We start from the raw sequence: 41,048 nt of genomic DNA, 5'->3' as shown, positions 1-41,048 counted from the left end.
CAGGGGGCTTTGAGAAGGGAACCACGCGCTTCCTCGCGCGCTCTGCTCCCGAAACGAAGGGATATCCATGAAAGCCAGCACCATCATCGGCGGCCTGATCGGCAGCGCGATCGACAAGCGCAACGGGGACGACAGCAGCATCGACGGTGCGCTGATCGGCGCCGGCATCGTCACGGCCGCACGGGTGATCGTGCCGGTCGCGGTGACTTTCGCGGTCGGCTGGTTCGTCCTGCGCGGCCTCGGCAAGCTGAGCGATTCAGTGCTTGGCCGGGATCAGCCGGAAAACTGATAGGCCGCAAGACGGGTTGACGGGGGGCGCACGCCCACGCCACTAGCGCGCATGGTTGCCCCCGAGTCCGATCCGCATGGTTTCAAGCGCCGTGGCGTCTTGTTCGTCCTTTCCTCGCCGTCCGGCGCAGGCAAATCGACGATCGCGCGCAAGCTGCGCGAGGACCAGCCCGATCTGGTCGTGTCGGTATCCTACACCACTCGCCCGATCCGGCCGGGCGAAGTGGACGGGGTCGATTATCATTTCGTCGATCTCGAAACCTTCCGTGCGATGGTGGCAAACCACGAGTTCCTGGAATGGGCGCATGTCTTCGGGCACCGCTACGGCACGCCCAAGGCGCAGGTGTGGAACGTGCTCGAGCAGGGCCGCGACATCCTGTTCGACATCGACTGGCAGGGCGCGCAGCAGCTGCACCAACTCGCCGGCGGAGACATCGTCCGCGTCTTCATCCTGCCGCCCTCGATGGCCGAGCTGCGCACCCGGCTCGAACGCCGCGCGACCGACACGCCCGAAGTGATCGACGCCCGCATGGACCGCGCGGCGAACGAGGTCAGCCACTGGGACGGCTATGATTATGTGCTCGTCAACGACGACGTCGATCATTGCTTCGAATGCGTGACCACGATCCTCGCGGCGGAGCGGCTCAAGCGCTCGCGCCAGACCGGCATCATCGGCTTCATCCGCAAGCTGATCCGGACGTCGCCGACGGGGGAGTGAGAGCGAAACGGACTATTTTTCGCCGTAGTCCTTCTCATACATCTTTTTTTCGATGAACCGGCGTAGCGTTGCGAAGACATCGGCGGTGCGGATCGTATTCTCCCTAGTGATCTCTGCTGTACCGCACGCAAGTTGAAGCACGAAATGATCGTTGGTCGCGGGCATGGCCATCTCCCAAATGCCCTGCACCGATTCCAGCGCCTCGCCTTCCTTCGTACTGAGATAGGTCCGCTTCTTGGTCCGTACGCCTGCACAATCGACTTCATAGGAGCTGACCGCATAGAAGGGAGCTCCCGCAGCAACACCCGCGGTATAGGCTGCCACCTGCGCCATAGTGCCCGTCCGTCGTATCGTCGGGCGGTCGATGAAAAGGATGGATGCATTATCCTTTCCCGGCCTCATGTCGATGAACACCAGTTCGTGCAGACCGGATGGCCCGGGTGCCGACCGGGGTGGCGCGGCGGAGGTAATCGTTTGCCCTGACGCACATTGTTGGAAAAAGTCGCCCATCTTCTCATGGGCATCCTTTAGATCTATCGGGCCGCCCCATCGATATAGGCCGCCAGTCTCGAGCCAGGCATCCATCGTGCCGGTCTTTAGCAGACGCATCTGCGTTTCTTCATCGATCTCACGGGCGATGTGGACTTCAGCACCATTGATCTCGGCCGCGCCGATACCCCTCTTCATCAAGGCCACTTGCCCGTCTAATTCGAAGTAAGCGCTGGTAAGCCGGCGCAAATCCCTTGGCATGTCACGCGGATTGTCGACGCCGACATCCATGATTACGCGCGCTCGCGAACAGCCGAAGCCTACCGTGACTTTCCGGTCGTACCTGATCTGCGATAGGACCAGCACGGGCGCCATATTCACGAGCTGGATTTCAGCCTGGGTGGGGAGCTTGCCATTGTTAACAAAGCCAAGCTGCTCCGCGACGTCAGGAGCGAGCCACAGGATGGAATCCGGCTCTGTCATCGCCGCGAGAGTGAAGGCTTTGGCATCGACACCCATCTCCGTGAGATAAGCGACGATCAGGCCGGATACCGCCTGAGTTTCGCTCGTCGCTGCCTTCTTCCGGTCGCCGGAGAATTGATGGATGCCGAGCTTGCCGCTGCCCTTGTTGAGGAAGCGGCTTTCCCCACCAGCATATGAATAGGCACAGGCGCTCGCACACATCGAATGCGCCTCCTCTCCCGAATCGACTGCAGCCCCGACATCGGTGTTGAAATGCAGCTCACGAATGGCGCTGCCGAGCTCCATTCCTTCCACAACCGAGCCACCCGACGAATCGAAATAGACCCGGGCCTGGGTGATCCTCTTTGCGGTGACGAAGTCGCGGAAGCGCTTGGTCGTGCCAGGCGTGATCTTACCGGCTGCGTAGATGGTCTGGTCACCGCCATCTAGCAGAGCCTGCAACTCGCGATCGGTCGCGCTTTCCGCCACTGTGAAGGCCATGGGCGTTTCCGGTGTCGTCTGGGCTAGCGCTGCGTCGACGATAGCGATCAGACCAAGCGCGAGAGTGAGGCTCAGCGCGCGTAACATCGTCGTTCTCGGCAAGCGCTCCCCCTAACCGTCGCGCATGCTCTCACCGTGGCAATCGGGACTGCGCTACCTTGCGGAAGGTACTGGGCTTTTCCTAACTTTGTCCACGCTTCGGCGAGCGAGGCGACGTGTAAAGTCGGTCAAAGAAGATTTAGAAACCGCACCCCAGCATTGAAATCGCGCCGCCGCGATTCGAGCGCGCCGAGCGAGAGTTCGTCCCGGCCCCATTGCTCGGCCTGCCAGTCCTCGTCGAGTTCGACTGCGCGCCACACTTCTTCCGGTGTCGCCGCACCCTCGTCCAGCGCGAGCGCGGCGACCAGCGAGCCGCCTATGGTGACGATCGGGGAGAGGCCGGCAAGCTGCCAGGCATCGCGCGCCGCCACCGCTTCGGCCAGCCGCGCGATCGTGGCGGGGGGCTGGGGCCGATGCATCACGCCGGCCGCGATCTCGAAATGCACGTCGTAGCGCGTGCGTGCCCAGTCGAGCAGCGGATCCCACAAGGCCGCCTGGCGCGCGACCAGATCGTCCGGGCTTTCGGCGCGGTAGCAGAGCAGGTCGCTCTCGCCGAACGCGGCGAGCGCGGCGGCGAAGGCGGCCGGGTCGATCCGCTCGGTCGCGGCATTGGCCAGGCCGGTCAGCGGCATCGCGCGCGGATCGATCTCGGCGCCTTCACCGACGGCGCGCCATTCGTCGGCGACGGCTTCGGCCAGGGCGGCGTTGGGCAGGATCAGCGGCTGCTTGCCGGGTGTGCGCACTGGCTTGCCGTCAAGCCGGATGCCGCGATCGGGATCGACCGACACCTCTTTCCAGAAACGCTTCACGACTCGGGGGGTGTCCGCCAGCGCCGGGCGAGCGCGCGCGGCACGGTGGCGATCATCGCCAGCGCGGAGAGCACGATCGCGACGCCGAGGATCTTGGGCCCGATCGTCTGGGCGCGGCCGATCAGCACGACCCCGAAGATCGCGCCCGCCGATCCGGCGATCCGCGTCAGCGTCAGGGCCAGCCAGCGATTGCGGGCGGTGGTATCGGGCTCGGTCATACCGTCTCCATATGCGCGGGCAGGCTCGCCACGGTCTCGGCCACCGCATGGGCGCCGGCCGCGTGCAGTTCCTCGGGCGGGTGATAGCCCCAGGCGACACCCAGTGCGCGCGTGCCCGCGGCGCGGCCCATCATCATGTCATAGCTGGTGTCGCCGATCATCACCGTGGTCTCGGGCGAGGCGCCCGCCTCGGCCATCGCCAGCTCGATCATCGAGGGGTGCGGCTTGGAGGGGTGGCGATCGGCGGTCTGGAGGGTGACGAAGCGATCGGCGATGCCGTGATGCGCGAGGATGCGGGCGAGGCCGCGATCGGACTTGCCGGTCGCCACGCCGAACAGCCAGCCGGCCTTTGCCAGATCGTCGAGCGCGGCGATCATGCCGTCGAACAGCGGCTCCTCCTCCATCGCGCCCGAGGCGCGCAGGCGGAAGAAGGAGGATTTATACTCCTCTGCCAGCGTGCGGTGGCGGGCATCGTCGAGTTCCGGGCTGAGCGCCGCGATCGCCTCGACCACACTGAGGCCGATGATCCGGCGGATCGCGCTGCGCTCCGGCGCAACCAGGCCGCCGAGCTGGAACGCCTCCTCCATCGACTGGCAGATATTGGCCTGGCTATCGACGAGCGTGCCGTCGCAATCGAACAGGGCAAGGCGATTGGTCATGACGTCCTCGGATCGGCGGCGGCGTTGGCGGTGCGGATGGCCGTGTTCGGGTGCATGCCGTGGCCGTAGCGCGATGCGCGAGGGAATCAATCGCGCGGATGGCCGGGCCATCCGCCCGGTGCCGCCGGGCGCATCAAACCAGTGAAAGCAATCCCGTCTTCAGGTCATACATCGCGCCGACGATCTTGAGCCCGCCCGCCCGTTCGCGACGGGCGATCAAACGACTGCGTTTGCGAATGAGATCGACCGTCGCCCGGACGTGATTGCGGGCGACCAGATCGACGAATTCGGGATTCCGGGATGTCCGATCGCCCGTATATTTGGTTTTCGCGATCGTGTTGCGAAACCGCGCCAGCAGCAGCGTCAGGCTGCCAAGTGCGGTGCCATCGATCGCACCCGAGATCGCACCGCAGCCGGTATGGCCCATTACCATGATGACCTTCGCGCCCATGGCTTCGGTCGTATATTCCATCGACCCGACAATATCGTCGTTAAGGGCATTGCCGGCGACGCGGGCATTGAATGCGTCCCCAATGCCGAGATCGCACAGCACTTCGACCGGTGCGCGGGAATCGATGCAGGTCAGAAAGGTGGCAGCCGGATATTGCCTTTCGGCGTTGTTCCGCTGCTCCGTCAGCCAGTCGCGTCTGCGCATCCTTCCGAGGACGAACCGCTGATTCCCTTCCATGATTTCGTCGACGATCTGGCTCGGCGAGAGAGCGTCCCGCCGTTCCCTGCCCCAATTCTGGGCATGTGCTTCGGTGGGGATGCCGATTGCGGCCAGCCCCGCGCCCACGGCCCCGATGGCAAGGATCGACCTGCGGCCGATGTCGCACCCGTCGTCACAGTCATGCATGGTCGAACCCCTTGCGATCGATACGCAGATTGAACGCGATGCGGAAATACCACCCCGGCTGGCCTAGCATGGTGCAGTCCAAGGGATGAAGATCAAGTGAAACCGATCCGGGACTAACGGCCGTGCGTCCAGCACGAGCATCTCGTCGAAACCGAGCTGCTTCAGGCTCTCGGCGAAGTGCTGCGGCAGTTCGGCCTGGATGTCGATCCCGACCGCGTCGTGCCCGGATCAGAGCTTCGATCCGCCCAGCTTCCAGGTCATCTGCAGATAATAGCTGCGCCCGACCCCGTCGAACCACGACACGTCGTAATAGGGGTAGGACGAATAGGTCGGGTCCTTGATCGGGTTCTGGTCGAACAGGTTGTTGACCGTGCCCGAGACACGCAAGTGATCGGTCAGGTCGTACTGCGCCGACAGATTGAACAGATAGCTCGGCTTGATATAGGCGTCCTCGTCGTAATTGGGCAGCTTGCCGAGCCGCTGCCCCGTCACCGTCGCGGTGAACGCGTCGTGCTTCCAGCTGATGCTCGCCGTGCCCTTGTCGCGCGGGATGTCATAGCCGCTGTCGAAGTCGAGCTTGCTGATGATCGGATCGCCCGGATACTGCTTGACCGTGTGGTTGAACACATAGGTATAGCCCACCGATACGGAGACCGTGCCCCAGGCATCCTGCCGCAACGGCACGCGCAGATGCGCCGCGATGTCGATGCCGTCAGTCGTTTCCTCGGCAATATTGATCGGGTTGATCAGGATGCTTCGGATTTCCCCGTCGAGCGCGCCGCCAACATAGCGTTGCACCCGCGACAGTGCATCGACGCAAGTCGGCGAGCTCGGATCAAGTTTTGTGGTGGGATCCGCCTGGGTGGCCCGGCAATCGTCCTCAGTGCGCAGCACGGTGTCGATGTTCATGTCGAGCACCTGATTCTTCATCTTCACGCGGAAATAATCCGCCGAGATGTCGAAACCGCGCAAGGGCTGGAACACGGCGCCGGCATTGATCGAGGTCGAGGTTTCGGGCTGGAGCTGGCGATTGCCCCGCTTGTTGACGATAAAGCTGGCGTCGCTGTAGCTGCAGTCGCCGATGGTTTCGTCCGGCTCCCGATCACGGCAGAGAAAATAGTCGGCACCGCCCGAATGGACGTTCCCCGGCCCGCGGAAGACGTAATGAAGGTCGGGCGCGCGGAAGCCGGTGCCATAGGCGCCGCGCAGCAACAGGCTCTTGATCGGGCGGAACTCCGCGCCGAGATTATAGGTGAACTTGCCGATGCTGCTGCCGCCGAAGCCGTAATGGTCGTAACGTGCGGCGCCGCTCAGTTCGAGGATCGACAGGACCGGTACGCGCAACTCGCTGCCAATACCCCAATGCCGGCGCGTGCCGCGGCCGTTGGAATCGATCAGGCCGACATAATATTGGCTGAGCGCGCGCGGATCGGTGTTGAGGTTATAGCCCTGGTTGCCGACCTCCGCGACGGCGGCGACGCCGACCGGACCGCCCGGCAGGCGGAACAGCTCGGTTGTGTTGATCGTCGCCGAGACATTGTTGGTCCAGGACTTGGGCCGGTAGATCGAGTCCGCCGTGATCGACCGATATTCCGCCGGCGTCAGCGGCGTGTACAGTCGCGTCGGATTGGCATCGAACCGCGCATAGACGCCGTCCGGGTCAGTGCCCATTTGCGGCCCGAGGAAGAACGCGTTGGCCTTGTCGATCAACACCTGCGGGAAGGCGATGGTCGAGCGGTATTCGGCGTGGTTGAGGGAGACTTCATACCCCCATTTGTCATCCGCGCCGAACTTGCCCCGGATGCCCGGCGTGATGCTGAAGGTGGTCGATTTGTTGCGCGTCGTGCCCGCATCCAGCCCGCCCATTTCTTCCGGCGTGAACTGGCGATACCAATTGTCGAGCTGCGCCCCGGCATAGGTCTGGTCCGGCGCGACATAGAGCGGGTTGTAAAAGGTGCCCTCTTCATTGCCGTCGGGCGCCACGTAGAACCAGTCGAGCACGTCGCGAAACAGCGTCAGCTTCGAATAGCTTGCCTGGGCGTCGAGGAACAGTTCCGCATGGTCGCCGAGATTATATCCCATCGATGCATAGCCCGTGACCGATTTCCGGTCGGAGATCATCGTTCCGTAAGCGACGGATTCGTTGCTGCCGCAAAAGCGGCCCGGGACATATTCGCCGGTGTCCAGATCATAGCCATAATCCGGGCGGCTCGCATAATAAGTAGTGCCGCCGTTGAGGTGGGCGAGCGAGGCGCAGGTCGCCGCACCGGGATCGAGATAGTCGCTATCTTCATCGGTGCGCAGGAAGGTGCGCCGCGCCAGCGGGGCTTCCGTCGTGGGATTGTCCGCGGTCGAATCCTGCAGCTTGCGCTGATATTGCCAGAGCGGACGCTGGATCGCCCCTTCGATGCCGACCACGCCGTGGAAATTGCCCGTGTCCCATCCGGTCGTGCCGGTGAGCCGGAAGGACGATCCGCCGCCATGCTCGGTCGCGCCATAGCGGAAATCGAACCGCGTGCCGTCCGGCTTCGATTTAAGCTGGAAATTGACCACGCCGGAGATCGCGTCCGACCCGTAGATCGCCGAGGCGCTGCCGCTCAGCACCTCGACCCGCTCGATCAGGCCGACCGGAAGGTTGGAGATGTCGGTGAAGTTGCTGTTGCCGCCAAAGGGCAGGGGGAAGTCGGCGATGCGGCGGCCATTGACCAGCACGAGCGTGTGATTCGGGCCAAGCCCGCGCAGGTCGACCTGCTGCGCGCCGGGGGTGAAGTCGGCACCGGCAAAGCTTTGCTGGCTTTGCGTCTCGCCGCCATTCTGGGTGATCGCGCGCAGCACGTCGGGCACGCTCTGATAGCCGTTGCGCAGGATTTCGTCGGAGGTGATCGTGGTCACTGGCGCCGGCCCTTCGCGCTGGATGCGCGGGATGCGCGAACCGAGCACGATGATGTCGCCCTGCGGAGTCGCCTCGTCCTGGGCCTGGGTCTGCGGATCCACGCTCTGCGCCTGTGCCGCACTCGCCAGCGCGCCGAAGCTGCTGCCCGCAAGCGCGAGCGCGATGATTCCGGTAGTCCGCATCGATTTCCCCCTTGCGATTACCCCGCGACACATTGACACTGCACAACGACAAAATGGAATATGAAAAATACGAATAGTCAGGGACATCAGCACGTTTTGTTCGGTGCGTGTCATGCTTGCGTCAGGGGGGAAGTCATGCAGGCTCTACGTTGGTTGATCGTCGCATTGTTGCTCGGGCTGGGCGGGCCACCGGCCTGGGCAGGTACGCCCACGGGCTACACCTATTACAGCATCGGCGACGTGGCGGCGAAGACGCCGGGCCGGACCGCGACCGGCCTGATGCTGATGGGCGGGGGCGACTGGCCCTATGACGCGTGGCGCTGGTTCCTGGCTAAAGCGGGCAACGGCCATATCGTGGTGCTGCGCGCGTCGGGTGGCGCGAACGCGGGCGAGGAAATCTACAAGGAAATCGGGGGCGCGGCGTCGGTCGAAACATTGGTGTTCGACGACCGCAAGGCATCGAGCGATCCGAAGGTGCTGGCGATCCTGGCGCATGCCGACGGCATCTTCCTCGCCGGTGGCGACCAGGCCAATTACGTCCGCTACTGGAAGGACAGCCCGGTCGCGACAGCGCTCGACGCGCATGTGGCGAAGGGGCGCCCGATCGGCGGCACCAGCGCCGGTCTCGCGATCCTCGGAGGGGCAGCTTATGGCGCGATGGACGGCGGCAGCGTCGACTCGATCACCGCGCTCGGCGATCCGATGGGACCGGCAGTGACGATGGTCCATGGCTTCCTCCATATGCCGTACCTCGCGCATGTCGTGACCGACACGCATTTCACGGCGCGCGATCGGCTGGGCCGGCTTATCGCCTTTGTGGCGCAGACGCGCGCGAGCCGCGATGCAAAGGCGGTCGGGATCGGGGTCGATGAGAAGACAGCGCTCTGCGTCGATGCCGATGGCACCGCGAAGCTCTACACCCGCAATGATGGGCATGCCTGGCTGGTCGAACCGCAAGGCGCGCCTGGTGCAACGACCGGCAAACCGCTCGATTGGGCAGCGGTGAAGATCACCGGGATCGGCACTGACGGCGCGCTCGACCTCAGGACGCTCACGGTGACGAGGCCGGCCTTCGCTGGCACCGCGAGCGTCAAGGCCGGGCGGCTCACCGGCGCGCCCTTTCCGCCGAATGCCGCCTGGACGCTCGCCATCCATGGCGGCGCCGGGGTGGTTTCGCGCGGCGATCTCACGCCCGAGCAGGACAGGGCCTACCGCGCAGGGCTTGCCGAAGCGCTGGTCGCGGGATCGGCGATACTGCGCCAGGGAGGGTCCAGCACTGACGCGGTCGAGGCGACGCTGCGGGTGCTGGAGGACAATCCGCTGTTCAATGCCGGTCGCGGCGCTGTGTTCGATGCCGAGGGCAAGAACCAGCTCGACGCCGCGATCATGGATGGCGCGACGCTCAAGGCTGGCGCCGTCGCCGGCGTCAGCGCGACGAAGAACCCGGTCACGCTTGCCCGCGCGGTGATGGAGCGCTCACGTCATGTGCTGCTCACCGGCCCGGGCGCTGACCAGTTCGCGCGCGAGCAGGGCGTGGAGCAGGTCGATCCGAGCTGGTTCCGCACCGAGAAGCGCTGGCAGGAATATCTCGCCTGGAAGCGCGACGAGCATGCCGCGCTCGATACGACACACCGTTTCGGCACCGTCGGCGCGGTCGCGCTCGACATGCGCGGACATGTCGCGGCGGCGACCTCGACCGGCGGGCTGACCGGCAAGCGCTGGGGGCGGATCGGCGATTCCCCGATCATCGGCGCGGGCACCTATGCCTCGGACCATGACTGCGCCGTGTCGGCGACCGGCACCGGCGAATATTTCATCCGCGAAAGCGCTGCGCGCCAGATCTGCGACCGCATCGCCTGGAAAGGGCAGGGGGTGAAGGACGCGGCGGACGACACGATGGAGGCGATCGGCGATATCGGCGGCGATGGCGGGCTCATCGCGATCGATGGCGCGGGACACGCGGCCTTCTCCATGAACACGCAAGGCATGTATCGCGGCCTCGTAACCAGCACCTTGCCAGCCCGCACTGCCATCTATGCCGGCGAGCCGCTTCCGTGAACGACCGTTCGGGGCCGGACAGCATCGATCTCCAGCTTCTGGCGCTGCTCCGCGATGATTCGCGCCGGGCGGTATCCGATCTCGCGACAGCGCTGGGGGTGTCGCGCGGCAGCATCTACGCCGCGATCGAACGGCTCGAGCGTGCCGGGACCATCGCCGGCTACACCGTGCGGCTCGGCGCCGATTACGATCTGCGCATGATCCGCGCGCATGTGATGATCAAGGTCTTCCCCAAGGTCACCCACCAGACCCAGGAGGAACTCGCCGCGATGCCCGAGGTGACCAGCCTGTTCGCGATCAGCGGCCAGCATGATTTCATCGCGATCGTCGAGGCGCCGCACGTCAACCGGCTCAACGACCTGATCGATGCGATCGGCATGCTGGAAGGGGTCGAGAAGACGACCTCCTCGATCATCCTCGCGACCAAATTGCAGCGCTGAACCCGCCCGTATCAACGTTGTACGGAATCTTGTAAAATGCTCGGTGCTGACACGGAATTTGGATAAAAGTGTTTTAAAAACAAACATTTAGGCATGAGTGGAAAATGTCAGCAACCCGCATGACATTTTCAGCAAACCGGCTTGATTCAACCGCGCCCGCACACCCGCCATACCATCACCATGTCGACGGCATCTCGCCCAACGTCACGCGCTCCCGCGGCTCCGTCGCTCGCCGCGGCGGGCCTTGCGCACCGTCTTGGCGTGCTGCTTGGCCTGTTGCTTCTTCACGGCCTTGCTCGGCGGGGGCGGGGTATCGAGCGGCATGTTGTTGCCGAGCATCTCGTCGAAACCGAGCTGCTTCAGGCTTTCGGCGAAATGCAGCGGCAGTTCGGCCTGGATGTCGATCTTGCCGCCATCGGGATGGTCGACCGCGATGCGGCGCGAATGGAGGTGCATCTTGCGGCTGATCCCGCCGGTCAGGAACGCCGCTTGCCCGCCATATTTGCCGTCGCCGACGATCGGGTGGCCGATCGCCGCCATGTGCACGCGCAGCTGATGCGTGCGGCCGGTATGCGGGATCAGCTCGACCCAGGCAGTGGTGTTGCCGGCGCTTTCGATCACACGGTAACGGGTGCGGGCGAGCGCGCCTTCCTTCTCGTCGACATGCATCTTCTCGCCGCCGCTGCCGGGCTGCTTGGCGATCGGCAGGTCGATCGTGCCGTCCTCGATCGAGGGCACGCCGACGATCAGCGCCCAATAGGTCTTCTTGGCGCTGCGCGAGGAGAACGCCTTGGCAAAGAACGCGGCCGCGCGCGTCGTGCGGGCGAGCAGCAGCGCGCCGGACGTGTCCTTGTCGAGCCGGTGGACCAGCTTCGGCCGGCTCTCGCCTTCGAACTGCAGGCCGTCGAGCAGGCCGTCGACATGTTCGTGCGTCTTGGTGCCGCCCTGAGTCGCGAGACCGGGCGGCTTGTTGATGACGATCGCCTGCTTGTCGCGGTGGATGACGAGATCCCGGATGAAGTCGGTCTGCTCCTCGCTCAGCGGCGGGCGCTCGCGCTTCTGCGGCGTGTCGGCATGGACCGGCTCGGCCGGCGGCACGCGGATCGACTGGCCGGCGACAATGCGGTCGCCCGGCGTCGCGCGCGCGCCGTCGACGCGCAGCTGGCCGGTGCGCGCCCATTTGGCGACGGTGGTGAAGCTGGTGTCGGGCAGATGCCGCTTGAACCAGCGATCGAGCCGGATGCCGTCGTCATCGGCACCGACGTTGAACTGGCGGACGTTCGACTCGTCCCTGGTGTTGGAATTGTCGCTCATGCCGCAACCCGTACCAGTGAGAGGCCCGCGAACAGGGCGACGATCGAGCCGACGACCGAAAGGAGGACGTAGAAAAGCGCGATGCCGAGATCGCCGCGCTGGATCATGGTCACGACGTCCAGTGAGAAGGCCGAGAAAGTGGTGTAGCCACCGAGCACGCCGACGCCGAGCAGCAGGCGCCAATTCTCGCCCGGAACGGCGATACGCGCGAGGGTGCCCACCAGCAGGCCCATCGCAAACCCGCCGATCAGGTTCACCGCGAGCGTGCCATAGGGAAAGCCGGGGCCGAACGCGGCAAGCGTGGTCCGGCCGGTCAGATGCCGCGCGCCGGCGCCCACGGCGCCGCCGAGCATGACGAGAAAAAGTTGGAACATGCCGCCCCGTTAGCGCGGATTGGAGGAAATGAGAACCTTGGGGGTTTTCGGGTGCGAAAAACCGGCAGGGCTGACCGTTTGGGGCACGCCGCGAAAGGGGAAATGCAATGAGCGTAGCCCGGTATAGAGTTCATCCGTCCGTCGGCGGAGACATATGGTGACGCGCTTTCATCGCCCTTGCGTTGGTGCGTCGGGCTCGCCATTGTCATGCCATGCTCAATATTTTCTCGATCCTCGTCGGTCTGCTGGTGCTCGTGCTCACGCTGATCGGTTTCATTCCGCTCCTTGGCTGGCTCAACTGGCTGACGATTCCGCTGGGGATCGTCGGTCTCGCGCTCGGGGCGCTTTCATCGAGCAATGCCGGGCGCAACCTCAATCTCGTCCTGATCATCGTCTGCGCGCTGCGCCTGTTCCTGGGTGGCGGCATCATCTGATCGCAGCATCGCGCACGGCAAAGGGCCCGGCGAGCGATCGCCGGGCCCTTTCCGTTTCGCGTTCCGCCTGTTTAGCGAGAACGCCCGCTCAAGCCGGATTGAGGCGATGAGTCAGCGTGATCTCAGCCTTGAGAACCTTGGAAACCGGGCAGTTCGCCTTGGCATCGGCAGCGATCGCGGCAAATTGCTCGGCATCGATGCCGTCGATGGTCGCGGTCAGATCCAGGTCGGAGCGGGTGATGGTGAAGCCGCTATCGTCCTTGTCGAGCGTGATCTTGGCGCTCGTCTCGAGCGTACCGCCGGAAAAGCCGGCGCGGGCGAGGGCGAAGCTGAGTGCCATGGTGAAGCAGCTGGCATGGGCGGCGCCGATCAGCTCTTCCGGGTTGGTGCCCGGGCCTTCCTCGAACCGGCTGGCAAAGCCGTACGGCGTGTCGGCGAGCGCGCCCGATTGAGTCGAGACATGGCCTACGCCGTCCTTGCCGAAGCCCTGATACCGGGCCGATCCGCTGCGAGTCGTCATTTCTGGTCTCCTGCGATGGGGTGGCCCGAATACACGAAGGGCGCGACTTGCGCCGCGCCCTTCGCATTTATTCCGGTGAAACGTCGCTTAGCGGCAGCGGCGCTTGTTGTTGCTGTTGCTGCGATCGATCTCGCGGCCGGCCAGGCCACCCAGGATCGCGCCGCCCAGGGTGCCGACGCTGCGGTCCCCGCTGGTATCGATCGTCCGGCCGACCAGGGCACCGCCCACGGCGCCGACGAGCAGACCGGTCGTGCCGTCAGACTTGCGGCAATAGGTGCGGCCGTCCCGGCCACGCCACTGCTTGTACTTGTAGTTCTTGCGGGCCTCGGCGCTGCTGACCGGAACGGCCATGGTCGCGGGGATCACGAGCGAAGCGGCGACAGCCGCCATAATCATCTTGCGCATTTTCAAACTCCCTTTGCCTTGAATCAATATCGGGGGCGTAACGCTCGCTGTTCTAACGAAGTTGCATGAACGTGAAACAACGTGCCGTTCATCATTGGCGGCAGGCCCGATTGCAGCCCGATGGGGTGCCGAATCTTCTCCACGATATCCACGTTATCCACAGCCAGCAGCGGCTATTTCGCGCTTTGCACGACTCGGATTCAGTGACAGCATCCATCTTGTAAGAGGGTGATGCGGAAGCGAGAAATCGCAGAAACACCAGTCACTTATGCCAATATCGTGGAAAGGTGCCGCAAGGAAACCGTCCAGGATGCTGGCGGAATATCGGACCGCGCAAGGAAGCCCGCCGCCGCGCAAGCGATGGCCTGGTGGATCGGCAAGGGAAGGTGTTCCAGGCGTCTTTCCCCGTCCCCGCGATACGGAAAGACGTTGGCCGTGAAGGCTGGATGCGCGCCGCCCGGCAACGGGTGGAAGGCTGGTCCGGTGGTAGGGGCCAAGGCGCGGCAATCGGGTTTCGGCCCGATCGTCGAGCTGGCCGCCGGAGGTCGCGGCGTTGAGGCCCGCAAGGGTATCGCGCCCGGCCCCGGTGACCGAATGCGAAGCCTGATGCCGCTCGCGGCGCGGGTGGAGCATGCCGCCGAAACCAGAAGGCGCGGGCGCTTCCCCGGAAGCGCCAAGCGGATCGAAGTCCGGCGACAGGGGGTCGGCAGCAATGCCGGCCCCCATTTTGCGTTTGGGCGCTTTCGAGGCTGCGGCGCAGGCCGACGTTCCAACCTGCCAAGTCTATTGCGCGAGCATTTCCTTCGCGCGCGTGCAATCCCGCTCCATCTGGGCGCTGAGCGCTTCGAGCGTGTCGAATTTGGCCTCCGGCCGAATGAAGTCGACCAGCGATACCTCGATCATCTGATTGTACAGATCACCGGAGAAATCGAAGAAGAACGGCTCGAGCAGCTCCTTGGGCGGATCGAAGCTGGGTCGAACGCCGAGATTGGCCGCGCCGTCCAGCATCCGCCCGTCGGGAAGCCGGCCGCGCACCGCATAGATGCCGTACGCCGGGCGCAGATAATTCCCCATATCGATATTGGCGGTCGGATAGCCGATCACGCGACCGCGCTTGTCGCCGTGCTGGACCACGCCCTCGATCGCGAAGGGGCGGCTGAGCAGCCGTGCCGCGCCGCGCGGATCGCCGGCGACGAGCAGGTCGCGAATCCGGCTCGACGAGACTTCCTCGCCATCGAGCTCGACCGGCGCGATGGTATCGACCGAAAAGCCGTTCTTGAGGCCGAGATCGGCGAGCACATCGACATTGCCGCCGCGCGCCTTGCCGAAGGTGAAATCCTCGCCGGTCACCACGCCGCCGGCGCCGATCTTGTCGAGCAGGCGATCGGCGACGAACTCCATCGCGGTCAGCCCGGCAAGTGCTGCGTCGAAGTGGAACACGATCATCGCATCGGCGCCGGCCGCGGCGAACAGTCGTTCGCGCTGGTCGAGCGTGGTCAGGCGAAAGGCGGGCGTGTCGGGCTTGAAGTGACGGACGGGATGCGGATCGAAAGTGGCGACCAGCGCCGGACGACCTTCAGCGCGCGCGCGCTCGACCGCCCGGCCGACCACCGCCTGATGCCCCCTGTGGAACCCATCGAAATTCCCGAGCGCGACGATTCCGCCCCGAAGTTCGGGAGGTACCATCGAGCCGCCGTCAAGCCGCTCCATGGATTGCGCATAGGGGGGGAGGACGAGCAACGCAATTCCTCCCCGGCTGCGCGGGAAAGGAATTACTGCGACGCTATTCCAGCCCTCAACACCCTGAGCACATTGCCGCCCATCACCTTGGCGATGTCCGCATCCGAGAAGCCGCGATCGATCAGCGCCTGGGTGACGGCCACGACCTGGCTTGCGTCGAAGCCGGTGACGACCGCGCCGTCGAAATCGGAGCCGAGCCCGACATGGTCGATCCCGGCGACGTCGCGGACATGCGCGATGGCGGCCGCGACCGCTTCGGGCCGGGTCGAGCAGATCGCGGCGTCCCAATAGCCGATGCCGATCACCCCGCCGGTGCGGGCGATGCCGCGAATCTCGTCGTCGGTCAGGTTGCGGTTGACCCGGCAGGTCGCCTGTACGCCGGTGTGGCTGGCGACGATCGGGCGCCGGGCCATCGCGATCACCTGCGCGGTGGTCGCATGGCTCGAATGCGCGACGTCGACGATCATGCCGAGCCGCTCCATCCGCCGCACGACCTGCACGCCGAGCGGAGTCAGCCCACCCTTGGCGACGCCGTGCATCGATCCGGCCACGTCATTGTCGAAGAAATGGGCGAGCCCGGCCATGCGGAAGCCGGCGGCGTGGAGCCTATCGAGATTGGCCAGCTTGCCCTCCAGATCCTGCAGCCCCTCGATCGAAAGCATGCCGCCGACGACCTTGCTGCCGGCCGTGCGCTCGGCCAGCAGGCGATCCAGATCGGCGGGGCTGTGGATCACCCGGAACTGGCCGTTCGAGGCAGCGGCATAGCGATCCAGCTTGGCCGCATGCCACAGGGAACGCTGGAGCAACGAGCCCCAGGTGCGCGGTGGCTGGAGGTCGGCAATGACGAGCGAGGTGACATTATCGGTGTCGGCGGTGTTGGCGTCGTAATTCTGCCCCTTGGGCGTCTTGGTGACCGAGGCGAATATCTGCAGCGCATAATTGCCTGCGATCAGCCGCGGCAGATCGATCTGGCCGCGATCCACTGGGGTCAGCAGGCTGCGTTTCCACAACAGAGTGTCGCCATGCATATCGGCGATCTGCAGTTGCGCGTGGAGCGCCCGAGCGCGGGACGTGATCTTGAGCGTGACCGGCTCGACCTTGTTCAGCGAGCGCTCGATCATGGCCGGGGCGAGGATGAAGAAGGCAATCGCGGCGAGAAGAATCAGGGCGAGCGCGCCCGGCAGCCATTTACGCATCAGGATCCTCACCGCCGAACCAGTCGCAGCGCCATTGCCGCCCTGTTCGATCGAGGCCGTTATGCGGGACAGGGAACCCCGGAACAAGGCCGGGCGACGGTCAGCCGCGCGCGAGCGTCACGAAGCTGTAGGCGGGGCGCTCGCCCTCTGCAGGATGCTCCTCACGCGCCACTTCGCGCCACTCCGCGAACGGGGGCACGACCACGTCGCCGAGGGGGGATGCGTGGACTTCGGTAAGCTCCACCTGGTCGGCGCGGGGCAGGAACAGGGCGAAGACCTGCGCCCCGCCAATCACCGCGATCTCGGGCGCGGCGGCAAGGGCGATCGCCTCTGCCACGTCGCCGACGGTTTCCGCACCTGGCGCCGACCAGCCGGCGTCGCGCGTCAGCACGATGTGGCGGCGGCCGGGCAGAGGCGCCGGGAAGCTCTCGAAGGTCTTGCGGCCCATGATCATCGGCTTGCCCATGGTCTGCGCCTTGAATCGCTTCAGGTCGGCGGGCAGGCGCCATGGCAGGCCCCCGTCGCGGCCGATCACGCCATTGTCGGCGCGGGCGAGGTGGAGGGTGATGCGCGGGGAGATCATTGCGCGGCTATAGGACGCGCCAAACGATCGGGCCACTGCGTTCGGCGCGGCTCATGACGGGATCGCGGCGGGAGCGCAGGAACAGGCAAGCTTCGATCCGGCCTGCGCCTGAGGCGGCTGCGCCATGAACTGGAGCAGCGCCGCGGCAAGGGCGGCCAGGATAATGGTGATATGGATTTCCTTCATGTCGCGCTCTCCCCGCATCCCTGTGCGATTACATATGTAATCGTACGACTGAACGGCGGCTGAATTGGTTGGCGTGACCGTTGCGGTGGCATCGATCGTTGCGCAGCCGATTCCGCCTGATAGGGTCGACGGGATCAGGCGGTGAAAGGGTGGGGCATGGCCGTGGCGAAGACTCCGGGCGTCTATATCAACGAGCTTCCGGCCAGCTCCCCGTCGATCGTCGGCGTGCCGACAGCGGTCCCGGCGTTCATCGGCTATACCGAGAAAGAGCAGACCTCGGGCGCCGGCGGGTCGCTGCTTGGGCGACCGACCGAGATCGCGTCAATGGCGGACTATCAGGCGATGTTCGGCGGTGGCGCTGGCGCTGGCGAGGGATCGATACCGATCCTGTGGGAGAGTCTGCAGCTCTTCTTCGGCAATGGCGGCGAACGCTGCTTCATCGTTCCGGTCGGCGACTTTGCCGATTTCGCCGCTGACCTGGGCGACGCGGGGCTCGATCCGCACCGGCTGCAGAGCGGGCTCGACGCGATCGGGGCGACGGCCGGTCCGACGCTGCTGCTGGCACCGGACGCATTGGCCATGGTTGCGGCGGATTATTACGCCTTCGTCGCTGCAATGATCGAGCAGGCGGCGCGGCTGGGCGACCGCCTTGCGCTTCTCGACCTGCCCGGCGGTGGGGCGACCAATGGCACGCCAGCGTCGATCACCGCAGCCGTGGCGGACTTTCGCACCGGCATCGCGGCCATCAACGACGGGCGCAGTTACGGCGCGAGTTACTTCCCCTGGCTCGAGGCAGTGATCGACGGCAACCAACGGATCCTGCCGGCGACGCCCGCCATTGCGGGCCTCTATGCGCGGAACGACAGTGTAGCCGGCGTGTGGAACGCGCCCGCCAACATCGCGCTTGCGATGGTGGATGATCCGGCGCTTGTGATCACCGATGCAGAGCAGGCCGACATGAACGCGCCGCTCGACGGGATGGCCGTGAACGCGATCCGCAACTTTCCCAACCGCGGCACGCTGGTCTGGGGAGCGCGGACGCTTGACGGGAACAACAACGATTACCGCTATGTCCCGGTACGGCGAACGCTCATCTATATCGAGCAATCGGTGAAGGCCGCGCTCGAGCCGTTTGCCTTCGAGCCCAATGTGCCGGCCACATGGAACGCGGTGACGGCGATGATCTCGAGCTTCCTGACCGGCTTGTGGCAGCAGGGCGGGTTGATGGGCGACAGGCCTTCCGCGGCATTCTCGGTGTCGTGCGGCATGGGCACGACGATGACGGCGGATGACGTGGTCGCCGGCAGGCTGCGGGTGACGATCGCCCTGGCGCTGATCCACCCGGCGGAGTTCATCATGCTCAGCGTCGAACAACAATTGATAACGGAATAGTCCGCCTTCAGACCGCGATGGGCGCCTTGATATGGGCCTGCGCTTCGTAGCCGATCAGCCGGAAATCCTCATATTCATACTGGTCGATCGCGTCCGGCTTGCGCAGCAGTTCGAGCCGCGGGAGCGGACCGGGCTCCCGCGAAAGCTGTTCGCGGGCCTGGTCGAGATGGTTGGAATAAAGATGGCAGTCGCCGCCCGTCCAGATGAACTCGCCCGGCTCAAGCCCGCATTGTTGCGCCAGCATGTGCGTCAGCAACGCGTAGCTCGCGATATTGAAGGGCACGCCGAGGAAGATGTCGGCGGAGCGCTGATAGAGCTGCAGCGAGAGCCGGCCGTTCGCCACGTGAGTCTGGAACAGGCAATGGCACGGCGCCAGCGCCATGGCGTGGAGGTCGCCGGGATTCCACGCGCTGACGATCTGGCGGCGTGAGGCGGGATTGGTCCTGATCTGCGCGATCAGCTCGGCGATTTGGTCGATATGGCGGCCGTCCGCCGTCTCCCAGTCACGCCACTGCTTGCCATAAACCGGGCCGAGCTCGCCCGCTTCATCGGCCCATTCATCCCAGATGCTCACCTTGCGGTCGCGCAGCCACTGGACGTTGGTGTCGCCGCGCAGGAACCACAGCAGCTCGACGATGATCGAGCGAAGATGCAGCTTCTTGGTGGTGAGGACGGGAAAGCCATCCGCCAGGTCGAAGCGCATCTGGTGCCCGAACACGGAGCGCGTTCCGGTGCCGGTCCGGTCCATCTGGTCGGTGCCAGTGTCGAGCGCGCGGCGCATGAGATCGAGATAAGGCTGCATCGCATCGGGATAGCGCGGGCGGGACGATGGGCCAAGCGACCGAATCGCTCCCGGCTACCGGCCGATCACGGTTACGATAACGCTGTTTCAGAAAAACCTGCCATCTTCCGAAGTATATTACAAAAAACTATAATACATCTCCCGAAACTTTCTGATTTTATTCGGCGACAACATCAATATAATCGCATGTACCACACTAACAGCAATCAAAATTACTGAAATATGATCCGAAAATGATCTGACGATACTATTATCGTTACATTTCACGTAACATTATTGACCTAATTTCTCTGTAGCGCCGCCTTCATCAGGGTCAGACGTCCGAATGAAGGGGACATTGAATGCGTACTATATCAGGCTTCCGCCGGCAGCTGCTGCTGGGCAGCGCGCTGCTCGCTGCGTCGGCTACGCCGGCGCTTGCCGCCGAAAAGCCGGCCGGCGATTCCGCCAGGCCCATCGAGGCGAGCGTCGCCAGCGATGACCCGGCCGACGCGCCGACGGCCGAAGGCGGCCAGTTGGCCGATATCGTCGTGACCGCGACCAAGCGCGAAACCAATCTCCAGAAGACGCCGATCGCGATCTCGGTGCTCAGCAGCGCCACGCTCGCCGATCGCCATGTGCAGAGCCTCTACGATCTCGCCGACGGTGCGATTCCGAGCCTGCGCGTCGCGACCTTCGAGGCGCGCCAGACCGCGCTCACCGTGGGCATCCGTGGCATCGTTCCGCTCGACGCCAACCAGCCCGCCCGCGAACAGGGTGTCGGCATCTATATCGACGGCGTCTATCTCGGCCGCCAGCACGGGCTCAACGCCGCCTTGTTCGACGTCGATCGGATCGAAGTCCTCAAGGGCCCGCAGGGCACGTTGTTCGGCCGCAACACGGAGGGCGGTGCGCTCAGCATCGTCACCAAGGCGCCGTCCGGCATCTTCGATCTGCGTGCCACCGCCGGGGTCAGCAATTATGGCGGTTACAATGCGGATGTGCATGTCGATCTGCCGGAATTCGCGAATATCAGCCTGAAGTTCGACGGCGTCGTGCAATATCAGGGCGCGACTACCAAGAACCCGCTCGCCGGGCAGAAGGGGTGGAATTATTTCGACCGTCGCGGCGGGCATGCGGCGGCACGGTGGAAGCCCTCCGACAGCTTCACCGCCGATCTCGCTTACGATGTCGGCTATGATGCCAATTCGGCCTTTTACAGCCAGCTACTCAACTACAACCCGAACAAATGCGCCGCCGGCGTGGTTCCTGCCGGGTCGACCTGCGTCCTGCCGGGCACCAACTTCACGACGCTGAGCGGCGGGCCGGTCAAGCCGCTGCCGTCGATCGTGCAGATCAATGGCACGTCGCGGATGAAAACAGCCGATATCGGCGTGCCGCAGCAGCCGAGCATCGACAAGACGCATGGCTATACCGCCAATCTGAAATGGAAAGTCGCGCCCGACCTGGAACTCCGCTCGATCACGGCATGGCGCGACGTCAGTTCGGAACAGTGGGACAATAGCGGCGGTGCGCACCGTCCGCCGGTCTATGTGCCGAACGGCGCTTTCAGCCGCTACAGCCTGGCCGATCTCCATCAGCACCAGTTCAGCCAGGAACTCCAGGCAGTCGGCAGCCTGCCGCACGTCGATTACGCGGTCGGCCTCTATTATTTCACCGAGACGGCGAACGACGATGCCGCGACGCCGAGCTCGAACCAGTGGAATGCGGACGGGACGGGCTACACGATTCTCGATCCGACCCCGCAGCAGCCGGGCCATCGCTCGATCGACCGGGCAAGCATCGCCTATGCCCACAGCTATGCCGCGTTCGGCCAGGCAACCTATACGCCGAACGTGCTGGACGAGGCCCTGCATGTGACGGTGGGCGGCCGCTACACGCATGACGACAAGCATGGCGCGCTCTACATGGTGAACAACATCGCGCGGAATTACACCTATGAACAGTCGACCAGCCGGTTCAATCCGCTGGTGATCCTGGCGTTCGACGCTGCGCCCGGGGTCAATCTCTATGCGAAATATTCCACCGGCTATCGCTCCGGCGGCGCCAGTTCGCGCTCGGTGAATTATCGCCAGTTCGGCCCGGAGGACGTCAAGGCGTATGAGATCGGCGCCAAGACCGAGTTCCTCGACCACCATGTCCGGCTGAACCTCGCCGCCTATGTCATGGACCGCAAGGACAGCCAGATCGATTTCAGCTCGGTGTCATTCGACGATGTCACCAAGACGAGCCGCAACACGATCGAGACGATCAACGCGCCCGGCACAACCAAGATCAGAGGCATCGAGGCCGACCTCACGGTGAATCCGATCGAGGGCCTGACGCTGACCGGCTCCTATGCCTATACCTACACCAAGATCCCGCCGGTGCTGAACCCGTTCACCAACGTCACACAGAACGTCTATATCGTGTTCACGCCGCGCAATGCGGCAAGTGGGGCAATCGATTACGCGATCCCGCTCGGCCTGGGCGACGCCCAGATCAGGGCTCATCTCGATGCCAATTATGCACAGGCGACCCAGACCTTCGACCAATTTGCCACCAAGAACGATTCTTCATTCCTGGTGAATGGGCGGCTCTCGATCGCGGATATCGATCTCGGCCGGCAGAGCAGCAAGCTGACCGTCTCAATCTGGTCGCGCAACCTGTTCAACGAAGCCCATGTCTATCGCCGCGATCCGTCGAACAGCCTGCCCGGCCTGACCGGGAGCGTCGCCAACGTGCTTGGCGATTACGGCAACTTCAACGCGCCGCGCACTTTCGGCCTCGAGGGCAGCATCAAGCTCTGAAAGCCTGCTGACACTCGATGACGATCACGGCTGGCCCGGGCGGAATCCTTTTCCGTCCGGGTCGGCTTTTTTAAGCTCGCAGTGGCAGCTCGACCACCGCACGCAGGCCGGGCCCGGCGTCCTCCAGCCGGAACAGGCCGTGATGCAGCCGCGCGATCGCGTCCACCAGCGTCAGGCCCAGGCCCTGGCCCGGCGGTTGGTTGTCAGCATCCATGCGTCCGAACCGCCGGATGACCGTGGCGTGATGCTCGGCCGGAATGCCGGGACCGTCATCGCTGACGGTCATCATCGCCTGGCCATCGCGTATCTGGGTACCCACCATGATCCGTGTGCCCGGCGGCGTATGTCGAACCGCGTTCTCGATGAGATTGACCAGCATCTGGCGCAACAGGTTGAGATCGCCGCGGACCGGCACCGGCCCGGCGGCGTCGATCTCCAGCATGTCGCCACTGTCCTCGGCCAGTGCCAGCAATCCTTCCGCGACCTCGGCCGCGAGGGCAGTGAGATCGATATCGACAAAACGTTCGCGCCGGTGGCCGCCCTCGATCTCCCATAGCCGTAACAGGCTCGAGAAAAGGTCGAGGATCTGGTCGGTCTGCTCGAGCAATCCCTCTATGTCCGGGCCGATCGGATCGTCCGCCGAATGCCGGGCGAGCGCCGCCGTCCTCGCGCGCAGCCGGGCCAGGGGGCTTTTCAGTTCGTGCGTGACGTCCTTGGCGGCGTGCTTGACGCTCATCATCAGCTCGTCGATCCGGTCGAGCATGCGGTTGAAGGCGGCCGCCTGGCGATCGAACTCACTACGGGATCCGTCGAGCGGGATGCGGCTGCGCAGATCCCCCTCGATCACAGCATCGACCGTACGCTGCATGGCCCGCATCCGTCCGCCGATCGCGATGGCGATGCCCAGGGCGCCCCCGATCACGATCAGCGCGGTGGTGCCGAGGCCGATCGCCTGCACGCGGAACAGCAAGGCATCGAAACTGTCCACGACGTCATTGTCCGAAACCACCACCAGCACCGCGCGGCTGGGCAGCTTGCGGGCGAAAGCGCGGCCATGCGCGACGCCGTCAACATTCGCCTCTTCGCCAAAGTCGGAATAGCCGAGCGGCGGCAGGCTCGCCAAATGGAGGCTCCCGGCGCGGCGGCGCCCGGCCGAGTCCACCAATAGATAGAACAGATCGGCAGTGTCGTGGTCGGCCTGGGCCGCGGCGATGCGCCCGATCATCGCCGGTTCGTCGATCCGGTCGCGCGGGCCGATGATCGCGGCTGCCTCGCTGGCCAGGCGTCGGTCGACCTCCTGCCCCAGGGCGTGGTGCGTCACGCTGTAATTGGCCGCCCGGACGGCGAGCAGGGCGACGAGGAAGATCGCGACATAGATCGCCAGGATGGCGCGTAGCGATCTGGGCCGCATGTCAGTCCTGATCGGTGAGCATATAGCCCACCCCGCGGACCGTGCTGATCGGATCGCGCTCGCCGGGCTGGCTCAACTGGGCGCGCAAATGGCGGATCGAGGATTCGAGGATATTGGTGGTCGGCTCGAAATCGTAATTCCAGATGCTCTGGTACAGCATCTTGCGCGTGACCACGCTGTTCATGTTCCGGACGAGCTCGCACAACAGGCGGAAGTCCATGGTCCGCAGTTTGAGCAGCCGGCCCCCGCGCATCGCACGGTATTTGATTTCGTTCACCTCGATATCGCCGGCGCGAAGCACGCCGGTTTCGTTCGATCGCGCTGCCCGGCGCAGGATCGCCTTCAGCCGGGCATCGATCTCGGCCGGTGCCGCGGGCTTGACCAGATAATCGTCCGCGCCCGCCTCCAGCCCGGTCAGCCGCTGTTCCAGGTCGCCGAGCGCCGTGAGCATGATGATCGGCATTTCGAGATTGCGGTCGCGCAGGATCCTGGCGACGCCGACGCCGTCGACATAGGGCAGCATGATATCGAGCAGGACAGCATCGAACTTGCCGTCGGTAGCCATCGACAGCGCTGACCGGCCATCCAGCGCCACCAGCGATTCATGACCCAGTTCGGCAAGATCGGCGACAAGCTGCTTTGCCGCGCGCTCATCGTCTTCGACGATCAGAAGTCGCATCTTGTTTTCCATCCTCGGCGGATATTGGATTGCCATATCCTTACAGTGCCGATCGCCCAGCCGACAGCGCGGGCGCGATTCAGCCGGAGAGCTTGCAGGGCTTGATCGCGCGGGGCTCCGGTCGGGGTCCGACCGCGCGGAACGTCGCGAGATAACCGCCGGCCGACGGCATGTCGTGCATCTCGACCTGGGTATAACCGACCGCGGCCAGTTCGCAGCGCAGCAGCCCGGGCGGCGTGCCGTGATTCTGAGTCGCGCGATTGGCGTCGACGACCACGACCAGCCCGTCCGGCTTCAGCGATGGCCGCATCCGCCACAGGAATTCATAGGGCTGCTCGATCTCATGGTACATATGCACCATCAGCACCCGATCGAAGCTGGCGTCGGGAAGGCGCGGATTGGCCGGCAGTCCGAGCCGCACGCTGACATTGTCGAGCCGCTCGCGCGCGACGCGTTCGGCCAGCGCATCGCGCACGCCGGCGACGATGTCCTCGGCCAGCACCCGCCCGTCCTTGCCCACACGGGCGGCGGCGCGGATCGTATAATATCCCTCGCCCGCGCCAATGTCGGCGACGGTCATGCCGGCCTTGATGCCGGCCTTGTCCATCACCTCGGACGCTTCGTTCAGCCGATCGCGCGCTTCCTCGGTCGACCAGCGCGACGAGATGATGTGCGCGACGGGACGGTCGGCGGCAGGGAAGGGGCCGGCCTTCTCCTGCTCGTCATCGACCCTGGGTTGGCCGGGCTCGCAGGCCGCCAGGGCAAGGCAAACCAGCAACGCCGTCCGCTTCGAGCGCAGTCGGGAAACCGCGGCGAATGCCACGGCCATGTTCCTCGACGTCGCGCGAACCGAACGGAGCGCAGCGATCATCAGTCCACGTCCTCCACCTCGACCGTCTCGCCGGTCACGCGCTGCGACAGGGCGGCCGCCATGAACGGATCGAGATCGCCATCGAGCACGTCGGACGGGCTGGTCGACGTGACCCCGGTGCGCAGGTCCTTCACCAGCTGATAGGGCTGGAGCACATAGGACCGGATCTGGTGACCCCAGCCGATATCGGTCTTGCTGGCGTTTTCCGCATTGGCCGCGGCTTCGCGGATCTGCAACTCGCGCTCGTACAGCTTGGCGCGAAGCTGGTTATAGGCCTCCGCCTTGTTCTTGTGCTGGCTGCGCTGGTTCTGGCACTGCACGACGATGCCGGTCGGGATGTGCGTGATGCGTACAGCGGAATCGGTCGTGTTGATGTGCTGCCCGCCCGCGCCGGACGCCCGATAGGTATCGATGCGCAGTTCGCTCTCGTTGATCTCGATATCGATATTCTCGTCGATCAGCGGATAGACCCAGACGCTGGCAAAGCTGGTGTGGCGGCGCGCGGCGCTGTCGTACGGGCTTATGCGGACCAGGCGATGGACGCCGCTTTCGGTCTTGGCATAGCCATAGGCGTTCTCGCCCTTGATCAGCAACGTCGCCGACTTGATCCCGGCCTGCTCGCCCGAATGCTGGTCGACCAGTTCGACCTTCATGCCGTGCCGTTCGGCCCAGCGCGTGTACATGCGCTGGAGCATGCCGGCCCAATCCTGGCTTTCGGTACCGCCGGCACCGGCATTGACCTCGACATAAGTGTCGTTGCCATCGGCCTCGCCGGCCAGCAGCGCCTGGATCTTGTCGCGGTCGGCCCGGGCGGCGAGTTCGGCGAGGCTCTTGGTGCCTTCGACCGCCATTTCCTCGTCGCCCTCCGCCTCGGCCATTTCGATCAGCTCGGCGGTGTCGGACAGCTCGCTCTGGATCGCGCGCGTCGCCGTGATCGCCTCGTCGAGGCGGCGACGCTCACGCATCACCTCCTGCGCCAGCTTGGGATCGTTCCACAGGGCCTGGTCTTCGACGCGCGCGTTAAGCTCGTCGAGCCGGCGCAGGGCGCGGTCCCAATCGAGGAAGCGACGAAGCAGCGCAAGCGCGGCGTTGATGGTGTCGGCATAGGCCTGCGCTTCGGCGCGCATGGTGGAAACTCCGGAAATAATTCGTGTCACGCCGGCGGGCCGGCTCGCAGATATAGGGCGGGCTAGTAGATTCCGCCCTCTCTTTGCAAGAAATCGCTATCCTTGGGGGCTTCGCGACGCTCGACCGGCCTGGCTTCCTTCGGCTTGTCGGCGGCTTCGTCCTCCTCGCCGCGGCGGGCGGCGCGGCGCGGTTCGCTCTCCGGCTTGAACGCTTCCCAGATCACCGATGCCTTGGGATCGGTCGTCGGCCACGCACCGAACACCGGCTTGCCCGAGGCGCGATCGATCCGCACCATGCGCATGCCGGAAGGCGCGCGGAACGGGATCTTCTCCAGCCCTTCATAAGCCTTGACCGCAAATTCCTTGAAGATCGGCGCGGCGACGGTGCCGCCCTGGGCATAGCCGCCAAGACTGGTCGGCGTATCATAGCCGATATAGACGCCGCCGATCATCTGGGGCGTGCCGCCGATGAACCACACGTCGGTCGGGCCGGAATTGGTGCCGGTCTTGCCGAACATCGGCCGATCGAGATCGCGCAGCACCGTCGCGGTGCCGCGCTGGATCACGCCCTCGGCGATATGCACCATCTGATAGGCGCTCATCGCATCGATCACCTGGCGGCCACGGGCAACCGGGCGCGGCATCGGCTTGCCGTTCCAGTCGGGCGCGTTGCAGCGATCGCATGCACGCCAGTTTTCCGGCCAGACGATCTTGCCGTGACGATCCTGGACGAAATCGATCAGCGTCGCCGGATGCCCCCGGCCCTGATTGGCGAGGATCGAATAGGCATTGACCATGCGCATTACCGTCGTCTCGCCCGCGCCGAGCGCAAAGGACAGATAAGGCGGGTATTTGCCGACGCCCATCCGGTCGATCAGCCCGACGACATTATCCATGCCGGTCTGGGAAGCGGCGCGCACCGTCATCAGGTTGCGCGACTGCTCGACACCCCAGCGCATGGTGTGCGGACCCGATCCGCCGCCGCCGAAATTGCGGAAGCATTTCTGGCCGAGCCTGGCGCCCTGATAGACGCAGAACGGACCGTCCACGATGATCGAGGCCGGCGTCATGCCCCCCGCCAGCGCGGCGGCATAGACGATCGGCTTGATCGTCGACCCGGGCTGACGCATCGCCTGAGTGGCGCGGTTGAAGGATTGCAGGCTTGAATCGAAGCCGCCCTGCATCGCGAGCACCCGGCCGGTGGCGGGTTCCTCGACGACGAAGCCGCCCGATATCTTGGGAACCGAGCGGAGCGCGAACACACCGCCCTCAGGCGCGACCGCCAGAATATCGCCGACCTTGAAGGCAGCGAAGGCAGTGCCGCCCTGGCCACGCACCGGCATCTGCGCGGCCGAGCGCGGCAGGGTGCCTGTCTGGCCGTTGCCGAAGCCGATCGTCGCGCTATCGGCGCCGATCGCCGTCACGATCGCGGCGCGCCAGTCGGTATAATCGAGCCGGACATTGGTGTTCAGCAGCGCCGATTGCCAGTTGCTGCCGGAGATCTCCACATGCCGCAACGGGCCGCTCCAGCCCCGTCCGCGGTCGAAGCGGAGCAGGCCATTGCGTAGCGCGGTCTGCGCATCGAGCTGGATCTTCGTATTGAGCGAGGTGCGCACCCACAGGCCGCCCGAATAGACGCTGTGCGGCCCGCTCTTATTGTCCTCGCCGAACTTGTCGATCAGCTGGCGGCGTACTTCCTCGACGAAATAGCCTGCCCCGGCCACCTCGGTCTTGGGCGTCTGGCGCGGCACGGCGCCGATCGGCTCGGCGACTGCCTGGTCATGCTGGGCCTGGTCGATGAACTCGTTCCGGAGCATCTCGCCGAGCACGTAGTTGCGCCGGTCCAGCGCGCGCTGCGTGCTGCGGAAGGGATCATAGTTGGACGGACCCTTGGGCAGGATGGCGAGATAGGCCATCTGCGCCAGATCGAGCTGGCTCAGATCCTTGTTGAAATAGGCATAGCTGGCCGCCTCCACGCCGAATGCGTTCCGGCCCAGCGCGATCTGGTTGAGGTAGAGTTCGAGAATCTGCTCCTTGGTGAGCGTGTCCTCGATCCGATAGGCGAGGATCGCTTCCTTGATCTTGCGCGTCGGCGAATAGACGTTGCCGATCAGCAGGTTCTTGGCGACCTGCTGCGTGATGGTCGAGCCGCCCTTGGCGCGCCGACCGCTGCCGATCTTGGACGCGTAATCGATCACCGCGCCGGCCAGGCCGGGATAATCCACACCGTGATGCTCGAAAAAGGTCTTGTCCTCAGCCGCCAGGAAGGCGCGGACGAGCAGCGGCGGATATTCCTGGTAGCTCAGCTCCACGCGGCGCTCGCGTGCATAGCTGTGGATCGGCACGCCATCGATACCGCGCACATTGGTCGGCAGCGGCGGCTCGTACACGCGCAGCGCATCGACCGAGGGCAGATCGCGGGCGAAGATCAGCCACATCAGGAAATAGGCGATGCCGGCCAGCACCGCGAGAATGGCGAGCCCCTTCACCCACCAGCGACCCCAGGCGCGTCGGCCGAAGCCGCCAATGCCCTCGACTTCGCGGCGCAGGCGGAAAGTCACGCTGGATTCGGTACTGGTCATACAGGGGGCAGGCTCTAGCAAGTTTCTCGGGGCTTGCCAGCCTCAGTCCTTTCGTTGTGCCGGCGCGCTGGCCTGGCCAGATGCCAGCGTGCGGGCGAAATAAATCTCGACGGCGCGGCGCACGCTCTCCGCGATGCGCCGACGACCTTCGTCCGAATCGATGAAGGCGGCATCCGTCCGGTTGGAGAGATAACCGGTCTCGAACAGGATCGAGGGCAGATCGGGCGCCTTGAGTACCACCAGCGAGGCCATGCGGTGGAAATTGGCCTTCATCGGCATCAGCGGCTGCGCCTCGCGGCCGAGCAGCCGCGCGAAACCCGCCGAGCTGTTCATCGTCTCGCGCTGAGTCAGATCGATCAGGATCGGCGAGATGTCCGTCGCGGTCGAAGCGAGGTTCACGCCGGAAATGATGTCGGCCCGGTTCTCGCGGGCGGCGAGCCGGGCCGATTCCTTGTCCGAGGCGACTTCCGACAAGGTGTAGACCGTCGCGCCCGCGGCATCACCGCTGCCGGCGCTGTCGCAATGCACCGAGATGAACAGAGCCGCCTTGAGCTTGCGCGCGATACTGTAGCGTTCCTGCAGGACCAGGAAGCTGTCATCCTCGCGGGTGAGCGCGACACGGACCCGGCCGGAGCGCAGCAGCTCATCCCGGATCGCCCGCGCGACCCGCAACGTCACATCCTTTTCGCGGCGACCGTCCATAGGGGAGACGGCGCCGGGATCGAGGCCGCCATGCCCCGGATCGATCACCACCAGCGGCCGGTCGGCATCGCCATGGACGCGCGGCAACGGCTGGCTGCCGGCCGATCCGGGGATCGGGATCGTCACCGCATAGGTGTCGACCGGGATCAGCGCGCCCATGTTGAACGGAGGCAGCAAGCGCAGCTGCCGCTCGGCCGCCGCGCGGACGAAGCCCGGCTCGTCGACGGTCCGCAGCTCGAGCGTCAGGTCGCGGCCGTCCGGGCCGAGCGATCTTGCCGCGACGATCGCCGGCCTGGTCAGATCGAACGTGATTCGTGAACCCGCATCGGCGGCCCCGTCGACACTATCGTCGGCGCTGGTTTGGGGCTCTGCGAGCAGGAAGCGGGAGGCGTCGGCCACATCCCGGCTGAAGCGGATGACGACGCGATCGTGCCGGAGATCGACGCGCTCGACCTTCGCCGTCCAGGCGGGCGCACCGCCGAACCAGCAGGCCAGGAAAGCGAGAAGGAAGGACACCGCGAAGTAATGCCGTGCCGGTGCGGCAACGGTCCAGTGAAAAGGCGCGGCTCAAGCACCGCTCCGCCGGGCAACAGGGTAAACTGTCACCATCAAGGGCCCATTAAATATAAAATTGCTGTCCGGGCGGCCGGAACGTGCCAGTTGCTGCGCGCCCGGTCCGGTGCTAGGCACGATACTGCACCGGAAAGCGCCTCCCTTGGCGCCTGCCCGGTCCAACGGCCCCACCGGTATTCGCCGGGCGCGGCTCTTCAGGTTGACGTTCGCATGATGCATTTTCCCTGCCCTTCGCACCGCCCGGTTAACGCCGGCGGGATCGCGAGCGCGCAGGGTGCCCAGGGCCAGATGCCGGGGCGTGGATCGCGAGCAGAGGCATTTTTCGAAACCACAAGCGGCACGGACAAGGGCGGCAATTCCGCCACCACGTCGCCGTATCACAATTGCGCGCGGCGGTTGCCGCCAGGCCCCGGACCGCGCGCCCGGAGAATAATACATGACCATGCGTATGCTGATCGACGCGCGGCACCGGGAAGAGACCCGGGTTGCCGTCGTCAAAGGGAACCGGATCGAGGAGTTTGATTTCGAGTCCGCTGAGCGCAAGCAGCTCAAGGGCAATATCTATCTAGCCAAGGTTACCCGGGTCGAGCCGTCGCTGCAGGCGGCGTTCATCGATTACGGCGGCAACCGGCATGGCTTCCTCGCCTTTTCGGAAATCCACCCCGATTATTATCAGATTCCCAAGGAGGATCGCGACGCTCTGCTGCGCGAAGAGGCCGAGCACGCCGCCGAGGAAGCTGCGCTCCGCGCGCAGATGGACGCCGAGGACGATCTCCACGACGATGAACATGGCGACGATCATGAGGACGGATTCGAGCCGGACGCCGAATCGGTCGAGCGGTTCGAGGATGATGGCGGGAACGATCCCGAGGTAGCCGCCGAGCAGGAGCGGGGCCAACAAAACGGAGGCCGCGGCCGCCGCAAGCGCAGCGCATCGGACGACGCCGTCGACGATCTGCGCGAGCGCCGGACGAGCCTGCGCCATCGCTACAAGATCCAGGACGTGATCCGGCGCCGCCAGGTGCTGCTGGTCCAGGTCGTGAAGGAGGAGCGCGGCAACAAGGGCGCTGCGCTGACCACCTATCTGTCGCTCGCGGGCCGCTATTGCGTGCTGATGCCCAACACGTCGCATGGCGGCGGTATCAGCCGGAAGATCTCGAACGCGGGCGATCGCAAGCGCCTGAAGTCGATCATGGCCGACATGAAGCTGCCCCCGTCGATGGGCTGCATCGTGCGCACCGCCGGGCTGCAGCGCACCAAGGTCGAGATCAAGCGCGACTTCGATTATCTCGCACGTCTGTGGGACGGCATCCGCGAGACCACGCTCTCCTCTTCAGCGCCGGCCCTGGTCTATGGCGACAGCGACCTGCTCAAGCGTGCGATCCGCGACATCTATAACCGCGACATCGACGAGGTGATCGTCGAGGGCGAGCAGGGCTATCGCCAGGCCAAGGAGTTCATGAAGCTCCTGATGCCGAGCCATGCCCGCAAGGTGAAGCATTATTCCGATCCGGTACCGCTGTTCCAGCGCAGCCATGTCGAGGAACAGCTCGCCGCGATGTATCATCCGGTCGTCCAGCTGAAGTCTGGCGGTTACCTGGTGATAAACCCGACCGAGGCGCTCGTCTCGATCGACATCAACTCGGGCCGTTCGACCCGTGAGCACAGCATCGAGCAGACCGCGACGGCGACCAACCTCGAGGCTGCCGCCGAGATCGCCCGCCAGCTGCGCCTGCGTGACATGGCCGGCCTCGTCGTCATCGACTTCATCGACATGGACAATGGGTCCAACGTCCGGAAGGTCGAGAAGGCGATGAAGGAAGCGCTGAAGAACGATCGCGCCCGCATCCAGGTCGGCCGTATCTCGAGTTTCGGCCTGATGGAGATGAGCCGCCAGCGCCTGCGCACCGGCGTGCTCGAGGCATCGACCCGCCAATGCCCGCATTGCGAGGGCACCGGCCTGGTCCGCACCGCTTCGTCGGCAGGCCTGTCGGCGCTGCGCCTGATCGAGGATGAGGCCGCCCAGGGGCGCGGCTCGCAGCTGCTGCTGCGCGCCAGCCAGGAGGCCGCTTTCTACCTGCTCAATCGCAAACGCGCCGAGCTGGCCGAGATCGAGGATCGCTACGGCGTGACGATCGAAGTCGCACCGGATGGCGAGCAGGAAGGCGCGCGCATGTCGGTCGAGGTCTCCGGACCGCCGCCCGCCCACGCGCCGCGCTTCGATGCGCCGATCGAAGAGTTCGACGAGGATCTGCCCGAGGATATCGAGGACGAGGTCGACGAGATCGAGGAAGAAGAAGAGGACGAAGTCGAGGAGCCTCGTGCAGCCCGCGAACCGCGCGAGCGCGGCGAGCGGCCGGAACGCCCCGAGCGGGCGGGTGAGGATGAGGCCGGTTCGCGCCGTCGTCGCCGTCGTCGCGGCCGCCGCGGCCGCAATCGTCCCGAGGGCGAGGAGAACCCGGTCGAGCGTGCCGAGGGCGATGAGGGCGAAGCCGAGACCGAGACCGAGACGGAGGCTGAAGCCACCGAGGTCGATGCAGAGTTCGCCGGCGAGCAGCCAGTGTCGGGCGAAGGCGGCGAAGCCCGTCGTCGTCGTGGTCGGCGGGGGCGTCGCGGCGGTCGTCGCAACGAGGGCGATCGCGCCGAGGGTGGCGATAACGCTGTCGAGGCAGGCGCTGAAGCCGGCGAGGCGGAAGCTGTTGCCGAGGCGCCCGTGGTTGAGGCACCGGTCGCCGAGGTCGAGGCGCCCAAGAAGGGCCGTCGCCGGCCAAAGGCACGCGATGCCGAGGTAGCAGCGCCGGCACCCGAGCCGGTCGTCGAGGCTGCGCCGGTCGAGCCCGATGCGCCCGCCGCCAAGCCGAAGCGCGCTCGTCGCACCAAGGCGTCGGCTGCGGCCGAAGCTGAGGCCGTGGTCGCAACGCCCGAACCCGAGCCCCAGCCGGAGCCAGTCGTGGCCGGGGCAGTGGCGGAGGAAGCTCCGGCCAAGCCCAAGCGGTCGCGCAAGAAGGCGGCTCCGGAGGGCAAGGCACGCGTGGCGAAGTCAGCGCCCGAGGCCGAAATCACGGCTCCTGCAGCAGTGACGGCGGATGCCGAACCGGGCGCTTCTCCCGACGCCGATGGCGCGGCTCCGGCCGACGCGATGGCGAGCGGTGGGGTCGATCCGGATCCCGGCGAAGCGGGTTCCGCGCGCCGCGGCTGGTGGCAGCGTACCTTCGGGCAGTAAGTACGGGGGGGGCGGAGGGACGATTCCTCCGCCCCTTCTGCTTCACCCGCCATTCAGCGCTTGCCCGGCAGGGATCGCCCCACTCCAATTGCCTGTGAGGGATTTCTCGGCGATATGTTGGCCATGAAGCGGCTCATCGCGGCGTTCGCGGTTTCCATCCTCCTCTGGGTCCAGCCCGTCGCCGCGCAATCGATTCTGCGCGACGCGGAGACTGAGGCGCTGTTCGCCGACATGTCCCGGCCGATGATCCTCGCGGCCGGCCTGTCGCCCAACACCGTCCGGGTCATCCTGATCAACGACGATTCGATCAACGCCTTCGTCGTCGGCGGCCAGAACGTCTATGTCCATTCGGGCCTGCTCAAGGCGGCGGACAATGCCAATGAGGTGCAGGGCGTGATCGCGCATGAGCTCGGTCACATCGCCGATGGCCATGTCATCCTGCAAAGCGCCGGAACCAGGCCCGCCATCGGCATAACGCTGTTGAGCATGGTGCTGGGCATCGCCGCGATGGCGGCCGGTGCCGGCGATGCCGGTGCGGGCATCATGGCCGCTGGGCAGGCGGCGGCGATGGGCAAGTTCCTCGCCTTTACCCGCGTGCAGGAAGCGACGGCGGACGCCACCGGCGCCAAGTTCCTGCGCGAAGGCGGGGTGAGCGGGCGCGGCATGTTGAGCTTCTTCAAGAAGCTGCAGAGCCAGGAATATTCCTATGGCCTCGCCAATATCGATCCCTTTGCGCAGAGCCATCCGCTGAGCGGGGCACGCATCGCCAATCTCACCGCCGACGTCATGGCGTCGCCCGCCTGGAACAAGCCGAACGATCCAGTGCTGGAGGACCGGTTCAAACGAGTGAAGGCAAAACTCGGAGGCTATGTTGCAACCTATCAGCAGACGCTGAACGATTATCCGGAAAGCGACCAATCGATTTATGCGCATTATGCCCGCGCCTATGCCTGGCATAAGGCCGGCTATCCCGACAAAGCCGATGCCGAGGCAGAAGCGCTGGTGAAGGCGCTGCCGCACGATCCCTATTTCCTGGAGATCAAGGGCCAGATCCTGCTCGAGGCGGGCAAGCCTGCCGCGGCGCTCGGCCCGCTGCGCGAAGCGACCGAGCGATCGAACAATGCGCCGCTGATCGCGACAACGTTCGGCCACGCGCTGATCGCGACCGACGACAAGGCGAACCTGCCCGAGGCGATCCGGGTGCTGCGCCAGGCGGTGGCGCGCGACGACGACAATCCCTTTGCCTGGTACCAGCTCGGCACCGCCTATTCGCGGTCGGGCGACGAGCCGCGCGCGATGCTCGCGACGGCCGAGCAGGCGAGCCTGACCGGCGACGTCCGCACCGCGGCCTATGCCGCGCGCGGCGCGATGCAGGGCATTCCGTCCAATACCAGCGACTGGATCCGTGCGCAGGACATTGCGATGACTGCGCAGAACGAGATGGACGACAACCCGAAGAAGTATAAGCGCCGATGACCGATCGCATTTCGAAACACCCGCTGGCGCTCGCGGCGCTGGCGCTGGTGGCGGCGCTGATTGGAGCGGGGGCATTCTGGCTGGTCCAGCGCGCGGCGCCGTCCTCGCTCGGCACCGCCGATCGGGCTCGCGTCGAGCGGGTGGTGCGCGATTACGTACTCGCCCATCCCGAGATCATCCCGGAGGCGATGGACCTGTTGCGCGCGCGCGAGACGGGCAAGGTTATCGATGCGAACGCCGATGCGATCCTGAAGCCGTTCCATGCGGCCTGGGCGGGCAATCCGGACGGCGACGTCACGGTCGTCGAATATTTCGACTATAATTGCGGTTATTGCCGGGCGAGCCTGCCCAATGTCGCGCAGCTGATCGCGTCCGACCCCAAGGTGAAGATCGTCTATCGCGAGCTGCCGATCCTGGCCGAAAGCAGCGCGACGGCGGCCAGGCTGAGCCTCGCGGCGGCAGAACAGGGCAAGTTCACCGCTTTTCACGATGCGCTCTACGCCGCCGGCCAGGTGACGGACGCGACGATCGCCGCCGCCGCCCGGACGGCGGGTGTCGATCTGCGCCGCGCCGCCGCCTTTACGCCACGCGCAGATGCGGAGATCGCCAGCAACCTCGCGATCATGCGCCAGCTCGGCATGACGGGTACGCCAAGCTTCGTCATCGGCAACCATGTCGTTTCCTCGGTCCTGTCGCTGGAAGAGCTGCAAAAGGCCGTGGCGGCGGCGCGCGTGAAGAACTGATCGTCGCTGCTGGTTGTTGCGGCGATCCGGCGACCCTATCTGCGCCCCAACGAAAAGGGGCTTCATGGAAACCATTCTTTCGGTCGCGGGCGTCTCCAAGATCTACGCCTCCGGCCAGCGTGCGCTCGAACCCGTCGATCTGGACATCCGCAAGGGCGAGATCTTCGCCCTGCTCGGGCCGAACGGGGCCGGCAAAACCACGCTGATCAGCATCATCTGCGGCATCGTGACGCCCAGCTCGGGTACCGTCACGGTGATGGGTCATGACGCGCTGACGGATTTTCGCGCGGCCCGGCGCCTGATCGGCCTGGTGCCGCAGGAATTGTCGGTCGACATGTTCGAGACAGTGCTGGCGACCGTGCGGTTCAGCCGCCGGCTGTTCGGCAAGCCGGGCCATGACGCCTATATCGAGCAGGTGCTGCGCGACCTGTCGCTGTGGGACAAGCGTGACGCGAAGATCCGGGAATTGTCGGGCGGCATGAAACGCCGGGTCCTCATTGCCAAGGCGCTGAGCCATGAGCCCGACATCCTGTTCCTCGACGAGCCTACCGCCGGCGTCGACGTGTCGCTCCGGCGCGACATGTGGAAGCTGATTCACCGGCTGCGCGAGAAGGGGACGACGATCATCCTGACCACCCATTATATCGACGAAGCCGAGGAAATGGCCGATCGCGTCGGCGTGATCGACAAGGGCAGGATCATCCTGGTCGAGCGCAAGGCCGAACTGATGAAGCGGCTCGGCAAGCGCCAGATGCTCATCTCGCTGCAGGAGCCGATGGCCGCTGTGCCGGCGGCGCTCGGTGAGTGGCAGGTCGAACTGGCGGACGAGGGCAACACGCTCAGCTACAGCTTCAACGCGGAGGACGAGCATATCCCGGCGCTGCTGGGCAAGCTCGGCGAACTGGGGATCGGGTACAAGGACCTGGAGACGCACAAGAGTTCGCTCGAGGACATCTTCGTCGACCTTGTCGAACACCAGCCAACGGAGATTGTCGCGTGACGACCCCCGGCATCAACACGCACGGCATCTGGGCGATCTACCGTTTCGAGATGGCCCGCGCGCTCCGCACGTTCTGGCAGAGCCTGGTCACGCCGGTGATCACCACCTCGCTCTATTTCGTGGTGTTCGGCGGTGCGATCGGATCGCGCATGCAGGAGGTCGGCGGGGTAGGCTATGGCAGCTTCATCGTTCCCGGCCTCATCATGCTGTCACTGCTGACGCAGAGCATCGCCAACGCCTCGATCGGGATCTACTTCCCGAAATTCACCGGCACGATGTTCGAACTGCTCTCGGCACCGGTCTCGGCGATGGAAATGGTGGTCGGTTTTGTTGGCGCGGCGGCAACCAAATCGATCGTGCTGGGACTGATCATCCTCGCCACGGCCGCGTTGTTCGTCCCGCTGCACATTGCCCACCCCTTCGCGATGCTCGCCTTTCTGGTTCTGACCAGCGTTGCGTTCAGCCTGTTCGGCTTCATCATCGGCATCTGGGCCAAGGGGTTCGAGCAAATCTCCTTCGTGCCAGCCTTGCTGATTACCCCGCTGACCTTTCTTGGCGGTGCCTTTTATTCGATCGACATGCTCCCCGAGCCGTGGCGGACGGTAAGCCTGTTCAACCCGGTCGTGTATCTCGTCAGCGGGTTCCGCTGGAGCTTCTTCGACAAGGGCGATGTCAGCATCGTGGCGAGCCTGGGCGTGACGGCCTTGTTCCTGGTGGCGTGCCTCGGGCTGGTGGCCTGGATCTTCAAGACCGGTTGGCGGCTCAAGAACTGAACTATTCCTCCCCGTGCCGGGGAGGATTTGATCACATCACGGGCAACGTCACCTTCGAGCCGGCACACACCTTCTGCGTCGCCTTCACGAAGTCGCCAGCCTTTGCGCGCGCGATATTGGGCACGAATTTCTGCGGGTTGCGGTCGATCATGGGGAACCAGCTCGACTGGACCTGCACCATCAGACGGTGGCCCTTGAGGAAGACATGGTCGTGCTCGCGCAGCGGCACGTCCCAGGCAACGACCTTGTTCGGGACGAGCGCCTGAGGGGCGGTGTCGCTGGCCAGGAACCGCCCGCGGCGAACATCCATCGCGATCGGCAGCTGATAGCCGTTGAGCGACCTGGCGTAATCGCCGGGCTGCGGCTGTTCTGGCGGTTTGACGTAATCGTCGGGGAACACGTCGATCAGCTTGACCACGAAATCACTGTCGGTGCCGCTGGTCGATGCCATGAGTTTCGCCGCGACGGTGCCGGTGACGGTGAGATTCTCGGTCAGGGGTGCGCTCATATAGCTGAGCACATCGGGTCTCCCGCCGAGAAAGCGCTGATCGGCCGCCTCCCACCATTGCCAGTCTGCGCTAAGATAGGTGCCCGACATCGGGCGTTGCCGGAACGGCACGGGATTGGCCGGATCCGATACATAATCGCGGCAGGCTTCGCCAGCGACGGGCGCGGTAAAGGACAGCGATCCGTCAGCGCGCAGGAACAGGTCGGTCGCCTTCGCGCCGGCGACCGGCCAGCCCTTATAGTCGTGCCAGGTCCAGCTGCCGCTCTGGAAGCTCTTCACCCCCGCTTCGGGACGTTGGCCCTTGCCGTGGAGCCAATAGGCGAAAAACGGTGCCTCGACATTCTCGAGGAACTGCTCGCCACTCGGCACGCCGTATGGGATCGGGCCGAGATTGTTGGCCGTGCCGCGGCTCCAATAGCCATGGCTCCAAGGCCCGGCGACCATGATCGCCAGATGGTCTGGGTCGTTCTGCGCCTGTTTGAAATAGATCTGCCAGGAACCCCATGGGTCTTCCTGATCCCAGTAACCGGCGACGTTGAGCGTCGGCACCACCGTCTTGCCGAGTGAATCGCTCCAGCGTTGGCTGGTGTAGAAACTGTCGTGATTGGGGTGGTCGAGCAACGCCGTGAACATCGGCACCCCACCCTTGAAGTGCAGCTTGTCGATATTCTCGACTGGCCCGGTCTTCAGGAACCAGTCGTAGGTGTCGTAGCTGTCATAGTCGAACGCCTTGTTGTCGTTCTTGTCGATCTGCAGCCCGTAAACCCAGTCGGTGGCATAGCTCAGCCTGAGCGCACCGTTGCGGTGGAGATCGTCGCTCATCCAGTAATCGATCCATGCTGCCTGTGGGCTGACCGCCTTCAGCGCCGGGTGCGGATTGATCAGCGCGATCGCGGCAGCGAAGCCGGGGTAGGAGATGCCCTTCATGCCGACCTTGCCACTGTTGTTCGGAACGTTCTTCACCAGCCAGTCGATCGAATCATAGGCGTCGGTCGCCTCATCGACTGACTTCGGGTCGCCTGGATGCACCGCGGTGGAGAGGGTGAAGACGCCGTCGGACTTGAAGCGCCCGCGCATCGATTGCGACACGTAGATATAGCCGTCCTCATCCAGCGCCGCCCAGCTCCGCGGTACCGACGCCGGTGCTGTGGTGCTGATGCCATAGGGCGTGCGCGAGAAGAGGATCGGCAACGGCCCGGTCTGGTTGCGGGGGCGCAGGATGACGGTCTGAAGCTTCGCGCCGTCGCGCATCGGCACCATTACCTCTTCGAGGATATAGGGTGACTGCACGGCGGGGTTGACGGCTGGCGCAGCCTGGGGTGCGTTTGCGACGGCGGCTGCGCCGATGAGCAGAGCGGCGAGTGCGCCGGCAGATTTCAGATATCGCACGGGCAACTCCCTGGCTGGATGCGGTGCATCTCTGCGGCCGGCAAGGTGGAAGTCAATCGCGCTTTCGGCGGGCGGCCGCCTGCGGGGGGTATGCCCGCGCGCGCACCGGATGGGCCGACCGCAAATAGTGCGGCCGAAATGGCACTTATCGACGACTGGGGGGTTTCACTCCTCAATCGTAACAAACGATTAGAGCCTCAAGAGCCTCAGGAGCATATCATGAAGATCATCACCTTGTGCAGCGCGATCGCGCTTGCCGCGATCGGCAGCGCGCCCTTGGCTGCGCAGCAGAATCGCGATTGGCGCAGCAACAACAGCAGCTCGAGTTGGGACCGCGACGCATTCTGGCGCGGCGCATCGGAAGATCCACGGCAGCGTATTTCGTTCCTGCAGCAGCGGATCGACCGCGGTGTTGCCGATCGCAGTCTCGACCGGCGCGAAGCGCGCCGCGCTCAGGCCGAGCTCAACAACATCCGCACCACCGTCAATCGCTCGCGCGGCCGGATGAGCCAGCAGCGCCGCGACGACGTCCTGCGCCGCCTGGACGACCTTAGCCGCTCGCTGCGCTGGGCACGGCAGAACGACTGGGATCGTGGCGCGGTTGCCGGGCGCGACGACGATCGCCGCTTCGCCACCGATTACGACGCCTCGCGTTATTATCGGGAGGATCCGCGCTACACCGAACGCCGCCTGTCATCGCAGGACGAGGTCTATCGCGGTTCTGACGGACGCTATTATTGCAAGCGCAATGACGGCACGACCGGCCTGATCGTCGGCGCCATCGGCGGCGGCATTCTCGGCAACGTCATCGACGGCGGCCGTAACCGGGCAGCCGGCACGCTGCTGGGCGGCGCGCTCGGCGCGCTCGCTGGCAAGTCGATCGATCAGAACAACAGCGACGTTCGCTGCCGCTGATTGGCGTCGCGCGTCTGATACGCCGATAAAAGAAGGCCCCGCCGGAGTTTCCGGCGGGGCCTTTTGATGCGTTCGGCCTACAAATGTCGATGGGTTTCACGGCGGAACGTGGGGGGCTACGCCCGCCGGGAACCAATCTTCATGAGGCCGAGCGAATCAATTGCGCTCGATCGTCGCCTTCTCGACGGGCGTTGACCGAACCGCTTCGGTGCGGGCCAGATCGGCCGAGCGTGCATCGCATTTCACGATCGGGGTGGTCACGCCCTTGCCGTGCGGCATCTGCTGATGCGTCAGGATGCAGCGTGCGGAATCGCTCGAGCGATCCGTCGGTGCTGCGGCGAGAGCGGGAGAGGCGCCGAGCAGTGCCGCGGCGATAGTGATGCGGACGAGCATGTTCTGTTCCTCGTTAATGGAGTACGAGGTTGCCAGATAGGGCGCGGTCTTTGCTGACTCTGAGCCAGTCCGTGACAAAGTGTTGCTAAGCGCGCTATGGCGTTGTCAAGCGATTGACCGGCTTGTGTCGGCCACTTACCTCGCACCGCAACATGACAGCCATGCCCACCATTCCCAATTCCAGTTCAGGTCTCAGCCCGGCACCGACGATTCTTCTGGTCGAAGATGATCCAGCACTTCGCACGCTTTCGACCCGCGCGCTGCAGGAGCATGGCT

The 41,048-nt window shown here is 65.0% G+C and carries 37 protein-coding genes (1 of these 37 only partly in view); 14 read left to right on the top strand and 23 right to left on the bottom strand.

The features are described from left to right. The first annotated feature begins 67 nt into the window (after window positions 1–67). Together U1769_RS23445 and gmk are read left to right on the top strand one after the other, a co-directional pair. A complete protein-coding gene (locus U1769_RS23445) occupies window positions 68–289 on the top strand; it encodes a hypothetical protein (RefSeq protein WP_332720545.1) in 222 nt (73 codons plus the stop codon). Between the two features lie 51 nt (window positions 290–340). Continuing rightward, the gene (gene gmk / locus U1769_RS23440) at window positions 341–1,006 is read left to right on the top strand and encodes a guanylate kinase (protein ID WP_332720544.1); all 666 of its coding nucleotides are present in this window, start codon (window positions 341–343) and stop codon (window positions 1,004–1,006) included. Between the two features lie 12 nt (window positions 1,007–1,018). Here gmk and U1769_RS23435 read toward each other — a convergent pair whose 3' ends face one another. The 6 genes from U1769_RS23435 to U1769_RS23410 form a co-directional block, all read right to left on the bottom strand. Next, window positions 1,019–2,545, bottom strand: coding sequence for a COG3904 family protein (locus U1769_RS23435; protein ID WP_332720542.1), 1,527 nt, complete (start codon window positions 2,543–2,545; stop codon window positions 1,019–1,021). Between the two features lie 140 nt (window positions 2,546–2,685). Further along, entirely contained in the window at window positions 2,686–3,366 is a 681-nt protein-coding gene (locus U1769_RS23430; protein ID WP_332720540.1) for an ATP12 family chaperone protein, read from the bottom strand. Next, on the bottom strand, window positions 3,363–3,584 hold the full coding sequence (locus U1769_RS23425) for a hypothetical protein (RefSeq protein ID WP_332720539.1): 222 nt from the start codon (window positions 3,582–3,584) through the stop codon (window positions 3,363–3,365). Before U1769_RS23425 ends, U1769_RS23430 begins: the two co-directional genes overlap by 4 nt. Continuing rightward, window positions 3,581–4,243, bottom strand: a complete 663-nt coding sequence (locus U1769_RS23420) for an HAD-IA family hydrolase (protein ID WP_332720537.1) — start codon at window positions 4,241–4,243, stop codon at window positions 3,581–3,583. Before U1769_RS23420 ends, U1769_RS23425 begins: the two co-directional genes overlap by 4 nt. 133 nt (window positions 4,244–4,376) lie before the next feature. Beyond that, window positions 4,377–5,099, bottom strand: coding sequence for a carbonic anhydrase family protein (locus U1769_RS23415; protein ID WP_332720535.1), 723 nt, complete (start codon window positions 5,097–5,099; stop codon window positions 4,377–4,379). 228 nt (window positions 5,100–5,327) lie between these two features. Beyond that, window positions 5,328–8,174, bottom strand: coding sequence for a TonB-dependent receptor plug domain-containing protein (locus U1769_RS23410; protein WP_332720534.1), 2,847 nt, complete (start codon window positions 8,172–8,174; stop codon window positions 5,328–5,330). Between the two features lie 135 nt (window positions 8,175–8,309). Here U1769_RS23410 and U1769_RS23405 point away from each other — a divergent pair, with 135 nt between their 5' ends. Together U1769_RS23405 and U1769_RS23400 are read left to right on the top strand one after the other, a co-directional pair. Further along, complete coding sequence (locus U1769_RS23405; protein WP_332720533.1) at window positions 8,310–10,232, top strand: isoaspartyl peptidase/L-asparaginase; 1,923 nt, start codon at window positions 8,310–8,312, stop codon at window positions 10,230–10,232. Then, entirely contained in the window at window positions 10,229–10,672 is a 444-nt protein-coding gene (locus U1769_RS23400) for an Lrp/AsnC family transcriptional regulator (RefSeq protein ID WP_332720532.1), read from the top strand. The genes U1769_RS23405 and U1769_RS23400 overlap by 4 nt, the downstream gene beginning before the upstream one ends. Before the next feature lie 204 nt (window positions 10,673–10,876). On the opposite strand, the gene U1769_RS23395 is transcribed toward U1769_RS23400, so the two are convergent. Together U1769_RS23395 and crcB are read right to left on the bottom strand one after the other, a co-directional pair. Beyond that, a complete protein-coding gene (locus U1769_RS23395) occupies window positions 10,877–11,986 on the bottom strand; it encodes an RluA family pseudouridine synthase (RefSeq protein WP_332720530.1) in 1,110 nt (369 codons plus the stop codon). Next, the gene (crcB, locus tag U1769_RS23390; protein ID WP_332720528.1) at window positions 11,983–12,360 is read right to left on the bottom strand and encodes a fluoride efflux transporter CrcB; all 378 of its coding nucleotides are present in this window, start codon (window positions 12,358–12,360) and stop codon (window positions 11,983–11,985) included. Before crcB ends, U1769_RS23395 begins: the two co-directional genes overlap by 4 nt. 212 nt (window positions 12,361–12,572) lie before the next feature. Between crcB and U1769_RS23385 the strand changes: the two genes are divergently transcribed. Continuing rightward, window positions 12,573–12,794 carry a hypothetical protein gene (locus U1769_RS23385; RefSeq protein WP_332720527.1) on the top strand — a complete coding sequence of 74 codons (222 nt, stop codon included), beginning with the start codon at window positions 12,573–12,575 and terminating at the stop codon, window positions 12,792–12,794. 88 nt (window positions 12,795–12,882) lie between these two features. Here U1769_RS23385 and U1769_RS23380 read toward each other — a convergent pair whose 3' ends face one another. From U1769_RS23380 to U1769_RS23355, 6 genes are all read right to left on the bottom strand, one after another. Beyond that, entirely contained in the window at window positions 12,883–13,314 is a 432-nt protein-coding gene (locus U1769_RS23380; protein ID WP_332720526.1) for an OsmC family protein, read from the bottom strand. 87 nt (window positions 13,315–13,401) lie between these two features. Further along, window positions 13,402–13,719, bottom strand: a complete 318-nt coding sequence (locus U1769_RS23375) for a glycine zipper 2TM domain-containing protein (RefSeq protein ID WP_332720524.1) — start codon at window positions 13,717–13,719, stop codon at window positions 13,402–13,404. 783 nt (window positions 13,720–14,502) lie between these two features. Further along, window positions 14,503–15,429, bottom strand: coding sequence for a bifunctional riboflavin kinase/FAD synthetase (locus U1769_RS23370; RefSeq protein ID WP_332720555.1), 927 nt, complete (start codon window positions 15,427–15,429; stop codon window positions 14,503–14,505). Between the two features lie 62 nt (window positions 15,430–15,491). Next, window positions 15,492–16,655 (bottom strand): dipeptidase, encoded by a 1,164-nt coding sequence (locus U1769_RS23365; protein ID WP_332720553.1) that lies wholly within the window; start codon window positions 16,653–16,655, stop codon window positions 15,492–15,494. Between the two features lie 100 nt (window positions 16,656–16,755). Next, entirely contained in the window at window positions 16,756–17,238 is a 483-nt protein-coding gene (locus tag U1769_RS23360) for a dihydrofolate reductase (protein WP_332720522.1), read from the bottom strand. Between the two features lie 51 nt (window positions 17,239–17,289). Then, a complete protein-coding gene (locus tag U1769_RS23355; RefSeq protein WP_332720521.1) occupies window positions 17,290–17,424 on the bottom strand; it encodes a hypothetical protein in 135 nt (44 codons plus the stop codon). 156 nt (window positions 17,425–17,580) lie between these two features. Here U1769_RS23355 and U1769_RS23350 point away from each other — a divergent pair, with 156 nt between their 5' ends. After that, entirely contained in the window at window positions 17,581–18,816 is a 1,236-nt protein-coding gene (locus U1769_RS23350) for a phage tail sheath family protein (RefSeq protein ID WP_332720519.1), read from the top strand. Between the two features lie 7 nt (window positions 18,817–18,823). Here U1769_RS23350 and U1769_RS23345 read toward each other — a convergent pair whose 3' ends face one another. Next, the gene (locus U1769_RS23345; protein WP_332720518.1) at window positions 18,824–19,618 is read right to left on the bottom strand and encodes a thymidylate synthase; all 795 of its coding nucleotides are present in this window, start codon (window positions 19,616–19,618) and stop codon (window positions 18,824–18,826) included. 341 nt (window positions 19,619–19,959) lie between these two features. Here U1769_RS23345 and U1769_RS23340 point away from each other — a divergent pair, with 341 nt between their 5' ends. Further along, window positions 19,960–22,407, top strand: a complete 2,448-nt coding sequence (locus tag U1769_RS23340) for a TonB-dependent receptor (protein WP_332720517.1) — start codon at window positions 19,960–19,962, stop codon at window positions 22,405–22,407. Window positions 22,408–22,477: 70 nt separating this feature from the next. Here U1769_RS23340 and U1769_RS23335 read toward each other — a convergent pair whose 3' ends face one another. The 6 genes from U1769_RS23335 to U1769_RS23310 form a co-directional block, all read right to left on the bottom strand. Further along, window positions 22,478–23,818 (bottom strand): sensor histidine kinase, encoded by a 1,341-nt coding sequence (locus U1769_RS23335; RefSeq protein ID WP_332720516.1) that lies wholly within the window; start codon window positions 23,816–23,818, stop codon window positions 22,478–22,480. 1 nt (window position 23,819) lies between these two features. Further along, a complete protein-coding gene (locus tag U1769_RS23330) occupies window positions 23,820–24,497 on the bottom strand; it encodes a response regulator transcription factor (protein ID WP_332720515.1) in 678 nt (225 codons plus the stop codon). Between the two features lie 79 nt (window positions 24,498–24,576). Next, complete coding sequence (locus U1769_RS23325) at window positions 24,577–25,326, bottom strand: class I SAM-dependent methyltransferase (RefSeq protein ID WP_332720552.1); 750 nt, start codon at window positions 25,324–25,326, stop codon at window positions 24,577–24,579. Window positions 25,327–25,367: 41 nt separating this feature from the next. Continuing rightward, window positions 25,368–26,495, bottom strand: a complete 1,128-nt coding sequence (prfB, locus tag U1769_RS23320; RefSeq protein ID WP_332720513.1) for a peptide chain release factor 2 — start codon at window positions 26,493–26,495, stop codon at window positions 25,368–25,370. A 62-nt stretch (window positions 26,496–26,557) separates the two neighbouring features. Continuing rightward, window positions 26,558–29,077: a penicillin-binding protein 1A gene (locus U1769_RS23315; RefSeq protein WP_332720512.1), complete on the bottom strand. Its 2,520-nt coding sequence runs from the start codon at window positions 29,075–29,077 to the stop codon at window positions 26,558–26,560. Window positions 29,078–29,119: 42 nt separating this feature from the next. Beyond that, window positions 29,120–30,295: an N-acetylmuramoyl-L-alanine amidase family protein gene (locus U1769_RS23310; protein ID WP_332720510.1), complete on the bottom strand. Its 1,176-nt coding sequence runs from the start codon at window positions 30,293–30,295 to the stop codon at window positions 29,120–29,122. Between the two features lie 505 nt (window positions 30,296–30,800). Between U1769_RS23310 and U1769_RS23305 the strand changes: the two genes are divergently transcribed. The 5 genes from U1769_RS23305 (at window position 30,801) to U1769_RS23285 (ending at window position 37,567) form a co-directional block, all read left to right on the top strand. Further along, window positions 30,801–33,575, top strand: a complete 2,775-nt coding sequence (locus tag U1769_RS23305; RefSeq protein WP_332720551.1) for an Rne/Rng family ribonuclease — start codon at window positions 30,801–30,803, stop codon at window positions 33,573–33,575. A 123-nt stretch (window positions 33,576–33,698) separates the two neighbouring features. Next, the gene (locus U1769_RS23300) at window positions 33,699–35,051 is read left to right on the top strand and encodes a M48 family metalloprotease (RefSeq protein ID WP_332720508.1); all 1,353 of its coding nucleotides are present in this window, start codon (window positions 33,699–33,701) and stop codon (window positions 35,049–35,051) included. Further along, a complete protein-coding gene (locus U1769_RS23295; protein ID WP_332720507.1) occupies window positions 35,048–35,794 on the top strand; it encodes a DsbA family protein in 747 nt (248 codons plus the stop codon). Before U1769_RS23300 ends, U1769_RS23295 begins: the two co-directional genes overlap by 4 nt. Window positions 35,795–35,858: 64 nt before the next feature. Next, window positions 35,859–36,794: an ABC transporter ATP-binding protein gene (locus U1769_RS23290; RefSeq protein ID WP_332720506.1), complete on the top strand. Its 936-nt coding sequence runs from the start codon at window positions 35,859–35,861 to the stop codon at window positions 36,792–36,794. Then, a complete protein-coding gene (locus U1769_RS23285) occupies window positions 36,791–37,567 on the top strand; it encodes an ABC transporter permease (RefSeq protein ID WP_443030447.1) in 777 nt (258 codons plus the stop codon). The genes U1769_RS23290 and U1769_RS23285 overlap by 4 nt, the downstream gene beginning before the upstream one ends. 31 nt (window positions 37,568–37,598) lie before the next feature. Here U1769_RS23285 and U1769_RS23280 read toward each other — a convergent pair whose 3' ends face one another. Further along, window positions 37,599–39,464, bottom strand: a complete 1,866-nt coding sequence (locus tag U1769_RS23280; protein ID WP_332720504.1) for a CocE/NonD family hydrolase — start codon at window positions 39,462–39,464, stop codon at window positions 37,599–37,601. Between the two features lie 504 nt (window positions 39,465–39,968). On the opposite strand from U1769_RS23280, the gene U1769_RS25665 reads away from it, so the two are divergent. Continuing rightward, window positions 39,969–40,379, top strand: coding sequence for a glycine zipper 2TM domain-containing protein (locus U1769_RS25665; protein WP_443030449.1), 411 nt, complete (start codon window positions 39,969–39,971; stop codon window positions 40,377–40,379). A gap of 156 nt (window positions 40,380–40,535) precedes the next feature. On the opposite strand, the gene U1769_RS23270 is transcribed toward U1769_RS25665, so the two are convergent. Next, the gene (locus U1769_RS23270) at window positions 40,536–40,772 is read right to left on the bottom strand and encodes a hypothetical protein (RefSeq protein ID WP_332720500.1); all 237 of its coding nucleotides are present in this window, start codon (window positions 40,770–40,772) and stop codon (window positions 40,536–40,538) included. Between the two features lie 161 nt (window positions 40,773–40,933). Here U1769_RS23270 and U1769_RS23265 point away from each other — a divergent pair, with 161 nt between their 5' ends. Continuing rightward, window positions 40,934–41,048 carry the 5' portion of a response regulator transcription factor gene (locus U1769_RS23265; RefSeq protein ID WP_332720499.1) on the top strand. The gene runs 629 nt beyond the window's last position, so the window shows 115 of its 744 coding nt (coding positions 1–115); it begins with the start codon at window positions 40,934–40,936; the stop codon falls past the right edge of the window.

Origin of the sequence: Parasphingomonas zepuensis (genome assembly GCF_036663735.1) — a bacterium.
Taxonomy (GTDB): domain Bacteria; phylum Pseudomonadota; class Alphaproteobacteria; order Sphingomonadales; family Sphingomonadaceae; genus Sphingomonas.
This window is presented reverse-complemented; position numbering and strand designations above follow the sequence as displayed.

Bases quoted from the DNA above. Each gene is read 5' to 3' on its own strand.
- U1769_RS23435 (WP_332720542.1), bottom strand. From the start codon at position 2,545: ATGTTACGCGCGCTGAGCCTCACTCTCGCGCTTGGTCTGATCGCTATC.
- prfB (WP_332720513.1), bottom strand. From the start codon at position 26,495: ATGCGCGCCGAAGCGCAGGCCTATGCCGACACCATCAACGCCGCGCTT.
- U1769_RS23325 (WP_332720552.1), bottom strand. From the start codon at position 25,326: ATGGCCGTGGCATTCGCCGCGGTTTCCCGACTGCGCTCGAAGCGGACG.
- U1769_RS23445 (WP_332720545.1), top strand. From the start codon at position 68: ATGAAAGCCAGCACCATCATCGGCGGCCTGATCGGCAGCGCGATCGAC.
- U1769_RS23355 (WP_332720521.1), bottom strand. From the start codon at position 17,424: ATGAAGGAAATCCATATCACCATTATCCTGGCCGCCCTTGCCGCGGCG.
- U1769_RS23365 (WP_332720553.1), bottom strand. From the start codon at position 16,655: ATGCGTAAATGGCTGCCGGGCGCGCTCGCCCTGATTCTTCTCGCCGCG.
- U1769_RS23420 (WP_332720537.1), bottom strand. From the start codon at position 4,243: ATGACCAATCGCCTTGCCCTGTTCGATTGCGACGGCACGCTCGTCGAT.
- crcB (WP_332720528.1), bottom strand. From the start codon at position 12,360: ATGTTCCAACTTTTTCTCGTCATGCTCGGCGGCGCCGTGGGCGCCGGC.
- U1769_RS23330 (WP_332720515.1), bottom strand. From the start codon at position 24,497: ATGCGACTTCTGATCGTCGAAGACGATGAGCGCGCGGCAAAGCAGCTT.
- U1769_RS23300 (WP_332720508.1), top strand. From the start codon at position 33,699: ATGAAGCGGCTCATCGCGGCGTTCGCGGTTTCCATCCTCCTCTGGGTC.
- U1769_RS23345 (WP_332720518.1), bottom strand. From the start codon at position 19,618: ATGCAGCCTTATCTCGATCTCATGCGCCGCGCGCTCGACACTGGCACC.
- U1769_RS23290 (WP_332720506.1), top strand. From the start codon at position 35,859: ATGGAAACCATTCTTTCGGTCGCGGGCGTCTCCAAGATCTACGCCTCC.
- U1769_RS23405 (WP_332720533.1), top strand. From the start codon at position 8,310: ATGCAGGCTCTACGTTGGTTGATCGTCGCATTGTTGCTCGGGCTGGGC.
- U1769_RS23415 (WP_332720535.1), bottom strand. From the start codon at position 5,099: ATGCATGACTGTGACGACGGGTGCGACATCGGCCGCAGGTCGATCCTT.
- U1769_RS23305 (WP_332720551.1), top strand. From the start codon at position 30,801: ATGCTGATCGACGCGCGGCACCGGGAAGAGACCCGGGTTGCCGTCGTC.
- U1769_RS23315 (WP_332720512.1), bottom strand. From the start codon at position 29,077: ATGACCAGTACCGAATCCAGCGTGACTTTCCGCCTGCGCCGCGAAGTC.
- U1769_RS23270 (WP_332720500.1), bottom strand. From the start codon at position 40,772: ATGCTCGTCCGCATCACTATCGCCGCGGCACTGCTCGGCGCCTCTCCC.
- U1769_RS23340 (WP_332720517.1), top strand. From the start codon at position 19,960: ATGCGTACTATATCAGGCTTCCGCCGGCAGCTGCTGCTGGGCAGCGCG.
- U1769_RS23370 (WP_332720555.1), bottom strand. From the start codon at position 15,429: ATGGAGCGGCTTGACGGCGGCTCGATGGTACCTCCCGAACTTCGGGGC.
- U1769_RS23395 (WP_332720530.1), bottom strand. From the start codon at position 11,986: ATGAGCGACAATTCCAACACCAGGGACGAGTCGAACGTCCGCCAGTTC.
- U1769_RS23360 (WP_332720522.1), bottom strand. From the start codon at position 17,238: ATGATCTCCCCGCGCATCACCCTCCACCTCGCCCGCGCCGACAATGGC.
- U1769_RS23410 (WP_332720534.1), bottom strand. From the start codon at position 8,174: ATGCGGACTACCGGAATCATCGCGCTCGCGCTTGCGGGCAGCAGCTTC.
- U1769_RS25665 (WP_443030449.1), top strand. From the start codon at position 39,969: ATGAGCCAGCAGCGCCGCGACGACGTCCTGCGCCGCCTGGACGACCTT.
- gmk (WP_332720544.1), top strand. From the start codon at position 341: ATGGTTGCCCCCGAGTCCGATCCGCATGGTTTCAAGCGCCGTGGCGTC.
- U1769_RS23295 (WP_332720507.1), top strand. From the start codon at position 35,048: ATGACCGATCGCATTTCGAAACACCCGCTGGCGCTCGCGGCGCTGGCG.
- U1769_RS23350 (WP_332720519.1), top strand. From the start codon at position 17,581: ATGGCCGTGGCGAAGACTCCGGGCGTCTATATCAACGAGCTTCCGGCC.
- U1769_RS23385 (WP_332720527.1), top strand. From the start codon at position 12,573: ATGCTCAATATTTTCTCGATCCTCGTCGGTCTGCTGGTGCTCGTGCTC.
- U1769_RS23335 (WP_332720516.1), bottom strand. From the start codon at position 23,818: ATGCGGCCCAGATCGCTACGCGCCATCCTGGCGATCTATGTCGCGATC.
- U1769_RS23425 (WP_332720539.1), bottom strand. From the start codon at position 3,584: ATGACCGAGCCCGATACCACCGCCCGCAATCGCTGGCTGGCCCTGACG.
- U1769_RS23375 (WP_332720524.1), bottom strand. From the start codon at position 13,719: ATGCGCAAGATGATTATGGCGGCTGTCGCCGCTTCGCTCGTGATCCCC.
- U1769_RS23380 (WP_332720526.1), bottom strand. From the start codon at position 13,314: ATGACGACTCGCAGCGGATCGGCCCGGTATCAGGGCTTCGGCAAGGAC.